This is a genomic window from Myxococcus sp. CA051A (assembly GCF_013336705.1).
GTDB classification, from domain to species: Bacteria; Myxococcota; Myxococcia; order Myxococcales; family Myxococcaceae; genus Myxococcus; species Myxococcus llanfairpwllgwyngyllgogerychwyrndrobwllllantysiliogogogochensis.
Genome location: NZ_JABUMS010000001.1, coordinates 115,343 through 173,013 on the forward strand (window position 1 = coordinate 115,343; position 57,671 = coordinate 173,013).

General features: G+C 68.8%; 41 protein-coding genes and 1 pseudogene (2 of these 42 running past the window's edge). 12 read left to right on the top strand and 30 right to left on the bottom strand.

Annotated elements, in window-relative coordinates; genetic code table 11:
- The 5 genes from HUA74_RS00400 to HUA74_RS00420 form a co-directional block, all read right to left on the bottom strand.
- On the bottom strand, positions 1–2,027 hold the start of the coding sequence (locus HUA74_RS00400; RefSeq protein WP_174452985.1) for a M36 family metallopeptidase. It extends 2,068 nt beyond the left edge of the window; only the first 2,027 of its 4,095 coding nucleotides appear in the window; its start codon is at positions 2,025–2,027; the stop codon falls past the left edge of the window.
- 48 nt (positions 2,028–2,075) lie between these two features.
- Positions 2,076–5,726, bottom strand: a complete 3,651-nt coding sequence (locus HUA74_RS00405) for a choice-of-anchor A family protein (RefSeq protein WP_174452986.1) — start codon at positions 5,724–5,726, stop codon at positions 2,076–2,078.
- A gap of 147 nt (positions 5,727–5,873) precedes the next feature.
- Positions 5,874–7,733 (bottom strand): Hint domain-containing protein, encoded by a 1,860-nt coding sequence (locus HUA74_RS00410; RefSeq protein WP_254624856.1) that lies wholly within the window; start codon positions 7,731–7,733, stop codon positions 5,874–5,876.
- A gap of 60 nt (positions 7,734–7,793) precedes the next feature.
- Complete coding sequence (locus tag HUA74_RS00415) at positions 7,794–9,176, bottom strand: S8 family serine peptidase (protein ID WP_174452988.1); 1,383 nt, start codon at positions 9,174–9,176, stop codon at positions 7,794–7,796.
- A 233-nt stretch (positions 9,177–9,409) separates the two neighbouring features.
- Positions 9,410–10,309, bottom strand: a complete 900-nt coding sequence (locus HUA74_RS00420; RefSeq protein ID WP_174452989.1) for a sigma-70 family RNA polymerase sigma factor — start codon at positions 10,307–10,309, stop codon at positions 9,410–9,412.
- Between the two features lie 214 nt (positions 10,310–10,523).
- Between HUA74_RS00420 and HUA74_RS00425 the strand changes: the two genes are divergently transcribed.
- Positions 10,524–11,582, top strand: coding sequence for a serine/threonine-protein kinase (locus tag HUA74_RS00425; protein WP_254624896.1), 1,059 nt, complete (start codon positions 10,524–10,526; stop codon positions 11,580–11,582).
- Positions 11,583–11,646: 64 nt separating this feature from the next.
- On the opposite strand, the gene HUA74_RS00430 is transcribed toward HUA74_RS00425, so the two are convergent.
- Genes HUA74_RS00430 through HUA74_RS00440 form a run of 3 tightly spaced genes read right to left on the bottom strand, consistent with a single transcriptional unit; the run spans position 11,647 to position 16,380 of the window.
- Positions 11,647–13,140, bottom strand: coding sequence for a SpoVR family protein (locus tag HUA74_RS00430; RefSeq protein WP_141644900.1), 1,494 nt, complete (start codon positions 13,138–13,140; stop codon positions 11,647–11,649).
- Positions 13,141–13,180: 40 nt separating this feature from the next.
- A complete protein-coding gene (locus HUA74_RS00435) occupies positions 13,181–14,290 on the bottom strand; it encodes a DUF444 family protein (RefSeq protein ID WP_141644901.1) in 1,110 nt (369 codons plus the stop codon).
- Between the two features lie 26 nt (positions 14,291–14,316).
- Complete coding sequence (locus HUA74_RS00440) at positions 14,317–16,380, bottom strand: PrkA family serine protein kinase (RefSeq protein ID WP_141644902.1); 2,064 nt, start codon at positions 16,378–16,380, stop codon at positions 14,317–14,319.
- Positions 16,381–16,999: 619 nt separating this feature from the next.
- Here HUA74_RS00440 and HUA74_RS00445 point away from each other — a divergent pair.
- Positions 17,000–18,583: a glycosyltransferase family 39 protein gene (locus HUA74_RS00445; RefSeq protein WP_174452990.1), complete on the top strand. Its 1,584-nt coding sequence runs from the start codon at positions 17,000–17,002 to the stop codon at positions 18,581–18,583.
- Positions 18,584–18,590: 7 nt separating this feature from the next.
- Here HUA74_RS00445 and mltG read toward each other — a convergent pair whose 3' ends face one another.
- The gene (gene mltG, locus HUA74_RS00450) at positions 18,591–19,652 is read right to left on the bottom strand and encodes an endolytic transglycosylase MltG (RefSeq protein WP_174452991.1); all 1,062 of its coding nucleotides are present in this window, start codon (positions 19,650–19,652) and stop codon (positions 18,591–18,593) included.
- Complete coding sequence (gene ruvX / locus HUA74_RS00455) at positions 19,649–20,119, bottom strand: Holliday junction resolvase RuvX (protein ID WP_174452992.1); 471 nt, start codon at positions 20,117–20,119, stop codon at positions 19,649–19,651. Before ruvX ends, mltG begins: the two co-directional genes overlap by 4 nt.
- Before the next feature lie 192 nt (positions 20,120–20,311).
- Between ruvX and HUA74_RS00460 the strand changes: the two genes are divergently transcribed.
- Together HUA74_RS00460 and HUA74_RS00465 are read left to right on the top strand one after the other, a co-directional pair.
- The gene (locus HUA74_RS00460) at positions 20,312–21,796 is read left to right on the top strand and encodes a hypothetical protein (RefSeq protein WP_174452993.1); all 1,485 of its coding nucleotides are present in this window, start codon (positions 20,312–20,314) and stop codon (positions 21,794–21,796) included.
- A 6-nt stretch (positions 21,797–21,802) separates the two neighbouring features.
- On the top strand, positions 21,803–22,327 hold the full coding sequence (locus HUA74_RS00465) for a tetratricopeptide repeat protein (RefSeq protein WP_141644907.1): 525 nt from the start codon (positions 21,803–21,805) through the stop codon (positions 22,325–22,327).
- A 134-nt stretch (positions 22,328–22,461) separates the two neighbouring features.
- Here the strand turns inward: HUA74_RS00465 and HUA74_RS00470 are convergent, their stop codons facing one another.
- From HUA74_RS00470 to HUA74_RS00485, 4 genes are all read right to left on the bottom strand, one after another.
- Positions 22,462–23,655: a M48 family metalloprotease gene (locus HUA74_RS00470; RefSeq protein ID WP_174452994.1), complete on the bottom strand. Its 1,194-nt coding sequence runs from the start codon at positions 23,653–23,655 to the stop codon at positions 22,462–22,464.
- 61 nt (positions 23,656–23,716) lie between these two features.
- The gene (locus HUA74_RS00475) at positions 23,717–24,853 is read right to left on the bottom strand and encodes a tetratricopeptide repeat protein (RefSeq protein WP_141644920.1); all 1,137 of its coding nucleotides are present in this window, start codon (positions 24,851–24,853) and stop codon (positions 23,717–23,719) included.
- 182 nt (positions 24,854–25,035) lie between these two features.
- Positions 25,036–26,148: an ArsA-related P-loop ATPase gene (locus tag HUA74_RS00480; protein WP_174452995.1), complete on the bottom strand. Its 1,113-nt coding sequence runs from the start codon at positions 26,146–26,148 to the stop codon at positions 25,036–25,038.
- Positions 26,145–27,059: an ArsA family ATPase gene (locus HUA74_RS00485; RefSeq protein WP_174452996.1), complete on the bottom strand. Its 915-nt coding sequence runs from the start codon at positions 27,057–27,059 to the stop codon at positions 26,145–26,147. Before HUA74_RS00485 ends, HUA74_RS00480 begins: the two co-directional genes overlap by 4 nt.
- Before the next feature lie 165 nt (positions 27,060–27,224).
- On the opposite strand from HUA74_RS00485, the gene HUA74_RS00490 reads away from it, so the two are divergent.
- Both HUA74_RS00490 and HUA74_RS00495 read left to right on the top strand, forming a co-directional pair.
- On the top strand, positions 27,225–27,536 hold the full coding sequence (locus HUA74_RS00490) for a hypothetical protein (protein WP_141644921.1): 312 nt from the start codon (positions 27,225–27,227) through the stop codon (positions 27,534–27,536).
- Between the two features lie 33 nt (positions 27,537–27,569).
- Entirely contained in the window at positions 27,570–28,373 is an 804-nt protein-coding gene (locus HUA74_RS00495; protein ID WP_141644911.1) for a ParA family protein, read from the top strand.
- Here HUA74_RS00495 and HUA74_RS00500 read toward each other — a convergent pair.
- Positions 28,370–29,035, bottom strand: coding sequence for a polyhydroxyalkanoate synthesis regulator DNA-binding domain-containing protein (locus HUA74_RS00500; protein ID WP_174452997.1), 666 nt, complete (start codon positions 29,033–29,035; stop codon positions 28,370–28,372). The two genes, HUA74_RS00495 and HUA74_RS00500, sit on opposite strands and share 4 nt — an antisense overlap.
- A gap of 162 nt (positions 29,036–29,197) precedes the next feature.
- Here HUA74_RS00500 and HUA74_RS00505 point away from each other — a divergent pair, with 162 nt between their 5' ends.
- Together HUA74_RS00505 and HUA74_RS00510 are read left to right on the top strand one after the other, a co-directional pair.
- Positions 29,198–31,891 (top strand): zinc-ribbon domain-containing protein, encoded by a 2,694-nt coding sequence (locus tag HUA74_RS00505; RefSeq protein ID WP_174452998.1) that lies wholly within the window; start codon positions 29,198–29,200, stop codon positions 31,889–31,891.
- A gap of 5 nt (positions 31,892–31,896) precedes the next feature.
- Complete coding sequence (locus HUA74_RS00510) at positions 31,897–32,706, top strand: hypothetical protein (RefSeq protein ID WP_174452999.1); 810 nt, start codon at positions 31,897–31,899, stop codon at positions 32,704–32,706.
- A gap of 27 nt (positions 32,707–32,733) precedes the next feature.
- On the opposite strand, the gene HUA74_RS00515 is transcribed toward HUA74_RS00510, so the two are convergent.
- Positions 32,734–33,045, bottom strand: coding sequence for a twin-arginine translocase TatA/TatE family subunit (locus tag HUA74_RS00515; protein ID WP_246137380.1), 312 nt, complete (start codon positions 33,043–33,045; stop codon positions 32,734–32,736).
- A gap of 29 nt (positions 33,046–33,074) precedes the next feature.
- Between HUA74_RS00515 and HUA74_RS00520 the strand changes: the two genes are divergently transcribed.
- On the top strand, positions 33,075–33,800 hold the full coding sequence (locus tag HUA74_RS00520; RefSeq protein WP_141644915.1) for a glycerophosphodiester phosphodiesterase family protein: 726 nt from the start codon (positions 33,075–33,077) through the stop codon (positions 33,798–33,800).
- Between the two features lie 9 nt (positions 33,801–33,809).
- On the opposite strand, the gene HUA74_RS00525 is transcribed toward HUA74_RS00520, so the two are convergent.
- The 3 genes from HUA74_RS00525 to HUA74_RS00535 form a co-directional block, all read right to left on the bottom strand.
- Positions 33,810–34,730, bottom strand: a complete 921-nt coding sequence (locus HUA74_RS00525) for a hypothetical protein (protein WP_141644916.1) — start codon at positions 34,728–34,730, stop codon at positions 33,810–33,812.
- 170 nt (positions 34,731–34,900) lie between these two features.
- On the bottom strand, positions 34,901–38,140 hold the full coding sequence (locus HUA74_RS00530) for an MXAN_5808 family serine peptidase (protein WP_174453000.1): 3,240 nt from the start codon (positions 38,138–38,140) through the stop codon (positions 34,901–34,903).
- Positions 38,141–38,358: 218 nt separating this feature from the next.
- Complete coding sequence (locus HUA74_RS00535) at positions 38,359–39,174, bottom strand: EI24 domain-containing protein (protein ID WP_174453001.1); 816 nt, start codon at positions 39,172–39,174, stop codon at positions 38,359–38,361.
- A gap of 61 nt (positions 39,175–39,235) precedes the next feature.
- Here HUA74_RS00535 and HUA74_RS00540 point away from each other — a divergent pair, with 61 nt between their 5' ends.
- Positions 39,236–40,579, top strand: coding sequence for a glutamate--cysteine ligase (locus tag HUA74_RS00540; RefSeq protein WP_174453002.1), 1,344 nt, complete (start codon positions 39,236–39,238; stop codon positions 40,577–40,579).
- Between the two features lie 10 nt (positions 40,580–40,589).
- Here the strand turns inward: HUA74_RS00540 and HUA74_RS00545 are convergent, their stop codons facing one another.
- From HUA74_RS00545 to HUA74_RS00575, 7 genes and pseudogenes are all read right to left on the bottom strand, one after another.
- Positions 40,590–41,174 (bottom strand): outer membrane beta-barrel protein, encoded by a 585-nt coding sequence (locus tag HUA74_RS00545; protein ID WP_246137894.1) that lies wholly within the window; start codon positions 41,172–41,174, stop codon positions 40,590–40,592.
- Between the two features lie 160 nt (positions 41,175–41,334).
- Positions 41,335–42,897 (bottom strand): Hsp70 family protein, encoded by a 1,563-nt coding sequence (locus tag HUA74_RS45300; RefSeq protein ID WP_371817196.1) that lies wholly within the window; start codon positions 42,895–42,897, stop codon positions 41,335–41,337.
- Positions 42,898–45,957: 3,060 nt separating this feature from the next.
- Positions 45,958–46,206, bottom strand: a pseudogene (locus tag HUA74_RS45305) (TIGR02266 family protein); the annotation flags it as partial.
- A complete protein-coding gene (locus HUA74_RS00560; protein ID WP_174453003.1) occupies positions 46,203–46,868 on the bottom strand; it encodes a hypothetical protein in 666 nt (221 codons plus the stop codon). The pseudogene HUA74_RS45305 and the gene HUA74_RS00560, both read right to left, overlap by 4 nt.
- Positions 46,865–49,561 (bottom strand): alanine--tRNA ligase, encoded by a 2,697-nt coding sequence (gene alaS, locus HUA74_RS00565; RefSeq protein WP_174453004.1) that lies wholly within the window; start codon positions 49,559–49,561, stop codon positions 46,865–46,867. The genes HUA74_RS00560 and alaS overlap by 4 nt, the downstream gene beginning before the upstream one ends.
- A 164-nt stretch (positions 49,562–49,725) precedes the next feature.
- Positions 49,726–50,166 carry an acetyltransferase gene (locus HUA74_RS00570; RefSeq protein ID WP_141647926.1) on the bottom strand — a complete coding sequence of 147 codons (441 nt, stop codon included), beginning with the start codon at positions 50,164–50,166 and terminating at the stop codon, positions 49,726–49,728.
- Between the two features lie 292 nt (positions 50,167–50,458).
- Positions 50,459–51,256, bottom strand: coding sequence for a hypothetical protein (locus HUA74_RS00575; protein WP_174453005.1), 798 nt, complete (start codon positions 51,254–51,256; stop codon positions 50,459–50,461).
- 158 nt (positions 51,257–51,414) lie between these two features.
- Here HUA74_RS00575 and HUA74_RS00580 point away from each other — a divergent pair, with 158 nt between their 5' ends.
- Positions 51,415–52,164: a HEAT repeat domain-containing protein gene (locus tag HUA74_RS00580; RefSeq protein ID WP_174453006.1), complete on the top strand. Its 750-nt coding sequence runs from the start codon at positions 51,415–51,417 to the stop codon at positions 52,162–52,164.
- The gene (locus tag HUA74_RS00585) at positions 52,161–52,901 is read left to right on the top strand and encodes a HAMP domain-containing protein (RefSeq protein WP_141647923.1); all 741 of its coding nucleotides are present in this window, start codon (positions 52,161–52,163) and stop codon (positions 52,899–52,901) included. Before HUA74_RS00580 ends, HUA74_RS00585 begins: the two co-directional genes overlap by 4 nt.
- A gap of 21 nt (positions 52,902–52,922) precedes the next feature.
- On the opposite strand, the gene HUA74_RS00590 is transcribed toward HUA74_RS00585, so the two are convergent.
- From HUA74_RS00590 to HUA74_RS45310, 4 genes are all read right to left on the bottom strand, one after another.
- The gene (locus HUA74_RS00590; RefSeq protein WP_254614275.1) at positions 52,923–53,672 is read right to left on the bottom strand and encodes a Uma2 family endonuclease; all 750 of its coding nucleotides are present in this window, start codon (positions 53,670–53,672) and stop codon (positions 52,923–52,925) included.
- 238 nt (positions 53,673–53,910) lie between these two features.
- Positions 53,911–56,856, bottom strand: coding sequence for a helicase C-terminal domain-containing protein (locus HUA74_RS00595; protein WP_141647921.1), 2,946 nt, complete (start codon positions 56,854–56,856; stop codon positions 53,911–53,913).
- A 56-nt stretch (positions 56,857–56,912) separates the two neighbouring features.
- The gene (locus tag HUA74_RS00600; RefSeq protein ID WP_174453008.1) at positions 56,913–57,335 is read right to left on the bottom strand and encodes a cupredoxin domain-containing protein; all 423 of its coding nucleotides are present in this window, start codon (positions 57,333–57,335) and stop codon (positions 56,913–56,915) included.
- Between the two features lie 62 nt (positions 57,336–57,397).
- Positions 57,398–57,671: the end of a hypothetical protein gene (locus HUA74_RS45310; RefSeq protein ID WP_254624857.1), read on the bottom strand. The gene runs 833 nt beyond the window's last position; only the last 274 of its 1,107 coding nucleotides appear in the window; the start codon falls outside the window, past its right edge; the stop codon is at positions 57,398–57,400.

A 57,671-nucleotide genomic window follows, 5' to 3' on the forward strand; every position in this document is an offset into this window, starting at 1 on the left:
TCATTCTCGCGCAGCATCAGGTGGAGGGCCGTGAAGTCACTCCAGCCTTCACTCATGGCGTCGCACTGCGGCGTCGAGCATTCGGCCAGGCGATGGAAGAGCACGTGCCCCCACTCGTGGGCCACGATGGTGTTGTCCAGGGTGCCATCCCTGTCGGCGCTGGCCGCGCGCCTCATGGTCCCCTGCGAGGGGCCCTGCGCGAGCAGCGCCTTGAGCGCCTGTCCATCCTCGTAGGAGAGGGACAGCACCGGAAGTGAGGGATTGGGCGCCGGGTCTCCCTCGAACAGGGTGGGCGCCGGGGCACCGGGGACGTGATTGATGACGATGAGGCCCGCCGCCAGGGCGGCCTCCGCGTGGATGGCCTTGCGCTCGTCCGTGCAGCCACCCCGGTTGACCACGATGATGGCGTCCTCCGCGTTGGCATTCACCAGCGGCTGGCACCCGTCTTCTCCAGGCGCCTGCCCGTCATCCGCGAGGACCAGGGGCTTCTGCAGGTTGAAGTCCCGGGCGCCAAACGCGGCCTTGCCGGTGGTGTATGAGAAACCCGTGCCGGAGAACTCGCGGACCTCCGGTGTCTCCCAGAGGTAGAACTCCAGCCGGGGAGACACCCCGTCCGAGGGGACGAAGGCGAAGGCATTGTTGCGCGCCCGCGCATCCGGCCCCTGGTTCTGGGCCTCGGCCAGCAACCTGTCGTTGGCCTCTCCGCCTCGATTCAGGTTGTCGGTCTGAGCGTTGCCCGCCTGTTCATCGAAGCCAGAGAGGTAGAAATAGTCGTGCAACCAGTTGGTGGTGTAGAACAACTGGACCACCGACGAGGATGTCTGTGTTTGAGAGGCCAGGGGGGCGGCGCTGGTGTCGTATTCATGCGGGAAGTCTCGCGTGCCTGGCGTGACGAACGCTTGCGTGTCCTTCCCGGCGGGACCCTCGGAGAAGCCGTCCGGGCTGTAGTGGTCGGCGTAGGCCCACACGTTATTGCCAGCGGTCCGGGTCGCCCCGGCGGGCAGCCACGGGTCCACCTGGAGCGTGCCGGGGTGGACCAATCCCTCCGCGGACACCTGTATCGGCTGGGTGAATCCCGGCTCCCGTCCGTCGGGTTCGCCTTTCGGGTGAGGGGTGTAGTCGTCCTGGGGGCTGTCCAGCGGGACGCCATTCGCATCCGCCCAGACGCGGTACGTGAACGCGTCCGCCATGACGCGGTCGCGGCGATGGAGCACGCGCCCATCCTCCACGTGGAGCAGGTAGCCATGTCCTCGCGGGTGTTCATCCCCCGCGCGCTCGGCGAGGAGCTCCACCGAGTAGGCTGGGAGCAGCTGACCCCTCACGGGGACGTACACCTGCCTGACCCGGGCCGGAGTCACCAGGGAGACACCGGAGCGCTTGTCCACGCTGTCGGGCACGAAGTCGAAGAAAGAGCCCCCCGCCTGGGCGTGACGCACCTCGTGGACTTCACCCGCCAGGGATTGGCCATACATGTCCCCGAGCGCGCTCAGCACCGCCTCGCCAGGGGACTGGCGGGGACTGGCGGTCGTCAGGGGGGAGCCGGCGAGCTGCTGGGCGCGCTCCACCCCACGACTCAGGTGGCCCGTGAGGCCCACGAGCGCCAGGTCCCGGGTCAGGAGCACCTTCAACTCATTGCGCACCACCTCCAGGCCCGCGACGCGCTGCCTGAAGAAGACGATGATTCCGCCCCGGCCAATGTCATGCACGCGATGGACATACGCCGCGCGCAGGTCGGCCGGGGACAATCCATACAGCGGCGCCTGCTGCTCCAGATAGGCACGCGCGGCCGCCTCGGGGGTGTCATGGCTGGGATTCGGGCGCGACGTGGCGCGCTCGGCCCACACCAGGGTCGGAGTGTTCCGGTCCACGTCGCGAGAGACGACCGCGACGGAGGGGAGCGCCGCGGCGCTCCCGACCTGTCTGCTCGGGTCGGGAGCGCTTCCCGTGGGGAGTTCCACCGCACACCCTGTGCCTATCGCCAGGGCCCACACCACGGTGGGAACACTGCTCACAAGACTCTTGGCCACTTGACCCCCCACGGATTCACTGCCTTCCCTTGACGGGAGCGCCGGCCCTTACTGGCAGATGGTAGTATCCCGCAGCCGGCTGATATGGCCAACAGCATTGCCTATCAGTGAGCGTGCGTAGATTCCTCCCACCCAACTGCCGTTCGCGAAGCTGAAATGGGCATTGGGTGCAAGGACTGTGCCGTAGAAGCCATAGTCAAAGGCGGTGATGGCGGTTGCTTCGGGGAAGTTGAAGAGGACGCCGTGCTCGTCAATGCCACCCGTGAAGACGTGTCCGAAGTTGGCGAAGCGCGCCGTGATTCCGCGGACGTTGATGACAGCCAGGGAGTTGGCGGGGGCTTCGAGGGAGAGCAGCGTGGCGTTGGTGAACACGCTGGCCTCCACGTTGAAGACATTCACCTCGGGGTTGACACCGCGCAGCAGGACGCCCCCCCAGCTCTCGATGATGACGGTGCCCGCGGAAGGCAGGTTGGACAGGCGGGTGGAGAGCGCGCGCAGCGCGGTGAAGCGCGCGGCGAAGTCGATGGGATTGCCTCGCGCCGCGGTGCCGCGGTTCACCACGACCGAGCCCTGGGGAAGGAGCTGTCCGCCATATCTGGCATTGCCCCAGACCGTGCCGTTGTTGAGGATGAGATTGCCACCCGCGACCAGGACGTTGGTGGTCTCCGTCGCGGGGAGCTTCCAGCCGACCTGGAAGTCCTTGAGGGAGATGTTGCCGCCGGCGGCCACCTGTCCTCCGACGTCGATGCCCTCGCGATAGTCCTCCTGGACGAAGAGGTTGTAGTCCCCCAGGTGGACATCGAGACACTGGCGGGTGCTGCCCTCGCTGACCTTCACGGTGATGCTGGTGTGGAGGCCCCCATTCCGGATGACGATGGTGGCGAGCCCCACGCCTTGAGACGTCACGGTTCCACCCAGGGTCACCGTGGCGACGTCCGCGTTGGACGCGGAGTACACCGTGCCCAGCGCGGGCGAGGAGATGTCGCGCTTCACGCCGTCGTCATAGTGGCCCACCACGACCAGGTGCCGTGTCGAGCCCACGCCGCGAAGCGTGGAGTCGCCGTTGATGACGGAGATGGACGTCAGCCTCGCCGTGGTGGTCACGGGAAGCACGAGCGGAGGGGACTCCGCGGAGGTGCCGGTCGCATCGAAGCCATAGGCGGTGAGCGTCACCGTGCCAATGGCATCCCTCGGAATCCGGAGCTGGGTCGTGAAGGGCGCGGTCTTCATGAACGCCCCGTGGCCCACGCCTCCGACGAGCGCGCTCACGGGTAGGAAGCCTCCGGTGCCTTGCAGGCTCACCGTTATCAGGCTCCCCGGCGTCACAGGCGTGCCCGCGGCCGGCGAGACGATTTGCATGGCGCCCGCCAGCAAGGGGAGCGGCTCTGGGGGTGGGGGGCTGTCCTCGAGGGGCGCCAGGGTGGGCGGGCAGCTGTTCTCCCGGGTCAGGAGTCCTGGAGCGGGCATGGACGTGGCGAACAAGGGGCCCTTGACGGGGCTGTTGAGCAGCTCGACGATCCGGTTGTCCTGGGCGTCGTTGCTCATGACCTGGAAGTGTTCGGAGTCGTTGTCGCCGCTGACGACCGGGAAGGTGGTCAATGGGGTGCTGGTGCTGTTGTTGGCGAGCCCTCCCCGCTGGTCTGCCTCGGCGAGGAAGAGGTCGTACGGGTCGTCGCAGAAGATGCGGCTCTTGTTGCCTGTGACGGTGTCCAGTTTGGTCAGGATGAGCCTGTCCTTCACAGAGGACTCGGCGCCCTTGGTGTAGGGGTGTCTGTTCTGCATGTTGATGTACAGCGTCCGGGTGGAGGGAAGCAGCATCTCGAAGGCGGTACCGTGCTCAATGGTGTTTCCTCCGGTGCCGACCAGCACATGCGATGGGACCGGGGTGGTCTGGATGCTGTTGATGGTCGGGCTCTGCGTCACGAGGTCATCAATGGCGCCTCCCTCGGCCCCGTCGATTTTGACGCCGAAGTTGCGCAACATGTTCCTGACGGCGGTCATCTCCGATGCGTTCAAGGACGTTCGCATCCTCACGACCTCGTCCGCGATGCGCGTGCCCAGGTGGGGGGTGTTCACGGTGATGAGCCGGTTGAAGTAGCCTTTTCCGAGGTTCGAGTCGTCGTGGTAGTCGGTCCGGTCGACGAACTTGCGGGCCATCAATCCGCCCATGCCATGGCCGATGACGTCGACCTGGGTGACGGCGACATTGTCATGGCGGTGCTCGGTCAAGGCTTCGTCCACGGCCTTCGAGACGACGTCGACGTTCTGCGGAGACTCGATGCCCGCCGAATTGTAGAGCGCGTAGTCCGCACAGGTGACGTCGAACAGGGGGTTGCCGGAGATGCGGGCGCTGCCCGTCCAGAACAGGCAGCTGGACCAGATGTCGTGAACGACCACCAGGGGGGGGCGGATGATGTTGAGCGGGAGCGTCTCCGTGACAGCGGTCCCTCCCGTCGGGGTGAAGGCCGCGGAGAGTGTCGTGGTCCGCTTGTTGACCCCGGCGGAGGTGCCGTTGTTGAAGTCCTCGGGGCTCGTATACAGCGCCAGCGCGTAGAAGCCCGTGCTGAGCTGCACGGCGGGGACCGACACCGTGTTGCTCACGGTGGAACTCCCAATGGCGCTCAAGACGCCGTTCGGGTTCCCGGTGGCGGCGGGCACGGAGAACACCATGTTTCCAGCGCCGCTGACCTTGGCGCGCACGACGAGCTTGGTTTCGCCATCGGCGACCACCGCGCGAATGGAGGCGCCGTTCTCCTCGTTCGCGAGCGCCTCCAGGTCTTGCGACACCGTGCGCGAGCTCCTGTCGATGAGCTCGGGGTTCGGGTCGACCACCTGGAAGGTCCCGAAGGTGATGTTGTCCAGGACCACCGCCGAGTCCAGGATGCCGTCCCCGAGGTCCTGGATGGAGAACTCGAGGGTGACGGGCCCACCGCCCCTGATGGGAATGTTGATGATTTTGTAGTTGGTGATGCCCATGTCCGGGAACGTGGGGATGGTGGACGGGTAGGTGATGGGGAAGTAGTCGATGCCATCCGGGTCGTCGGCGAGCAGGTCGAACCCGGAGCCTCCGGCGCGCGTGGCGGAGGCATCGAAGAATTCGGCGCTGTTCACCGACGTCTGCTCGATGATGCGCGTGTTCGTGGCATCGGTCACCCGGACCGTGAACACGTCATTGAATTCGCTGCCGACGTAGTCGGGCGACTCGGCGCTCAGGAAGCGATAGTCGAAAGACATGCGGGAAATTCCCGCGCGCACGTTGAAGGTGAGCCGCAGCGTCACCGCGTCCCCCTCGATTCCCGTGGGCGTGAAGTCCGTGCCGGGCTCGGTGGCGCGCGTCGCATGCTGGTTGATGGTGCCGGTGCTCAGGACGGCCAGGGTGTTTCCCATGCGGGGCTTGATGACCCCGAAGGTGGGCAGCACGAGCGCCGAGTCATCCGCGGGCGCCGTGAGCGTGGCGGTGGTCCCCGCGGGAGCGTCCATGGCCGCGGCGAGCGCCGCGGCCGTGGCGTTCAGGGTGCTGGAGGTTGCTGGCGCTGGCGCCATGAACTGGCCCGCGAGGCGCAGACGCTCCGTCCTGGCCTCGGCGCGCAGCCTGGAGGCTCGTGGCTGTTCCGGCTCGGGCGGAGGGAGACTGGCGTCACCACACGCCGCGGCGAGCGCTACGACAAACGGGAGCAGGAGAACGGTGCGCGTCTGCATCAGGTTCACTCCGTGGTGTTGAGCTGGTGTGGCACGTGGGATGCGGGCTTCGGTGGGCGATAACGGGCACGGCCACCCAGCGGTTTCCCACTGGGTGGCCGGGTCTTCCGAGCAGGGGCCTGACTCAGGCCGCGAGCCAGGCGCGCTCTACTTGCGCTTGGCGGACATCACGTAGTCGCGGTGCCACTTCTTGGGCAGGTGGGCGAGCACATTGCCGTCCTTGCTCGTCATCGCGATGGACTCGTACTTCTGCTGAATCTGGCCGTCACCCACCACGAAGCCGTTGGCGTAGACGACGGTCTGGTCCGCGGCGAGCGCCAGCTTCTCCGCATCCGAGCCCACCTTGACGTTGTAGACCTTGCCGGCGTACGGCTCGCGGCTGACGTCGACGAGCTTGCTGGGGCCCGTCTTGGTCATGACCACGTCGCCCTTCTTCAGGGAGCGGGCCTGGACCATGCCGCGCGCCATGACCTGGATGGGGTGCATCTCCGTCATCAGCAGGGAGCGGCCGGACTCGCTGCGGATGCGCACCATGGGCACGGTCTCCACGCCGATGGCCGTGTCCATGACGGTGAGCGCGGGCTGGTGCGGGTTGAGCACCCGGTCACCGGCCTTCACCGACTCGATGGGCGCGACCTTGCCCGCGGCCAGCTCGATTTCAGTCCCCGCCGCCAGGCAGCTGTTGGTGATGGTGAGCTTCTTGAAGGAGTAGCTCGGCCGGTCCACCAGGTCGTCGTTGCTCAGGGTGATGGAGGACTGGTAGGGCGTGGAGACGGTGCCGGAGACGAGCACGAGCGGCAGCGTGATTTGCGCCGTCAGCTTCACCGAGTCCTGCACCTGGCGGCAGCCGTCGTCGAAGAACGCGGCGTTGGCCTCCGTCATGTCCCAGTAGAGCGTCTTCTTGTCCGAGCTCAGCGTCACGCGGTTCCAGAACTGCGCCATCTTGGCCTGCAGGGTGTTGGTGTCCGTGACATCGCAGCCGCCGCCCACGTTGGTGAGGATGAGCTTGATGTGACCGGAGTCGGGACGCGCCACGTTGTTGTTCAGGTCGACGCGGTACTGATTGATGACCGCCTCGTTGAACGTGTGCGCGCTGCGGATGGAGACGTTGCCCTTGAACGGCAGCTTGACGGACTGGGGATTGCCCGTCAGGTCGTAGTCGCAGTCCTGGGTCCAGGTGCGGTTGAGGCACACGGAGATGAGGTTGTCGTTGAACTTGATGTCCAGCGGCGCCTCGATGATCGGCGGGAGGTTCAGCCGCGGCTGCTGGGTGGTGGTGGTCGCGACGTCGGAGCCGACCTCCTTGAAGACGTACGAGTCCGTGAAGCCCTCCACGGTGTCCTCGGCCTTGTAGGACGCAATCCGGTAGCGCGTGAGCCGGGTCAGGGCCAGGTTGCCCTTGGCGTTGACCGTCACGTTCGTTCCGAGGTCGTACTGCTCACCCCAGATGAGCTCGCCCAGCGGGTACCCCGTGGTGTCGGTATAGGTCGTGTCCGTATAGGTGTAGAAGGAGCCGCCCGGGAACGAGGACGTGGACGTGCCCGTGCCATCGTTGAGGACGTCGGTGTCCTCACCCGTGCTCGCGGCGGCGATGACGTGCTGCTCCTGCCGCGCGGCGGAGTTCTCCGCGAGGTCCTTGCTCACGGGCAGCAGGCCCGGCTTGTAGCCCAGGGCCACGTGCTCGCGGTGCCGCGTCTCCATCGCCTCGAACAGGTAGGGAGAGTTCTCCGGCGTCTTGCCGGCGATCTTGAGCCGCGCGAGCGCGAAGCGGTACTGCGCCGGGTCCGCCAGGTTCAGGCGGATGCGGACGTCGGGCTTGGCGATGCCGTGCAGGTAGCTCTGGTCTGCCTGGTACGTGGCCCACTCGGCCTTGGTCAGCCGCGAGGCATCTCCCACTCCTTGCCTGGTGCGGCCGAAGTTCGCCACCTGTTCATCCCGGGGCGCCGACGTGCAGCCCGACAGCAACGCCAGTCCCGTGGTGCAACCCATCACCAGAAAACGACGCATTCCCATCATAGTGCCTCCTCCGCTTCAGACCGCCGTCAAGGACATCCAGACACGTTCAAATTACTCACACACCTGGGCGTAGTCGGGGCAGCAGTCGCCGAACTCCGCGCAGCCCGGGTCGCAGAAGCAGCCGTCCGCGGCCTCGCCGCAGAGCCCCACGCAGCTTCCAGGCGCCGCGCAGACGAAGTTGCCCTGGTTCAAGTCACTGAAGAGCAGCACGTTGGGCGAGTTCTGGGGATGCAGCACGCAGTCAAGGGTCGCCGAGGCCTTGAGGTTGGTGTTGATCTGCGCCGGGGTGGCCGAGCGGTGGGTGCTCAGGTATTGGGCCACGGCCCCCGCGACGTGGGGGCTGGCCATGGAGGTCCCGTCGTCGACGTGGGTGGCCACCGCGTCACCAATGGACGCACCGAGGATGCTCACGCCCGGGGCGAACAGGTCCACGCATTGCCCCCAGTTGGAGAACCCCGCCCGGGTGTCCGCGTCGTCGACGGCCGCGACGGTGATGGCCTTGGGTTCGCTCGAGGGGGAGCGGGTGCAGGCATCCACGTTGTCATTGCCAGCGGCGACCACGACGGTGATGCCCTGATTCACCAGGTTGGCCACCGCGGTGTTGACGGGGACGAACGTTTCCCCGGCCAGGCTCATGTTGACGACGCAGGGCCCATCCTGGAGGGGACAGTGCGTCCCGACGAAGTTCAGGCCGGCGATGATGCCAGCCCAGCTTCCCTTGCCCGTGCAGCGCAACACCCGCACGGGATGGACGGTGGCCTCCTTGGCCATCCCGTAGAGGGTGCCAGCGATGGTGCTGCTCACGTGGGTGCCGTGGCCGTTGCAGTCGTCGGTGCCCAGGCCGTCGACCACGGAGGTGAACCCCTCGCCCACCCGGCCGGAGAACTCCGAGTGCTCCGCGTTGAGGCCCGTGTCCAGGACATACACATGGACCCCGGCGCCCGTGCTGCCATGGTCATTGTAGGTGCCGTCGTGGCCCTGGCGCTGGTCCGCCCGGTCGATGCCATCCGCGGGGCTGGGGACCAGCCCCGTGAGCGAGACCTGCTGGTTCTCGTGGATGGAGGCCACGCCCGGGTTTCGCATCAGCCGGTCGAGCTCCGCCTTGTCCAGCCGCGCGGCGAACCCGGGGATGACCGAGTACGGGTGCATCAGCGAGTTGCCTCCACCCGCGCGGGCGATCTGGTTCGCCGCCGCGTCGATGGCCATCCCGGTGACCCCTTCGGAGAAGACGACGATGTACTCATCGGGGATGCGCAGGTCGTCGGGTGCCTTCGCCAGGCGCACGCGCTCGTGAGAGAGGCTCGTGTCGGCCTGGGGCTCTTGCGTCTGTCGCTCACAGCCGCCGCTCCCCACCAGGGCGAGGGTTGCGAGCGCGGACAGGACCTGGGCTCTGTTTCGAGGGCCGCGGAAGAAGTGAGGCTGTGGGGATCGCATGTCGTCTCCGCGTGGGGCAGGTGGACTGGTGGCGCGATGGCAACGGGGCTCCGCTGCCAGGTGGATGTGCTGGAGTGGGGGAGCGGCGGGGGAGACCGCTCGAGGCCGAGGCCGTGTGGCGCCAGGCACCCACGGGAATCCGCTAGACGGCGACTCCGGGGACGGGGTGCCAACGCAATGTTCGCGAGTTAATGACGCCCGCTGGCTTCAACCTATGCAGAGATTCTCAAATTTCACTTAGAGTGAATACTTTCATTGAGGATGCTGCTGAGGCTGAGATTGATTTGACTCTCCACGGTCCGGAGCACGCTGGTGAACTCCTGGGAGGAGAGGTCCAGGCGTTCCATGAGCAGCCGTCGCGTCTCGTCGTGCACGGCCTGTTGGGCGCTCTGGAGCCACCGGGAGACGGTGGACTGGTTGACGCTGAAGAGGGCGCCAATCTTGGTCGTGGAGAGGTGATCCACGAAGTGCAGGCGGAGCAGGTAGCGATGTTCGCTGGGGAGGGCGGCGAAGGCGTCCTCCAGGGCCCGGCGGAACTCGTCGTGGTAGCGGCGCTGGATGACCTCGAGTTCCGGGTCCGAGTGGGGGGCGGGGAGCAGCTCCAGGAGGGCGTCACTGAGTGGGCCTTCGTCGTGGGTCGTCCGGAGCAGGCTCAAGGCCGTGCGCAGGGAGATGACCCGCACCCAGTTGGCCAGGGTGCCCCGACCGGAGTACTCGGCGATCTTCGGTGCGCCTCGGCCGCGCACCAGCAGCCGCTCCCGGACGCGTTGGCGGACCTCGTCGACCACCGCGGGGGACAGCCGCATGTGCGCGAGCACGGAGGGCAGGCTCGCCATGTGGTGTCGCTCGAAGGCGGCGAGCGCCGAGGGAAGGCCCTCCGCGCACGCACACGCGAGGAAGAGGTCCGCTGGCACGAGCTGGGCGAGCAGGTGCGCCAGCGCGTCGCCTGACGCCCGGTGGGGGACGTGGGTGGCCAGATGACAGACGAAGGCGTCGGCGCCCAGGGGGATGTCTGGCCACTGTTCACTGCCCGCCCTCCAGCAACGCAGCAGTTGCTGCTCGAGGCCGTCAGGGGGCTGGGCCCCTTCGCCGCGAGTGCCGATGCGCGCGAGGAATAACGGTGCGAATGCCAAGCCCCCCCCCTTCTGGGCACCATTATATCCCAGCGTATGACCTTGCTGGCTAGGCAGGGTAATCTGGGTGAAGGTCGTCTTTGGGCATGAAAAGGGCGAGTTTCCAGGTTTTCCGAATGAGGCCCGTTTTGTGCGAGGCTTCACCCGGGGTGCTTCAGGGGGGTGGCAAATCCTTTCATCCAGCTGCCTGTGCGAAGAAGAGGTGGTGGCCCTGATGGAAGGGGGGCTGGAGACAGGGGCGCGTGCCCGGGTCCATCACCATGCCGCGGCGTGCCCGGCTTGCCGCGAGTTGCTGGTGGCCGTCGTGCGCAGCGAGGCGTTTCACCTGGACCCGGCGGAGTCGGTGTTCGCTCCGCATCGGATGCCCCCCCTGGGGGAGACGTGGACGCCGCCGACGGAGCTGGACGAGTTCCGATTGATGCGGCTTCTGGGGCGCGGGGGGATGGGGGCCGTGTATCTGGCGCACGACACGTCCTTGGACCGGCTGGTCGCGCTGAAGCTCAGCGTCGCGCTCCAGCCGGACACGAGCACGCTGGCGAGCTTCGCCATCGAGGCGCGGGCCATCGCGCGCATCAAGCACCCGAATGTCGTCACCGTCTTCCGCGCCGGTCAAATCGAGGGGCGGCCCTATCTGGTGTACGAATACGTCGATGGGAAGAGCCTGGCGGAGCTGCCCTTGCCCTTGCCCTGGCGCTACGTGTTGGACATCGCCCTGGGGTTCTCACGGGGACTGAGGGCCGCGCACCAGCGCGGTGTGCTTCACCGTGACCTCAAGCCGGGCAATGCCATCCTGGACTCAGACGGCACCATCAAGCTGCTCGACTTCGGGCTGGCCGCCTTCGTGGGGACGGACCGCTCGACGCCCTGGGCCGTGCCGGGCGTCGTCGGTACGCCTCGCTACATGGCGCCCGAGGTTCGCCTGGGCGCGGCGGCCACGCCGCAGAGTGACCTCTACGCGCTGGGCCTCCTGCTGTACGAGCTTTGCACGGGCAAGGTTCCCCGCGTGAGGCCGACCGCCACCGCGCCGCTGGCAGGGCCGCGAGCCGGGAGCCTGGTGCCGTTGACGGAGCTGGTGCCGGGAATCGACCGGGACTTCGCGGGGGCCATCGAGCGCTGCCTCGCGGACGACCCCGCCGGGCGCTTCGGCCTCGCGGACGCGTTGTGCCTGGCGCTGGAGCGCCTGATGACACCGCTTGGAGGCGAAGCGGCCTTTTCCCCGGAGAGGGCTTCTCCGGGGGCCGTCCAACCCTGGGAAGGGCTCACCACGCTCTGACGGCTTCACGCCGCCGCCTGGTGAGCCTGCGTCAGCGTCCCGGCGAGGGCCGCGGCGCGGGACGCTACAGCTCGACCTTCTTCTCCGTCTGCGTCGTCCCGTCGAAGCGGAGCATCACGCCCTTGTTGTCATAGCGGGTGATGATGTTGACGGGCCGGCGCCAGAGGGACTGGAGGTTCTTGAGCGTCTCTCGGGCGTAGTCGCCCTTGAGGTCCTGCCCGTCGTGTTTGTGCGCGAGCAGCAGCTCTCCCCGGTTCTCGTGGTTGCCGTCCACGACTTCGATGATGGGCTGGCCAAAGTTGGTGAGCCCCTGGAGCAGCTTGCTCTTCACCTTGCGGAACTCGCGGTCGAGAATCTCCCACGAGTTGCGTTTGTCATTGAAGCCATACACGAAGAGCTTCTGCTCCATCGCGAATTCGGGCGTCAGGAACGTGTCGATGAAGGTGATGTCGTTGTAGTGCTTGCGGACCTCGAAAATCTTCTCGCGGCCAGCGCCCGATTTCTTGTCCCAGGAGCGGCGGGCGCGCAAATCGTCACACTCGTCCCACTCCTTGCCGAAGCGGCCCTTGTTCCACCGCTCCTCGATATCCCGCCACAGCTCGATGCCCAGCTTGTAGGGATTGATGGCGCCGGGGCGGGTGCCCATGGTGCCGGAGTGGTGGTCCGCGTAGTCGATGATTTCGTCATCGCGCAGGGCGCGGCGGGTCATGATGGTGGAGTGCCAGTAGCTGGCCCAGCCCTCGTTCATGATTTTCGTCTGGCCTTGCGGCGCGAAGTAATGCGCCTCCTCGCGCAGAATCGCGAGGATGTCCGACTCCCACGGCTCCAGCGGCGCCTCTTCCAGCAGGAAGAGCAGCACGTCGCGCTGGGGGCGTTCGGGGAACTTCTTGGCGCGCTGCTTCTCGTCCTCCACCTTCTTGCGCTGGGAGTCGAGGAACTCCGACGGGTTGATGTAGCCGCGCATGTACTCGCGGCCGACCTTGAAGCCCTCCACGCGCTCGTTGGCCTTCAGCTCGTCTTCCGCCCGCCGGGGGTCCGGGTTGCGCCGGATGTGGGGCGAGTGCTGGTCGATGAGGTTCTCCAGGCTGAGCGTGCGGTCGATGAAGTCCTCGACCTTCTCCACGCCAATCTTGTCCACCCAGCGGCGCACCCGCGTGGCGTGGTTGGCCATCTCGTCAATCATCCGCCGGTTGGTGTGGCGGAAGGAGAAGTTGTTCTTGAAGAAGTCGCAGTGTCCGTAGACGTGGGCCATGACCAGCTTCTGGTCCACCTCCGGATTGCTCTCCATCAAGTACGCGTAGCAAGGGTCATTGTTGATGACGAGCTCATAGATTTTGCTGAGCCCATACTCGTAGCCCTTCGCGAGCTGCTCGTATTCCATGCCCCAGCGCCAGTGGGGGTAGCGCGTGGGGAAGCCGCCGTAGGCGGCCACCATGTTCATCTCGTCGTAGGACACCATCTCGAAGACGGTGTCGAAGAAGTCGAGGCCGAACTCCTTCGCGTAGCCGTGGATTTCGTCCCTCAGCGCGGCGAGACGGGGTGTGAGGCTCTTGGGCATCGGGAAGTCTCTCCGAGGGGCACGTGGGGGAGGCCAGACGTCAGCGGCCCTTGCCGAGGAAGTCCTTGATGGACGCGTAGATGGCGTCCTTGTCCGCGATTTCGCTGAGCGCGACGTTGGGGGTGTCTCCCACCGCCTCGCGCAAGTCCTTGATGAACTGGCCGCTGCCGTAGGGGGACTCCACCTGTCCGTAGGCGAACTGGTTGACGTTGGGCAGCACGTCGTTGCGCAGCATCTCGATGCACTGGCGCGTGTCGTCCGCGCTCCAGTTGTCACCGTCGCTGAAGTGGAACGGGTAGATGTTCCACGCGCTCTTGGGGTAGTCCGCCAGGATGATGTCCCGGCAGAGCTTGTAGGCGCTGGAAATCATCGTCCCGCCGGACTCGCGGGTGTGGAAGAAGGTGTCGCGGTCCACTTCGCGCGCCACCGCATCGTGGATGATGTAGCGCGCCTCCAGGCCCTTGTATTGATGACGCAGCCACGTATCGAGCCAGAAGCTCTCGATGCGGACGATCTCCTTCTGCTCGTCACCCATGGAGCCGGACACGTCCATCATGTAGATGATGACCGCGTTGGTCTCCGGCAGGTCCTGGAGCTTGTAGCTGCGGTAGCGGCGGTCTTCTCGCGTGGGGATGATGACCGGGCGCGCGGGGTCGTACGTGCCCGCGGCGATCTGCCGCCGCAGGGCCTGCTTGAAGGTGCGCTTGAAGTGCCTGAGCGATTCCGGACCGGTGGTGTTGATGCCGGTGTAGCGAATCTTCTGGGTGACGATCTTCTCGTTGTGGCGCCGCTCGATGTTGGGCAGCGACAGCTCCTCGCCCAGGATTTGCGCCAGCTCCTCGAGCGTGACGTCCACCTCCAGGGCGTGGTCTCCCTCGCCCTGGCCGGCCTGGTGGCCCTCCCCGGGCTCCACCGCCCCGGGGCCGAGCTGCTGACCCACCTCGCCCTCTCCCTGTCCGACGCCGCCCTGTTCCTTGTGGCCGTACTTGAAGCGAGGGATGTCGATGAAGGGAATGGGGATGCTGATGGCATCCTTGCCTTTCTTCCCAATCATCTCGCCCTTCTGCACGTACTTGCGCAGGTTGGCTTTGATCTTCCCGCGGACGATCTGCTTGAAGCGGGAATGGTCCTGGTGGATCTTCAAGGTCACGACGGCTCGCCCTTCTCCTGAGGTGGTTACTCCTTCGCGTCGCCGCGGGCGAAGATGCTCGCCACGAAGTTCAGCACGTCCGTGGAGCAGATCTCGCAGTAGCCGTAGTTCTTCATCATCCGGTCCTTCACCAGGTCGATCTTCTCCTGGGTCTCCTTGTCCACGACGGAGGAGACGAGGTTCTTCAGCTTGATGCTGTCCTTCTGGTCCTCGAACAGCTTCAGCTCCAGCGCCTTGTGCAGCCGCTCGTTCGTCCGGTAGTTGAAGGTCTTCCCCTCCACCGCCAGCGCGCCGATGTAGTTCATGATTTCGCGGCGGAAGTCATCCTTGCGGCTGTCGGGGATGTCTATCTTCTCCTCAATCGCACGCATCAGGCGCTCATCGGGCTCTTCGTAGAGGCCGGTGTACTTGTTCTTGACCTTCTCCTTCTGGGTGTAGGCCTTGATGTTGTCGATGTAGTTGCCGCACAGCTTGCCGATGGCGTCCTCGTCGGCGGAGATGGCGCGCTGGACCTCGTTCTTGACGATGTCCTCGTACTCCTGCTTCACGGACGTGAGCAGCTCCTTCATCCGCTTGCGCGCGTCCTCGTTGCTGATGAGCGAGTGCGTCTTGAGACCCGCCTCCAGCTCGTTGAGGACCATGAAGGGGTTGATGCAGCCCTCGCCCTTGTCGCTCACCAGTGCGTTGGAAATCTTGTCCTGGATGTAGCGCGGAGAGATGCCCTCCAGGCCCTCCCGGTTGCTCTCCTTGCGCAGCTCCTTGATGTTGTCTTCGGTGAAGTTGGGGAGCGTCTTGCCGTTGTAGAGCTTGAGCTTCTGGAGGAGGGAGAGGTTGTGCTTCTTGGGCTCCTCCAGGCGGGTGAGGACGGCCCACATGGCGGCCATCTCCAGCGTGTGCGGGGCAATGTGCTTGCCCTTGATGGCGCGGGAGTTGAAGTCCTTCTCGTAGATCTTCACCTCCTCCGCGAGCTTGGTGATGTACGGCACGTCAATCTTCACCGTGCGGTCACGCAAGGCCTCCATGAACTCGTTGTTCTCGAGCTTCTTGTACTCAGGCTCGTTGGTGTGGCCGAGGATGACCTCGTCGATGTCCGTCTGCGGGAACTTCTTCGGCTTGATTTTGTGCTCCTGCGACGCGCCGAGCAGGTCGTAGAGGAACGCGACGTCCAGCTTGAGCACCTCGACGAACTCGATGATGCCGCGGTTGGCGATGTTGAATTCGCCGTCGAAGTTGAAGGCGCGCGGGTCGGAGTCGGAGCCGTACTCGGCGATCTTCCGGTAGTTGATGTCGCCGGTGAGTTCGGTCGAGTCCTGGTTCTTCTCGTCCTTGGGCTGGAAGGTGCCGATGCCCACGCGGTCCTTCTCGCTGAAGATGAGCCGGTGGACGTGGATGTGGTCCATCACCCGGGCGAAGTCACCGTGGTACTGCGTCATCAGGTCCTTGAAGACGAAGCGGCACGCGGGGCACAGCTCGGAGCCGTCGGGAATCGTGTGGCCGGACTCCGGCGGGGAGATTTCCGCGTAGACCTTGGGGCGCCACTCCCGGGGAACGAGGTTGAGGGGCTCCTCGTTCATGGGGCACTTCATCTTCTCCTTCACGGTGGTGCCATCCGGCAGCTTCTTGTCGGTGGTCCAGGAGAAGGTGTACGCGGCGCCTTCGGGCGTCTTGGAGTAGTCCTCCGTGCCCTTCTTGAGCAGGCGGGCGATGGTGGACTTGGAGGAGCCGACGGGGCCGTGCAGCAGGATGACGCGCTTCTCGGTGCCGTAGCCCTGGGCCGCGGACTTGAAGACGTTCACCAGCTTCATCAGCGGCACGTCCAGGCCGAAGATGGCGTCGCGGCCGCCGAACTTCTCGTCGCTGAAGAAGTGGTAGCGGATGAGCTTCTTCTTGTTGTCGATGTACTCCGTCTTCCCGTGGCTGAGGATCATGTCGTAGATCCTCTGGAAGGCGGTGCGTGTCACCTTGGGGTTCTTGCGGACGATTTCGAGGTAGTCCTCGAATGAGCCCTCCCAGGTGAGCTCCGCGTAGGTCTTCGCGTCCTGGAGCGCGGCGATTCTGGAGACCCACGAACCCTTTTCAGCGTCCCTCATGTCTCTCCCTCGGGGGCCGTCCAGGGGTGCGAAATGTTCACACCCGAGGGGGCCAGAATGGTGAACCTGGAGGGCTGGATTGCCATTCCACAACCATCCCGCCGAGGTCCCAGGCACGACAGCCCTGCAGCCAATTCGGGACCCCGCCGCGGAATGGGACCGCGCGTTACGCTCGTGTCAGGGGCAGGACGCCGACCAGGCGCGCCCCCTCCACGGGGTGAAGAGGCAGAGGTGATTATAGGGCGGCGCTGGCGAGGGGGTAGGTGCCCCCCCCGAACGCGAGGGGTATTGAACGCCTGAAGGGTTTTCGGGCGCCCGCGGAAGGGCCAACTGTCCGCTGGTTGTGGGGCGGCGTCTCCGTTCGCTCCACATGTCGGCGTCAGGGTTTGCGTTCGTGCGAGGAAAGAGCGGCAGCCAGGCGGGCGACCCGGGCCTGGAGGGTGATACCTTCGCCCATTTGCGTACGGTGGGCGGGCTGGAAGAAGACGCACGCGCGGTGAGGCTCCGGGCGTTTCGGGGCGGGCTTCGCTGAGGGTGAAGTCGCTGGGAGGGCGAGGGCGGCGGAAGCGGGGGTCGCCAGCTTGGCTTTGTGCCGTGCCTGCGTATCCTGCCGCGCGTCATGGCGACCGCACCTACTCCTGTCTCCCACCCTTCGTCCCCCGTGCCGAGCCTCGCGGCGGTCCCCACCCCCGCGCACGAGCCGAGCACGCGCTGGCTCGTGGGGATTCTGCTGGTGGTGGCCCTGTTGCCGCGGCTGGTGGTGTTCTTCCTCAACGAGAATCTCTACGGCGACGCGGTGGTGCGCACGGAGCTCGCGGAGCGCTGGCTGCGCGAGCCGCACCTCATCACCGCGTACGGGGATGGCGCGTACCAGTTCGGTCCGCTGCACCTGTACCTGGTGGGCGTGGCCCTGTCGGTGTTCGACAGGGAGGTGGCGGGGCGCGTGGTGAGCCTGCTGTTCGGCGTGCTGTCGGTGGTGCCGCTGTTCGCGCTGACGCGGCGGCTGTTCGGCTGGCGCGAGGGCGTGGTGGCCGGGCTGGCCTTCGCCGCCTGGGGCATGCATCTGCAGTTCTCCACCACGGCGGGCAGCGAGGCGGTGTCGCTGTTCTTCATGCTCGCCGCCTTCGCGCTGTACGCGGAAGCGGTGGACGAGAACCGCTTCGCGCCGCTGTTCCAGGCCGCGCTGATGCTCAACCTCGCGTGCGCGCTGCGCTACGACGCGTGGATGTACATCCCGCTGCTCTGCGTGGCGTTGGTCTTCAGCAGCCAGGACAAGGTGGCGGCGTTGACGCGCGCGGTGGGCTTCGGGCTGGCGTGCCTGCCGTTCCCCCTGCTGTGGATGCAGGGCAACGAGCTGATGCACGGCGACCCGTTCTTCCCCGTGAAGGCGGTGGAGGACTTCCATCGCAACTGGGTGCTGTCCTCGGCGGGTTCGGGGGCCGCCATCGGGTGGCGGGTGCAACAGCTGTTCTTCTGGCCCGGGGTGGCGCTGCTCACCCTGTCGCCGGGCGTGGCGTTGCTGGGCATGGTGGGCATGGTGAAGGCGTGGAAGGCGCGGCCGGACACGCGCTGGCTGGTGGCGGCGGCGGTGGTGCCCACCGCGTACTTCACGTTCCGCGCGGTGGTGCTGTTGAACTTCGTGCCGCTGGGGCGCTTCACGGTGACGCAGTTGGTGGTGCTGCCGGTGTTCGTGGCCTTCGGCTTCGCGGCGCTGGTGGGCAGCAAGGGCGAGGGGCTGCGCAAGGCGGTGGTGGGCGTGACGGCGGTGCTCGCGGTGGCGCTGCCGGTGGCCATGGGCCTGTTCACCTTCCACGCGGAGGGACGGCTGCAGGACTCCTTGCGGCCGGTGAGTCCCACGTCGACCAACCCGGTGCCGGTGATGCGGGTGGCGGACTTCGTGAAGGAGCAGGTGGCGGCGAAGGGGGGCGCGGTGGCCCTCGACGACGACCCCAGCTACATGGACCTGCAGGTGGCCTTCTTCTCGGGGCTGCCCGAGGAGCGCATCGCCCGCGTGCGCTGGGACACCTTCCGCAAGCGGCTGGCGGAGGCTCGGCCGGAGGTGTTGGTGCGCTTCGACCAGGGCTCGCTGGTGAAGGACCCCGGCGTGAAGCTGGAGGGCCGCACGCTGACGCTGGATGGCGTCGGCTACGAGGAGGTCGAGGGGTTCATCGCGCCGCTGCACGTGTACCGGCGCCGCGAGTAGGGGGGCCTCAGGGCTTGCGGGGCGCTGCTTGCTGCTTGCGGAAGAACTCCACCTGCCACTGCTTCACGAGCGCCTGGTGGCAGGCGTAGGTGGGGCAGAAGAGGTGCGTGCCGTCGTTGCGTGACACGAAGAAGAGGTCCTCGCAGGCCATGGGCGCGAGCGCGGCCTGGAGCGCCGCGGCGCCCGGGCTGGCGATGGGGCCCGGAGGCAGGCCCGACACCCTGTACGTGTTGTACGGGTGCGGCGTCTGGAGGTCCGCGCGGGTGAGGTTCTTCGTGAAGACGCCGCGCAAGAGGCGCATGGCGTAGAGCACCGTGGGGTCCGTCTCCAGGCGCATGCCCTTGCGGAGTCGGTTGTGGAAGACGCAGGCGATGCGCGGACGCTCCTCGGGCGCTCCCGTCTCCTTCTCCACGATGGAAGCGAGCGTGAAGGTCTGCAGCAGGCTCAGCTTCACGCCCGGCTGCCTCGCCGCGTCCGCCTTCCCGTATTCCTCCAGCGCTCGCGCCACCATCTTCCCGAGCACGGCCTCTTCGCCTACGCCCTTGGAAAAGGTGTACGTGTCCGGGAAGAGGAAGCCCTCGATGGACTTCGCCGGCACGCCTGCTTCTCTCAGGAAGGCCGCATCGGTGGTGAGCGCTTCGAGCTTCTGGAGGTTGAGGCCGATTCCGGATGCCGCGAGCAGGGGGAGGATTTCCTCCGCGCGCAGTCCCTCCGGCACGGTGAAGCGGTGCAACTTCACCTGACCGGTGACGATTCTCTCCAGGACCTGGGCCGGAGTGATGGAGCCCTGGAATTCGTACTCACCGGCCTTCAGTCGGGGCCCGAATCCCTCCTGGCGCAGGTAGCGATAGGTCCGCTCCTCGTCCGGCACCACGCCTCGGGCCGCCAGGAGCCGGGCGAGCGCGCGAGGCCCCGTGCCAGGAGCAACGTCCACCGTCACGGGCGCGGGCAGCGCGGAGGGCGTGTCGGCGAAGTCGTCGAGGTGGCGCGCTTGCTGGAAGTACCAGCCTCCCACGCCCGCCGCCGCGAGGACGGCGAGCGCGAGCACGGCGACCAGGGCCTTCTTCACTCCGAGGGTTCCGAGTCGTAGTCGTCGTAGTCATCCGCGTGCAGTGCCGTCTCCGGGGGGCGGCGGGCGTCCAGCCAGCCCTGGAGGATGAACTGCGCGGCCACCTGGTCGATGACCTCCTTGCGGCGGGCTCGGCTGACGTCGGCTTCCAGGAGCGTGCGGGTGGCGGCCACGGTGGACAGGCGCTCGTCACACAGCTCCACCTGGACACCGAGGGACCGGGCCACGGCGTCCCCGAACTTGCGCGAGGCCTCCGCGCGCGGGCCCTCGGAGCCGTCCATGTTGAGGGGCAGTCCGATGACCATGCGGTCCACCTCGTGCTCGCGCGCCAGGGCGCCGAGGGCGGCGAGGTCCGCCTTGAGCGAGGTTCGTCGGATGGTGGTGACGCCCTGGGCGGTGAGACCCAGGCCATCCGAGACGGCCACGCCGATGGTCTTGGTTCCGAAGTCCAAACCGAAGGTGCGCATGTGCCGGGGACCATAACCGCAATCCTCCGTCGCGGACCGCTCCGTCCGACGTCGGGGACGCGCCTTGCCTGTCAGTCAGGCTAACCGACGGAATTCGCTGCGACGACGTGCGAGCCGTCAGGCGGCATCCTCTCTGCAAACCCGACGGCCCATCGCACGGCACGGCTTCCAACACGCCGCGCGGGAGGGCTCATGGTGGACTTTCTGAAGGGCGCGACGAACCTGCTGGCCAGCCCGGAGGGCACGGCGATGAATGGGGCGGGTGACGCGGGGGGATTGCCGCCCCTGGTTTCCAACTCCATCAAGACGGCGGCGGGCGTCGCGACGGGCAACGTGTTGTTGGCGGCGAGCGGCGTGGTGGGGGTGGCGGAGGACTTGAAGAAGAACCCGCCCGCGAAGACGGAGTACGCGTCGGCTTCGGGGGGAGCGGCGGCGAAGACGGAGGGCTATGCGGCAATCCTTCCCACGGGCACCAGCGCGCTGGACCCGAAGATGCTGGATTACGAGGACGCGCTGAAGGTGCTCGAGGCGAACTTCGACCAGCTGGACCTCGCGGATGGAAAGAAGTCCGGCTCGCTGTCGAAGGACGAACTGCGGCGCGCGGCCAACGACGCGAGCCTGTCCCCGCAGTTGCGAAGCGCGGCCCGCTTCCTGACGGAGAACGCGGCGTTGTTCGAGCGGGTGGATTCGAGCGGGCTGCTCGCGCGGTTCATGCCGGTGGTGGGGCGGCTGTACAACGACGACCGCATCAAGCTGTCGGGAGTGCGCTCGGAGCTGAAGCGCGTGGGCGAGGAGTTCGCTCGCTACGGACGACCGGAGCGCCCTCGGACGCCGAAGCCCGAGCCGGAGACGTGTCCGCCCTCGACGGGGACGCCAGGCACGCGCCCTCCCACCACGGGAGGCCCATCGCCGGGCACTCCTTCACCGGGCACGCGTCCTCCGTCCACGGGAGGCCCATCGCCGGGCACTTCGTCACCGGGCACGGGTGGAGGAACGGGCCCGGTGGGTGGCGGTGGCAAGCCGCCCACGTCGAAGGACCCGGATTTTCGCGAGTACCTCGAGGCGGTGGCGGTGCTGCGCGACAACTGGGGCACGTTCGACACGGCGGCGGGGACGAAGGATGACCGCGTCACGCGCGAGGACATGGCGGCGCTGCTCTTGAGCCCCGCGGCGTCCTCGACGCTGAAGAAGGCCGCGCAGTTCTTCAAGGACAACCCGCTGTACTTCGACCGGCTGGAGATGGCGGCGGGCATCGACGGCCGCGACGGCATCATCGGATTGCTGGATGTGAAGGCGGAGCTGGAGCTGTCGGGAGGCGCGAAGCCGGGCACATCGCCGACGAAGGTGTCGAGCGCGCGCTCCATCGTCGACAACCCGAACATGAGCATCGAGGACAAGGTGCAGGCCATCCTCGGCTCCATCTCCACGGAGACGGACGCGGAGATTCTCCAGGTCATGGAAAGCATGGCGAGCGCGGGGGAGGACCGCGCGTCGCTGGGCACGTCGGACGCGGACAAGAAGAAGGCGGCGACGCTCGACGGGAACATGCGCGAACTGGAGCTGCGGCTTCAGCGACTGCTGGAGAAGCGCAAGTCCATGTTCGACCTGATGAGCAACATGTCCGCGAAGTTCAACGAGATGGCGAAGACGGCCATCTCCAACCTGCGCGGGGCCTGAGGAGCCATGGGACGCGTCATCAAACACGAAGGGGCTGAGGCGATGCGGATGGAGAGCGGCGCGGTGCAGCGGATGAAGTCCTTCGCGCGGGGCGAGGCGACGTGGGCGGAGGTGGAGGGGATGACCTTCGAGGAGGCGAAGGCGATTGCGCAGGTGGGGTGTGACCTGGCCGCGGCGGGGCGACTGGAGGAGGCGCGCATCCTCTTCGAGGGCCTGGTGGCGGGGAACCCGAGGGACGCGGGGGCTCGCGCGGCGCTGGGCACCGTGTACCAGAAGCTCGGGAGGCTGGAGGAAGCCATCGCGGAGTACAGCGCGGCGCTGGCGAGGGATGCCGCGCATCCGGTGGCGCTGGCGAATCGGGGGGAGTTGTACCTGCGCAAGGGGGAGCGGCAGGGGTTCACGGACCTCTCCAACGCCGTGGAGGTGGATCCGCACGGTGAGACGGCGGCGGGCCGCCGGGCGAGGGCGCTGGTGAAGGCCATCACCCTGGTGGCGGTGGAGAAGCTGAAGCAGGACGCCCAGCAGCCGTAGCTGGGCGCGGGGGTGGGTGTGGTGCCGCCGGCGCTCGGGGGAGTGGCCCGGCGGCGGCTGTCGGCGGGTGGGCTCGGGTGGAGAGGGAACGGGAAATGGGGGAGCCCACCTGCCGGCCGCTTTTTCGTGTCGCGTCAGGGTTGAGGCAGGTCGGCGAGCCGCTCGCCAATGGGGGGATGGCTCTGTCCCTTGAGGACGACCCAGCGGGGGGGCGCGGGGTCCATCTTGTTCACGCGGGCGGCCTTCACCAGCATGCGGCGGAACGCGTCGACATCGTGGGTGAGGCGCAGCGCGTAGCGGTCCGCCTCGCGCTCCCGCTCGCGAGAGAAGGCCCCGGCGATGGGGCCGCCGACGAGGAGGACGCCGGACAGGAGCAGGGAGAGCAGGGGGAGGGTGCGGATGTCCGCGAAGCGCATGGTGCCGAACCAGCCCCGCGTGGAGGCGGCGCGCAGGAGTCGGTCGATGGCGAAGAGGAGCGCCACCAGGGCCAGCGAGGAGGCGATGCGGCCGGGCCACTTCGGCTCATGCACATGGCCCGCCTCGTGGGCCACGGCGGCGAGCACCTCGTCCTCGGTGAGCTCCTGCAGGATGATGTCGTTGAGGACGATGGTGCGCGTGGGGCCCTGGCCCGCGAAGTACGCCTGGAGCCGTCGCGAGGCGATGGAGGTCTTCTCCACCAGCACGTCGGAGAAGGCGATGTCCGCCTGGGTCATCAGCTCCGTCATCCGCGTGCGCAAGGGGCCCGCGGGAAGGGGGTGCTGGTCGAAGTAGAGGCGCCCCCGGTACGGGTCCAGCGCGGAGGAGACGAGCAGGAGCAGGGCGACGGGCACGCCCAGAATCCACCACCAGTGGCGCGTGCGACGGGCCAGGCCGTACAGGCCGATGACGAGCGCCGCGATGGCGAGCGCCCCCAGCAGGTGGCCCTTGAGCATGTCCCGGGCGAAGGCGGCCGGGGTGTAGTTGGACATGCCGTGCTGGTGCTCCAGCGAGTACGCGAACCAGATGTCCACCGGCGCGTAGACGAGCTTCACGAACAGGTCCGTCATCAAGGCGAAGAGGACGGCCGCGCCCCAGCCCGACTCACCCCACAGCCGGTCCATGGCGCGAAAGAAGGCGCGGCTGACGGGGGCGGTGCGCAAGAAGCCGAGCCTGCGCTCCATGCCGGCCGCGGCCGCCGTGGCCATGCGGAAGAAGGGGCGGACGAGCACGCCCAGGAGCAGCGCCAGCAGGGCCAGCCGCGCGAAGGGGTCCACCGCGGCCCGGACGTAGTAGGGCAGGTGGTAGGCGTGAATCTCCGCCAGTTGCTCGGGCGTGAAGAGGGGCTCCATGCGAAGTCCCCAGGCTACGCCGCGCGGCCCCTGGCTGCCCAGTCAGGGGTGGTCCACCGGTCTACGTATGGGGCTCCAGCTCGGAGGCGGGTGGGGCGGGGACAGGCTCCCCTTCCGCGTCCGCCAGGAGCAGGGCCTTCACCTTGGCGAGGCTCTCCCTCGTGCGGTCCACGAAGGCGCTCTGCGAGCCGATGCGTTCGGCCGTCTCCAGGGTGCGCTCGTAGATGTTGATGGACTTGGTGAGCAGCACGCGAATCTTCTTCCGCAGCTCCTGCCGGTAGACGACGGACTCCTCGGCGTTGAGCTCCGAGGGCGCCGGTGAGCTCACCATCTGCGCGTAGAGGTCCTCGTACAGCGCGCCAATCTGCGAGCCCGCGGCGGTGGCCCAGTAGCCGTTGCCCACGCGGATGGAGCGCAGGTAGTGCCCTTGCGCGGACAGGAGGAGTTCCGCCTTGTAGTTGAGGTCCTCGGCGAGCTTGTCGGCGCCCTTGGCCGGGTCCAGCTTCACGTTCTCGTAGTGCAGCCGGTACAGCTCCCCCATGAAGAAGTGCGCCTGCGCGGGGAAGTAGTCGTCCACCTCGTCCTTGTCGGCCAAGGCCTCGTAGGACGAGATGGCCTTGCGCAGCGTGGCCTCCGCGGCGTCGGTGCGGCCCGCCTCCAGCTCGCAGACGCCCTGCTGCACCCGTGCCTCGATTCGGCGGTTGGCCGGGAGGTCCTCGCGCGCGGCGATGGTGGTCAACACCGCGATGGCCTCGTCGTAGCGCTCCAGGTGGTACTGCGTCTCCGCCACGCGGAAGGACGCGTCCAGTGCGTCACCCTGGCCTTTGGCCGGGTCCGCCAGCTCGGAGAAGCGGTGCCACGCCTCCTCCCACTCCTTGAGGCGCTGGTGGGCGAGGCCCGCGTTGTAGAGAGACGAGCGACGGTGCTGGCTGTTGGGGTGGAAGTCCGCCAACCGGCCGAAGTAGCGCGCCGCCTGCTTGAAGTCGTTGGCCGCGAAGGCCGACGTCCCCCCGGCGAAGAGCTCCTCGTCGTTGAGCTTGTCCAGCTCCAGGTCCGCCGTCACCGTCACCGCGTCGAACTGGAGCTCCTGCTTCGGGCCTGACTCGGAGGCCTCCGGACGCGCGGCGCTGCCCGTCGTCCGACATCCGGTGACGCCCAGCCCCAGGGCCACTACCCACCACCAACGGCTGACCGACATGTACGTCCGCTCGCTTCCCGTCACGGAATGCGCCTCCTGGCCTTGCCGCCTCAGGACAACGCACCGTCCCTCGGAGTTCCCACCGCTCAGGTGGGCGCGCCCAGTTTAATGCGTCCCCCTGTTTCGTGCCGCCCCGGCTGGCCGCCTCCCGGGCGGGCCTGGCCGGGTGCTCGGTCCAGACCTCAGAAGGTGTCGTCGCCGAGCAGGAAGCGGCCCGTCTGCCACAGGCTGGTGATGTCGTGTACGTCCAGTCCGAAGCGAGGCACCTGAATCAGGGGGATGCCCGGGCAGGCGGCCTGGAGCTGGGCGATGCCGCGTCCATCCTGCTCGGCCAGGACCTGGAGCTCGCGCAGCGTCTCCTCCACCTTGGCGCGTCGGGTGGGCGTCAGCGTGGCGGCGTCCGCCCACATGGCCTCGGTGGGCAGCGGGTGGACGCGATTCACCACCAGCGCCACCACCTCCATGCGGTGCTGCTTCAACAGGGTGTTGAAGTGGATGGCCTCATCCATGCGCTCCGGATGCGGGCTCGTCACCAGCACGAAGCCCGTGGTGGCGTCCTCTAGAAGGGCTCGCACGCCGCGCGCGCGCTCGCGGAAGCCCTCGTTCATGCCGGACAGCGACAGCATGAAGCTGGACAGCTCCTGGAGCATCTCCGTGCCGGTGAACTTGGACAGCGCGCGCAGCACGTAGCCGCTGCGGTTGAACAGCGACAGGCCGAACTTGCCTGCCTTCAGCGCGGGGGCCAGCAGCCACTTCGCCGCCTCGTTGTCCAGGAAGTCGAGGACGCGGTTGGGCGCGTCGAGGAAGTCCAGGGCGTGGGCCGTGGGCGGTGTGTCGAGCACGACGAGCTCGTACTCGCCCTTGCGGCGCAGCTCCCACACCTTCTCCATGGCGATGTATTCCTGGCTGCCCGCCAGGGCCGTGGAGAGCGACTGGTAGAAGCGGTTGGCGAGGATGCGCTCGCGCTGGTCGGGAGGCGCGACGCGGGTGATGAGGTCATCCCACGTCTGCTTCATGTCCAGCATCATCGCGTGGAGGGACGCGCGGGCCGTCACGCCCAGCGGCTCCAGCGCGGAGGACGGCACCTGCGTCTCCGCGTTGCCCAGGGCGGACAGGCCCAGCGAGTTGGCCAGGCGCTTCGCCGGGTCGATGGTGCACACCAGGCTGCCGCGGCCGTCCACCGCCGCGCGCAGGGCCAGGGTGGCCGCGACTGTCGTCTTGCCGACACCGCCGGAGCCGACGCAGATGAGGACGCGCTTCTTGGAGAGCGCGGGACCGAGGGCCGTCGTGCTCACTTCTCCCCCATCACCAGTGCTTCGAGGTGGCCCATGACCTGTTCAATCGCATCCCGACCGAAGGTGGGGAGGTACAGCCGGGGGACGGTGAACACCGGCGCGTGAAGGTTGCGCTCCAGTTTGGTGCCCGCGAGCACCGTCAGCGACGCGCGGTCATGGTTCGCTTGCGCCACCCGGTGCAGCTCGGGGTGGCCCACCAGCGCTTCCAGGTCCGCCTCCGTGAAGCGCTCCGGGATGGACTGGTTGAGCACCGCCGCGTGCGTGCGGATGTGCACCTTGTCCTTGAGCGCCGCGTGCAGCTCCAGCGCCTCGTTCACCGGCATCTCCTCCGGGAGCGCCACCAGCACCGCCGCCGTCACCGACGGGTCCACCAGCAGGTCTCGCATCTTCTGCGCCTCGCGGGACATGGGCCCCTGGGGCACCGTCTGCACGAGCACGTGCGGCACGCTGAGGAAGGAGATGGCGTGACCGGTGGCCGGCGCGTCCAGGACGATGGTGTCGAAGCGCGGCCTGCCGTCGGGGAGCTTCTCCTGCAGGTGGTACATGATCTTCCCCAGCAGGACGAGCTCCTGCAGGGACGGGATGAAGCGCAGGAAGTAGCGCACCAGCCGGTTCTCGAAGACCGTTTTGTAGAGGGCCTCGAAGCGCAGCACCATGAGGCCGTACTCGCGCATGGCCTCCTGCGGACGCACGTCCACCGCCCAGAGGTTCTCTTCCAACAAGGTGACTTCGGGGCCGGCGGCGGGGTGCTCCAGGAAGCGACTGATGCGCTCCTGGGTGTTCACCTCGCACACCAACGTCCTTCGCCCCGCGCGCGCCGAGCGAAGGGCGAGCGCCGCGGCAACCGTGCTCTTGCCCACGCCGCCCTTGCCGGAGACGACCCACAACCGCTTGTCCAGGAGCCCTGCCATAAGAGAGCGGCGAACCGTAGGAATCGTGTCTCCAGGAGTCAACGCGTTTGGCCAAGGGGTGTTGCCCTGCTTGACACGTCGCGTTGCCCCCTCGCAGAGTGCGGCGTCTTTTTCCCGACGTCCTGTTGGCGGGTGTCTCCCGCGCGGGTGAAGCTCCTGATTCCCATGCTCAAGAACAACCCGATGATGAAGAAGCTCGTCGAGACGGGCGAGGAGCGCGTCGGCAAGCTGGCGCAGCAGCTCCTGTCGAACGAGAAGTTCGTGGCGACGGTGCAGACGCTGGTGTCGCGCTCGCTGGCGGCGAAGGGCACGTTGGACAGCGCCCTGCGCTCGGCCCTGTCGGCGATGAACCTGCCGTCCACCGCGGACCTGGAGCAGCTGCGCGCGAAGGTGGATGACCTGGAGCGGCTGCTCGCGTCGGTGGAGAGCAAGGTGGACACCCTGGTGGCGCAGAAGGCGCCGTCGTCGAAGAAGTAAGCACCCGGACCCGTACCGGGGAGTCCAAGGCCCATGCGGCGCATCGCCTTCATCAACGAGAAGGGCGGCACCTGCAAGACGACGCTGGCGGTGAACACCGCCGCGTGGCTCGCGAAGGAGCGGGACTTGCGGGTGCTGCTGGTGGACCTGGATACCCAGGGGCACGCCGGCAAGGCGCTCGGCCTGGACGTGCGCACGCTTTCTCGCAACGTCTTCCACCTGTTGACCGACGACACGGTCCGCCTCGAGGACGTGGTGCGCCCCTCGGCTGTGCCCGGGCTGGATGTGCTGCCCGCGTACAAGGAGATGGCGGACTTCCCCGTGGTGGTGGCGGCGGACGCTCGCCGGGCCCACCGGCTGGCGGACCGGCTGGAGGCGGCTCGGGAGGCGGGCTACGACGCCGTCGTCTTCGACTCGCCGCCGTCCATGGGGCTCACGACGCGCAACATCCTCGTCGCCGCCACGGAGGTGGTGGTGCCCGTGGCGCTGACGTACCTGGCGCTGGACGGCTGCGCGGAGGTGGCGGACACGGTGCGGCAGGTGGGCGAAGCCGAGGGACGTCCGGAGCTGAGCGTCACCAAGGTGGTGCCCACGCTGTACCGGAAGACGGCCCTGGCCACGGCGATTCTGGAGCGGCTCCGGGCGTACTTCCCGGACTCACTGGCCACCACGCCCCTGGGCTACGACGTCAAGGTGGACGAGGCGCAGAGCCACGGGAAGACCATCTTCGAGTACGCGCCCCGGAGCCGAGGGGCGCGGATGCTGTCGGCCATCGCCGCGGAAATCCACGGTGGGCCCGCTCCCCGGAAACGGAAGCGGGCGGCGCGAGCCGACTAGGGTTCCTGCTTCTTCTGCTGCTCGAACTGCTCGAGCTTCTTCTCCAGCTCCTCCAGACGCTGGGTGAGCGACTGCATGTCGCGGCCCAGGGCGGGGAGGTTGCCGGTCAGGTTCTCGACGACGTGCTTGACGCGCTCGTCGATCTTCCGCTGCCAGTCCTCGAAGGCGCGCTGGCTGGCCTTGAGCAGGTCGGCGGGGGACAGGCCACCGGCGGCAGCCGAGTCAGCGGCCTGCAGGGGCTCCTCGGTGGCGGCGGCGGCCTCGGGGATGCCCGCCTTGGCGGCTTCCTCGCGACGCAGGAGCTTGTCGAGACGGGATTCCGCTTCCTCTCGGATGGAGGCGACGCGGGGAGTGACCTCCTTCTGGATGAAACCAGAGATGGACTCGCCAGGGTGACGGATGATTTCCCGGAGCACCGACAGCGGCATCTGGTTCTTCTTCTTCTCCTCCTCGAAGATGATCTGCGCGAGGGTGACCGAGGTCAGGTCTTCTTTCGTGCGGTTATCGACAATCCGCACCTCGGTGCCCTCCTTGATCATCGCGGCGATCTCATCCAGCGTCACGTACCTGCTCTCCACGGTGTCGTAGAGTTTTCGGTTCGTGTACCGCTTGATGATCTTCGGCTCCTTGCTCGGAGCGCCTGCTTGCTCGGCCTCGCTCATCGGTCTCTCCGCCCCTTTTGGGCTCGACTCAAAGCCAGCTTCCATGTCTGAGTCTCGCAGGGGCGAACCTCGTACCAGAGGGGTTGGAGGCGAGCAAGCAGCGAGAACCCGACTCGCCGTACTCGCCCGGTGGCCCTATACTCGTCCCCGCCCCAGGCCTGAATGATCGTCAAGTGCGCGCGGTGCCAGACGCGGTTCAAGATCCCCGACGAGAAGGTGACCGATAAGGGGGTCAAGGTCCGCTGCACCAAATGTCAGAACACGTTCCGCGTCACCCGCGAACCTGGCGGGGAGGATGCCGGTGCGTCCTCGCCTCCCTCCTCGGCCGGGCAGGCCGACCCCTTCGCCGAGTTCGGTGTCGCTCCCGACCCCAAGGGCGTGGAAGTCACGCGCCCCGGCTTCTTCGCCCAGGGCGTCGCGGCCACGCGCGCTCTGTCGGGCTCGCCGTCCTCGTCCGAGAACCCCTCCTGGAACAGCATGGACGGGGAACTCGATACGGAGGACGGAGTCTTCCGCGAGCCCACGCGCATCGGTCCGATGCCGCGGCCTCCGCTCCAGGCTTCGGGCGCGCCGGGTGTCGCCGCGGCGCGCAACGGGGGCGCCGTGCCCCTGCCCGCACCGCCCGAAGCCATTCGTCCACCTGTCGACACTTCGACGGGGCTGTACGGCGGCGCGGTGCCCCCTCCTGTCGAGGATGGCGCGCCGATGCCGGCTGGCGCCGTGCCCTTGCCGGGCTTTGCCCCCAGTTCCCTGCGGGCCGGGCCGGGAGTTGCCTCCCCTCGGAGCGCGCCACCGGGTGGGATGGCGGCTCGCGCCATGCCGCCGCCCCCTCCGCCCGCCGCATTGCGCCAGGGTGGGGGAGCCGTTCCCCCGCCGCCGCCCGGCTCGGGGGCTCTCGCGGGCAGTGCTTCGCCCCCGGCGCCCGACGCGGACGACCCATTCGCTGACTTCCTCTCCGCCCCGATGCCTGGGGGCGCGGATCCATTCGACGCGCTGCCCGCGCCCGTGACGGGGCCCAGCATCGCCGACCGACGCCCGTCGGCTCCCGGCTCGCGAGCGGCTCCTCCCGCGCCGCCCGCCGTGGAGGACGACCCGTTCGCGTCCATCGACATCGACGACTCGACGATGGTGGGCAGTCCGCCCGCCCAGGCCGCGCCCGTCGCGTCCGCTCCTCCCAGCGTGGAGGACGACCCGTTCGCGTCCATCGACATCGACGACTCGACGATGGCGGGACAGCCGTCGTTCTCGCCGGTGGCACCTGCTTCACGCGGGGCGCCGCCGAGTGCCCCGGCCGCGCGCGGTGGCGCGGGGGCTCCGTCGGGAGCACGTGCGCCCTCGGCGGGTGGCTCCGCGCCACATGCTGCTCCGGCGGGAGCTGCTGTCGCGGCGCCACGTGCGGCCTCGGTGGGAGCACCTGTCGCGGCGCCACGCTCGGCACCGGCGGGAGCACCTGTTGCCGGGTCCGCACCACCTGCCGCCCCGACGGGAGCATCTGTTGGCGCGTCCGCGCCGCGTGCGGTCTCGGCGGGAGCTCCCCTCACCGCGCCTCCAGCGCGCGCTGCCCAGCCGGGAGCCTCCTTCACCGGGCCCGACGACGCGACGCAGGCGGGACGGCCTCCGCATCAGGGGGCTGCTCCGTCGGCCCGTGCGGCGCTGTTCTCCGGGCCTGAAGACGCGACGGTGCCCGGCCGTCCTCCGCTCCAGTCGGCTCCGGGGGGCGCGGACCCGTTTGGTGCGCTCGACCTGGGCGACGCGACGATGCCCGGCCGCCCTCCGCTCCAGTCGGCTCCGGGGGGCGCGGACCCGTTTGGTGCGCTCGACCTGGGCGACGCGACGATGCCCGGCCGTCCTCCGCACCCGGCCGCCGGGGCGGGCTTCGAGTCACCCTCGGCGCCGCCCGCGGGTGCCCAGGACCTGTTCGACCTCTCCTCGGACGGCGACTTCGGTGAGCACGCGGGCCTGCAGCCCTCCGACACCGGGCGCGCCGCGCTGTTCGGCACTTCGTCCCAGGGCGCGCTCGGGCTCGATGACTCCCAGGCGCACTCGACGGGTTCGCTCCTTGACGACGTTCCTCCCCCGGAAGAGGGCCTGGACTTCGGAGGAGTCACGCTCGGCCGCATTGGCGGGGCGGGAGTGGGGCAGCGCGAGGTGCTCGAACTGGACCCGCAGATGTCCGCCGCGCCCGTGGTCTCCGTGGCCAAGCCCACGGCCCGGCCGGAAGACGTCGGCATTCCCCAGGCCCGGCCGCCGAGTCGCGCGCGCAAGGTGACGGCGCTGCTCGTCAACCTCATGGTGGCCGCGGCGCTCGTGGTGGGACTGGGCGCGGTGGGCAGCGTCTATCTGAGCGAAGGTCGACTGGACCTGTCGGTGCTGTCGCCCGAGAACCTGCGCGCCCTCGTCGTCCCCGCCCCCAAGCCGCTGGTGGCGCTCGACGTCTCCAACGGCCTGTTCGAGACGCAGGCGGGGCGCCCGCTCTTCTTCATCCGGGGTGACGCGGAGAACCGGACCGCGTCGGCGACCCACATCCGCGTGCGAGGCGCCCTCTTCGATGGCGACCAGCGCGTGCGCTCCGTCGAGGGGCTCGCGGGGCTGGTGGCGACTCCCGAGGAACTCCACGCCGTGGGCAACGCGGAGGCGGCTCAATCGCTGCGCAAGCGCCTGGACGCGGGCGCCGTGTCCGTGGCGCCTGGGGCCCGCGTGCCCTTCCTCCTCGTGTTCCACGAGTATCCGGCGGCCCTCGGGAGCTTCCGGCTCGAAGTCACCGTGGAGGCCGTCCCGCCACCCGCCGAGGCCGCTCCCGCACCGACGGAGGCCGCGCCGCCTCAGGCACCCGCCCAGGCCGCGCCCACGGAGTAAGCGCCATGCCCTCAGTGGACGACGCACGCAACGTCGCCAGGTTCCTCCACGCGCTGGGTGGCGGGGCCGAAGTGCGCCGCAAGGCCGCCGCGAGGGAGTTGTCGCGCGGTGACCCGTTCGACGCGAATGAGCTGGTGGGTCACCTCATCTCCCTCTCGCGTCACGGCTGGGAGCCCGCCACCTGCGTGCTGTCCGACTTCCTGGCCGCGCTGGAGCAGGAGGCGGAACACATTCCCCACGTCACCGAGCTGCGCAGGCTCGCCCACGTGCAGGCGCTCGACTCGGTGGCGGACCTGTTCGCCCAGGGCCCGGCGAAGCGCGAGATGAACCCGGATGCCGCCGCGCGGGCGGACGCCAACGCCTTCTCCCAGTCGCTGGGTCACCTCAAGCAGCAGGCCCGGCTCACCAGGGACCCGGACACGCTGTCGCGCCTGGCCACCGTCAGCAACCCGTCCGTGCTGCGCAACGTCCTCATCAATCCGCGACTCACCGAGGACCTGGTGGTGCGCATCGCCGCCCGCCGTCCGGCCCGTCCCGAGCCCTTGCTGGAAATCTGGAGGTCCGCCCGCTGGTCCGTGCGCCATGCGGTGCGCCGCGCGCTCGTCTTCAACCCGTACCTGCCCCCTGAAATCGGCGCGAAAATCGTCCCCCTGCTCAACACCAGTGACTTGCGCGAGATCACGTCGAGCACCGCGCTGCACCTGTCCCTGAGGGAGCAGGCCGCGCGACTGCTGACGGAAGGGCCCGCGGCGCAGCGACCCACGAGCGAGGAGTCGCCCGAGCCCCCACGCGGAGCCCGTCACTCCCACGACTGAACGGGAGTGGAAGAGGGGACGAGCGGACTAGCGGCGGCGCGGTGAGTCGTGCTCGCTGTACTCGGCGTCGGTGGAGCCCCGGCGCGAGGACGGCAGCGACTTCGCGTCGACCAGGTCCTCGCCCTTGGACGCCTTGCGGAACGAGTAGACGAACTTGCCCACCGCGTTGCCAAGCTGACCCATCCGGGCGGCCGAGAAGACCACCAGCAGGATGAAGCCGAGGACGATGATTTCTCCGAGGCCGAGGCCCAACATGATGAGGGCACAGTGCAGCAAAGGAGCAGGGGAGGCAAGCCGCGCGTCCACCCGTGGACGCCCGTCCGCTCTTCTGCTGCGCACGGACCGGCTTCCATCGCACACTGCGGCCCATGCTCCTGCTTGCCCACCGAGGCGCCTCGGCTGACGCCCCCGAGAACACCCTGGAAGCCTTCGCCGAGGCCGCCCGGCAGGGTGCCGACGGCGTGGAGCTGGACGCCATGGTGTGCGGCTCGGGCGAGGTGGTGGTCTGCCACGATGAGCGGCTGGAGCGGCTGGCGCGGCTTCCCTGGGAGGTGCGCCACACGCCCTGGTGGAAGCTGCAACGCGCCGACGTGGGGACGTCACTGGGCTTCGCTCCGGCGCGCATCCCCCTGCTGGAGGATGTGCTGGACGCGCTACCGCCGCAGCTCATCGTCAACATCGAGCTGAAGTGCGACCGGTTCGACGACGACGGGCTCTCCCAGAAGGTGGCGGACCTGGTGCGCCGCCGGGGACTGGCTGAGCGCGTGGTCGTCTCCAGCTTCAACCCGCTGTGCCTCTTCCGCCTCCTCGCCGTCGCGCCCGAGCTGCGGCGGGGCTACCTCATCGACCCGGACCGGCGCTGGGGCGTGCACGCGTACGCGGTGAGCCCGCTCGTCTCGTCCCACTCGGTGCACCCCTACTACGAGGACTGCACTCCGGAGCGGGTCGCCACCTGGCGCGCCGCGGGGCTGCGGGTGGCCACCTGGACGGTGGACGACGCCGCGAGGGCCCGCGCGCTGGAGCAGATGGGGGTCAGCTACCTCATCACCAACCGGCCCGGCGCGCTGCGGGAGGCCCTGCGCGCCGCGGCCTGACCGCCGTGCCTAGAAGTCCAGGCCGAGCGTGGTGCTGAAGGCGAACACCGCCGGGAGACCCCGGTCCTCCAGCGCGTTCGGATTGTCCGCGCGAGGCGTCTCGACGCTGCCCGTGCGCGTGAGCGACAGCTCCGCGCCCAGCTGCAGCACGCCGCCGATGAAGCGCACGCCGCCGTAGATGCGCTGGTTCACGTTGTCGCCGAAGGACACCTTGGCGTAGTTGTCCGTGCCCGTCAGCGCACCGCGCGAGTCGCCCACGGTGGAGTCCTCGTAGCTGCGCGAGGGGTCGAAGTCGAGGCGGCTCGTGGTGGCCCCGACGAAGCCCAGGTCCAGGCCTCCGTAGGGCGTCAGCGTCACCATGCCGCCCAGGGGGAACTGCTTGCCGACGCCGATGTCCAGGCCCATCACCGTCAGGCTCAAGTCCCGGGCGCCGAACAGCTTCGTCACGTGCCCGCGCAGGCCCACGTCCGGCAGCCACGTGAAGCCCTCGTTGACAGCCCACTTCACCTCGCCGGTGGCCACCACCTGGCTGCTCTTCTCCACCCAGCCCACGCGCCCTCCCAGCTCCAGCGAGAAGGGCAGGCCCTTGCGCACGTGGAAGGAGGGGATGAGCACCGTGGAGGGCTGCTCCGGGTTCTCCGTGGGGATGCGCACGCTGTCCGGCAGCGACACCACGGACAGCTCCGCGTTGACGGCCCAGGCCGAGTGCCCCGTCGTCTCCGGCGGCATCAGGTTCGCCGAGGTGATTGCGGCGCCCATGACGCGGGCGAAGGCGCGGAAGTTCGCGTTCGCGGCGGCGTTGGTGAGCGCTCCGCCCTGCATCGCCTTCGGATCTCCGAAGTCGGCGATGCGCAAATCGTTGTCGTCCGCGTATGCGGTCGCTCCCGAGACACACGCCGCCAGGGCGAGCCACCGACTGAACGTCCGCATTCGAGTCACCGCCTCCCGGGAACCCGCCGGCCGGGGGCGCCCCACAGCGGCGGACGCTAACGCCAGCCCGCGAGGAGCGTCAACAAAACGGGCGGCCCTTCCGACGAGTCTCGTGAGGAGAACCCACCGGAAGGGCCGCCCGGAAGGCGGCGCCGAGTGTCGTCAGACGCCTACTGCGGCTGCGGCTTCACCCCGCCAGGGCTCTGGCCCGTGACTTTCTGGGCGACTTCGGCCGGACGGCGGCGGATGACCAGGGTGCGGCGGCTGGCGAAGTCGGTGCTCTCCCGCGCCACCACCAGCACATTGTTGTTGCCTTCCTTCAGGGTGAACTCGGTGGAGAACTTCAGGGTGTTCGGCTCGCCACCCTTCGGGTCCACGCCCTTGAAGTAGACCTTCTGGTCGTTGACCAGCACGTAGACGTCCAACAGGCCGTTGGGGTCCGTCACCACGCCGGACAGGGTGAACTTCTCCCCGTTGGCGACCAGGCCGCCCGCGGACGGGTCCGCGTCCAGCTTGATGTCCGGCGGGCGCCGCGTCGTCGTCCACGCCAGCTTCGGCTGCACGGGCTTGCCCGTCTTCACCTCGCGGGCATCCTGGGCGCGCACGAAGGCGAAGCGGTTCTTTTCCAGCTCCACGCGGAAGAAGCCCTTGTTCGCGGCCTCCACGGGCAGCACCGCGGCCGCGTTCAGCTTCGCCACCGTGCGGCCCCCTTCCACGGGCGAGCCGAGGAACTCCGTCTTCTCCGCCACGCGCACCGAGCCCTTCTTCGCCTCGAGCGTCGCCACCGGAGCGTCCTTCACGGGCAGCTCCATCTTCTCCATGACGAACTCCTCCAGCGGCTCGTCGATGATGGCCAGCTTCAGCGGGAAGGTGTCGCCCTTGTAGCCCTTCTTCACCTCCACCTGGAACCGCGCCGTCTTCGTCTCGCCGGCCTTCAGCTCGCCCAGCTTGAAGCGGCCCTTCTCGATGAAGATGTTCGCGTCCCCGCCATTCTTGATCTGCGTGAAGGAATCCATCGCGACGCCGGGGCCGACGTTCGTCACGTCCAGCAGCACCGCCACCGACTCGCCCCGCTGCACCGTGCCGTCGCCGTTGCAGCTGGCGCAGTCATCGACGACCTGCCAGTTGAAGGCGAAGGACGGCCGCGGCAGCTCCGCGAAGTTCAGCTCCGACACGCGCGTCTCCGGCAGCGCGCCCTGGTCGTCGAAGAAGCGCACCGTCACGTCGTCGCGGCGGCTGGTCAGGTCCTTGGGCAGCCGGACCTTCACCTTCCAGGACTTCTTCTCGCCCGGGTTGAGCGCGCCGAAGAGGAACTCGCGGCGGTCCAGGAAGGCGTTGTCGCTCTCCGTCCAGGCGCGCACGCGCTTGAGCGGCTCGGTGCCCTTGTTCTCCGCCGTCACCACCATCTCCAAGAGCTCGCCCGCGTGAATCTTGGTGTCCGGCGTCGGCGTCAGCGTGCCCGTCAGCTGCACGTTCTTCGGCGTGGGACCCGCGCTCCAGTCCACACCCAGCGCGGCGATGGCGGCGTTGATGCGGGTCTCCTCTTCACGGCGCTTCTGCTCGATGAAGGCCTTGCCCTGCTGCAGCTGCTGCTGACGGGTGGCCGCCGGGGCCTTCAGCACGTAGTCCCGCGCGAACTGCACCTCGAAGTCCTCCTTGATCTCCTCCTGCGACTCCGCGTCCAGCTGGTCGTCCAGGTCCTCGCCCTGGCCCGCGACGTCGAGCAGCGGGTCGTTCTCCCCATGCGGCTTCTTGTCCCCGTCCTTGCTCGCGGCGACGGCCTTGGGGTTCTTGGGCTCCTCCTTCGCGGCGACCGCCAGCTTCTCCTGCTGCTTGGGGTCCACCTTCAGGTACTTGAGGCTCTCGCGCGGCTTCTCGCGGTCCAACACGTCCTCGCGCTTCTTGGCGACGGTGGCCGAGTCCGGGTTGCCGAAGTGCTGATCCAGGTCCGCCTCACCCATGGAGCGGCGCGACGCGAACACGTCCACGCGCTCGTCGGTGACGCGAGTGGGCACCAACTGGATGTCCGGGACGATGCCCACTTCCTGGATGGAGACGTCGCCGGGCGTCAGGTACTTGGCGATGGTCAGCTTCAGCGCGCTGTCGTCCGGGAAGTCGTACAGCACCTGGACGCTGCCCTTGCCGAACGTCTGCCGGCCGATGATGACCGCGCGGTTGAGGTTCTTCAGCGCGCCCGCCACGATTTCCGACGCGGAGGCACTGCCCGCGTTGACGAGCACCGCGATGGGATAGGTGTCCTCACCCTCGGTGGGCCGCGCGCGCTTCTCCTCGCGCAGCTTGTCCGACAGGCCCACCGTCGCGACGATGGTGCCGTTGGACAGGAATGTGTCGGACACCTGGATGGCCTGCTCCAGAAGGCCGCCCGGGTTGCCACGCATGTCCAGCACCAGGCCCTTGAAGCCGCCCTTGGCGTCCGCCTGCTTGCGCAGCTCACCCAGTGCCGACTCCAAATCCCGCGTGGTGTTGCCCTGGAAGTTCTTCAGGCGGATGTAGCCCACGTTGCCGGAGAGCATCTTGTGTTGGACGCTCTCGATGGAAATCATCGCGCGGGCCAGCGTCATCACGCGGGGCTTGTCCCAGCCGTCGCGCTCCACGGTGATGATGATGCGGCTGTCCACCGGGCCGCGCAGCTTGGACACGGCCTCGTTGAGGTCCATGTTGACGGTGGACTCCTCGCCAATCTTCTTGATGCGGTCGTCCTTCTGGATGCCGGCGCGGTGCGCGGGCGTCTTGGGCAGCACCTTGACGACGGTGAGGTTGCCCTCGCGCATCTGGATGACGAAGCCCAGGCCGCCGAACTCACCCTTGGTGGACAGCTTCATCTCCCGGTACAGCTCCGGGCGCAGCAGCACCGAGTGCGGGTCCAACGTGGACAGCATGCCGTTGACGGCCGCGTACTCGATGTCGCGCGTGTCCTCGATGGGACGCATGTTCTTCGACAGGAAGTCGAACACGTCCTTGAGGGCGAAGGACATCTTCCACAGCGAGTCGACATGCCCGATGTCGAACTCACGCGTCTTGCCGTTGACGTTGACGGCCAGCTTGCCCGTCTCCGGATTGCCGTCCACCAGCACGTCCGGAACGCTCTTCTCCACGTATTCGAGCGAGGAGATCATCATCTCCTTCGGCTTGATGCGCTTGGGGTCGACGTAGTTTTCCTTCACGTAGAGGATGACCTTGGTCAGCACGCGAAGGCTGTTGAGGTCGTGGGGAGCCTTCTCGCCCTTGGCGGAGGGCAGGCTGCCATCCCAGGTGCCTTGTCCCTGCCCGGCCTCGGCCGCTCCCATCATCAGCGGAATCGGCGCCCGGTGACTGCCCACGAGGGCCCAGGCGCCGAGGAGCACGGCAACAGCGGCGATGCGGCGGAGAAAACGCGGCATGTGATTCATCCAAGCTGGAGCGCTTGTGGGCGCCCCGGGGTGTGGCGTGAAATGCCTAGAAAATCCGAACGTTTGAAACGGTAGCTGGGCATTGAAGCGGCCGGGCAAGCCTAATCACGGCTTTCTGGTGCTTCAAGGCATCGACTCTCCGCTGAAGAGGCAGAACGTCCCTGGCGGGCACTGCGTTCCCGCCTTGGAGGGACCGACAGTCGGTGGAGGCGTTTATTTCAGGGCAGCGCCCCCTGGCTGCTCGTGGGCGGAGGCGGCAGAAGGTTCGCTTCGCGCAGCCCTCGGTACATGAGCGTCCCGGCGACGATGGCCACGGGCAGGAAGAAGGTATTCAGGATGGGAACCCAGAGGAGCAGGTAGACGCCCGCTCCCAGGCCCAGGGTAAGGGCCCGGCGCTGGCGGAGCATGCGCCTCACCTCGGCGAAAGGGTAGAGGTGACGCGTCATGGGGGCCGCCAGGAACTCGCCCGCCATCCAGGTCATGGTCCACAGGGCACCGAGCACCGTCCACAAGAGGCTGCCCACCCCGGGCAAGAGGTGGAGCGGCAAGAGGAGCGTCAGCCCGGCGAGCAGGAAGAACAGCCGCGCCAGGGTGTGTGCAAGCCCCGTGACGATGCCCCGCACGAAGCTGGACAGGGTGAAGGGCGGGCCGTCGCCTCCCCCACAGAGGGCCTCGGTGGCCTCGGAGAGGGGGTCCTGGAGGGGGGCCAGCAGGAGCGGGGGGACGATGTTGGCGCCCACCACCCACAGCACGAGGCAGGACAGGACGAGCACCGTGTACCAGGCCCCCCGGCCATACCAGGACTCGGGCTGGGTCCAGAGGGAGCCCAGGGCCCCCGGGGCGTAGTGCCACAGGAGCCAGGCCAGCCCCACCAGGGCGACGGCGGTGACGGCGGCGCACAGGGCGGACAGGACGAAGAGGCGCCGGGAGCGGAAGATGAGGCCGAAGGCCCGGCCGAGCAGGCCCAGCCCCTGGAAGAAGTCGGCCAGGCGGGGCTGCGGGGAGATGGAAGGGATGGGGGATGGGGGGGGCATGGCGGGGCCGGTGTGCAAATCGAAAGCGGCTCTGGAGTTACACGTTATATAGGGCGCGCTCATGTCCCTCGACCTCAAGCGCGCCAACTCCGAGCCGATCACCTCCGTCGACCTGCTGGTGTCGGGTTTTCGGTCCGCCGAGAAGCCCCAGGGCCACCTTCGTCTGGGCCTGGAACACGAGAAGCTGCTGTTCCCCGTGGGTTCAGACGCTCCTGTCCCTTACGAGGGTCCGTCCGGAGTGGGGGCCCTGCTGAACCGGCTGGCCCCCGAGGGCTATGTCCCCTTCCGGGAGACGCCCGAGTCCCCGGTCATCGCCCTCCAGCGGGAGCGCGGCGAGGCGACCATCTCCCTGGAGCCGGGTGGACAGTTCGAGCTGTCCGGCAGCCCCTTCCACACGGCGCGCGAGGCGCACGCGGAGAACCTGGCCCACCTGAAGCAGGTGAAGGCGGCGGCGGGGGAGCTGGGGCTGCGGCTGGTGACGATGGGGTACCGCCCCACGGGCACGACGGCGACGATGCCGTGGATGCCCAAGTCGCGCTACCTGGTGATGCGGCGCACCCTGCCGGAGCGGGGCCAGCTGGCGCTGAACATGATGTTGATGACGGCCACCGGACAGGTGTCGCTCGACTGGAAGGACGAGGCGGACTGTGTCCGGAAGACGGTGGTGGTGGCGCGGCTCTCCCCGGTGATGAACGCGCTGTACGCCAACAGCCCGCTGGTGGACGGCAAGCCCTCTGGCTACCTGTCCTACCGCAACCGCGTCTGGGACGAGGTGGACCCGACGCGCTGTGGCTACCTGCCCGCGTTCTTCGACGGCTCCTTCTCGTACCGGGCCTATGTCGAATGGGCGATGGACGCGCCGCTGCTCTTCCTGCGCCGCGAGGGCCAGTACCTGCACCCGAAGCTCACCTTCCGACAGTTGCTGGAGCAGGGCTTCGAGGGACAGCCCCCGGACCTGGCGGACTGGACCGACCATCTCTCCACGCTCTTCCCCGAGGTGCGCCTGAAGAAGGTCGTCGAGGTACGCGGCGCGGACTGTGGAAACGCGGCGATGACAGGCGCGCTGGGCGCGTTGTGGCGCGGAATCCTCTACGACGCCACGGCGCTGGACGAGGCGGAGCGGCTGTTGCCGAAGCTCACGTACACCGAGCACCTGGCCTTCCACGACACCGCGCGCCGCGAGGGGCTGGCCGGGAAGCTGGGCACGCACGAGTTGTACCGGCTCGCGGAGGAGATGGTGGGCATTGCCCGGCGGGGCCTGCTGCGCCTGGACGCGGCGGACGCGCCCCTCCTGGACCCGCTGGCGGAAGTGGCCGCGTCGAAGCGCTCCCCCGCGGCGGTGCTGCTCGAGGCGTGGGCGAAGGACCCACGCCCCGAGACAGTGCTCTCGCTGGCGAGCGTGTGAAGCGAGGCCGCTAGAAGCGGCCGCCCAGCGTGAGGTTCGCGTTGAAGAGGCTGCCCTTCGCCGCGCTGTTGGTGCCTGGGCGGTCGACGACGTCCTCGCCGCCCAGCAGGCGATAGGTGGCCCGGGCCCCCGCGAACAGGACGCTGCCGAAGCGATAGTCCACGCCGGCGGCGAGCGGAATCTCGGTCATCCAGTCGTTCTGGTAGACGTCGTCCGCGCCGTCGGAGGGGTCCAGGTAGCTCAGGCCGAAGCCCGCGCCGACGAAGGGCCGCCACTTCTGGTCGATGAGCGGCCCGGCCTTGGCCAGCACGCCGAAGTTGTTGCGCCACAGGCCCGCATCCTCGTCGTCGATTCGACGCGAATCGATGGGCAGGCGTTGCAGCTCATAGCCCACCTCGATTCCCACGTACTTCCACGCCTGGGCGTCGGCGTTGATGCCGAACGTGGCGCCCACGCCGACGTCCTCGCCCAGGTCTCCCGTGAAGCTGCCGAGACCCAGTCGCACGTCCATGCCGACCTCCGGCTCCTTCTTCATGTCCAAGGCCCCGGCCACTCGCTGGGCCTCGATCGCGAAAGCCGGGCTCGCCAGAGCCATGGCAGCCACGGCGACTCCTCCCACCATCGAACGTCGCATCGCATACCTCCCCGAAGTTTCGGTCAGCGACAAGGTGGGCATCCGTTGAGTCGGCTACAGAGAGGGCCCGCTGGGTTGGCGGTGGACCGCAGGGCCCTCGAGGAGCCGGACGGGAAGGCGCTCAGCGGCGGCCGAACAGCTTCTTCAACCCGGACAGCAGGCCGCCCGGACGCGCCTCGGGTTCGCCAATCAGCGGCGAGCGGGCAACGAGCGCCTCGCGCCCCGCGTCGTCCAGGTCCTCCAGGGAGAGGGAGACGGGCTGGCGGCGGACTCCGGGCAGCGTGGCTTCCAGCGAGAGGGCTCCGTCGGCGGAGAGCGAGAAGTGCAGCTCCACCTCGCCCGCGCGCTCCACGTTGAGGGAGAGCCGACCCAGGTATTCGTTCTCCGCCGCGAGCGGCGAGGGGCCCTGGAAGAGGGCGAGCTCCAGGGGGCCTGGAGCGATGGGGATGACGAGCGTCTTGCCGGCGGGCAGTCGCGTCGTGCGCTCGAGCACTCGGCGCAGGGTGCCTCCTCGCTCGGCGACGCCAATGGGCGCGGAGAGCACCTCGGAGACGGAAGCGGCGGGCTTGCCGCCTTCAGCAAGCACGATTCCGCGGCCGAGCAGCGCGGCGCCCAGGGCCACGCCGCCTCGGGCGTCGACGTCGTCGCGCACGGGGACGCCCAGGCTTTCCTCCAGCCGGCGGCGGACCAGGGGCGTGCGTCCCTGTCCGCCCACGAGCAGCACGGCGTCGAGGCCCTGGGGCGAGAGGGCGTTCGAGTCGAGCACTTCGCGCACGACGGACGTCACACGCTGGGCGAGGTCCGCGGTGAGGGCCTCCATGCGCTCGCGGGTCAGCGGGGGCACGGTGCCCGAGGGCAGGGTGACGTCCACCTGTTCGCGCTCGGAGAGGGCCACCTTGGCGGCCTCGGCGGCGGTGCGCAGGGGGCCCCAATCGAGCGCGTGTTCAGGGCGGGGAATGCCCTGGTCCGCGAGGTCGCTGGCGAGGGCTTCCGCGATGCGGGCGTCGAAGTCCAGGCCACCCACCGTGGGGTCGCCGCCGGTGGTGATGACCTCCAGGTCGTCGCCGGTGACTTGCACCACGGCGACGCCGAGTCCTCCGCCGCCCAGGTCGATGACGAGCACGCGCTTGCGAGCCAGGCCGCGTCCGTGTCCGTGGGCCAGGGCGGCCGCGGCGGGGGCGGTGAGGATGCGCTGTGCGTCGAGCCCCGCGAGGGTGGCCGCGTCACGCAGGGCCGCGCGCTGGCGGTCCGTGAAGTGGGTGGGGGCGCAGATGACGGCGCGGGTGGCCTTGCGTCCGACGAAGGTCGTGGCGGCGTGCTTGAGTTCGCGCAGGAGCAGGGCCGTGAAGAGGGTGGGGGCGACGAGCCGGCCACCGAGCTCCACGCAGGCATCTCCGCTCGGGTCGGCCGCGACGGGGAAGGGGAGTTGTGGGGCCAGGGCGCGGAGTCGAGGGGAGCGCGCGCGCAGACCGAGCAGACGCATGAGGCCGGGCGCGGCACGGCGGGGAGCGCGCATGGCTTCGACTTGAGCCGCCGGGCCGACGAGCAGCTCGTCATTGCCGTCCACCGCGACGAGCGCGGGAAGTTCGTGGCCGTCCGTGCCCGGGAGGGGAACGAGTCGAGCGACGCCTTCGTGGAAGACCGCGACTCGGGCGTGTGAGGTGCCCAGGTCGATGCCGAGCACCACCTCTGGAACGGAGGAGGAGGTGGAAGGCGCGGAGACAGGGACCTCCAGGAGCGCACGGCGGCGATTGCGCGCGGTATCGGCGTCCTGGGGGGCGGGTGGCTCGGTGGGTTCGGTGCGTGCCTCGGTGACGGGGCGCGGCGAGGTGGCGGGGGCTGGCTCCGCGCGAGCAGGGGCGGGGGTGGTGGCCCCTGGGGACTGGTCGGTGGGACCCGTGTTACTGGCTTGAAAGGCCAGTGTCGTGGGGGCCTGCTCGGCCGTGGTGGCTGGCTGAGTGGCGGAGGCCGTTGCTTCCGTCGAGGAGGCGGAGTTGCTGGTGCTGGTTCGAGTCTCGGTCGAACTGAGCGCAGCGGGCTCCTTGAGGCCATCTGCGGCGTGCTCGGAGCGTGGCGTCGGCGATGTCGCGGAGGTGGAGTCGCTGGAGGTGGCGCGCGCCTCGATTGTGCCGGGTGCGGTGGGCTCGGTAGCGACTTGGGCTGCGTGCTCAGGGCGCGCAGTTGGCGATGGTGTTGAGGTGGAGTCGCTGGAGGTGGCGCGTGCCTCGATTGTGCCGGGTGCGGTGGGCTCGGTAGCGACTCGGGCTGCGTGCTCAGGGCGCGCAGTTGGCGATGGTGTTGAGGTGGAGTCGCTGGAGGTGGCGTGTGCCTCGGGCGCTCCGAGTACGGTGTGCCCCGTAGCGACTCGTGCTGCGTGCTCATCGCGCGCAGTTGGCGATGCCTCGGAGGTGGCGCCGCTGGCGTCTCGCTCCTCGGGCGCTTCGAGTGTGGTGGGCTCCGTAGCGACTCGTGCTGCGTACTCAGCGCTCGCGGTCGGTGATGCCTCGGAGGTGGCGCCGCTGGCGTCTCGCTCCTCGGGCGCTTCGAGTGCGGTGGGCTCCGTAGCGACTCGTGCTGCGTACTCAGCGCTCGCGGTCGGTGATGCTTCGGAGGTGGAGGCGTTGGCGCGTGCCTCGGTCGCTCCGAGTACGGTGGCCTCCGTAGTGACTTGTGCCGCATGCTCGGAGTGCGCTGTCGGAGCGCCTGTCTTCGCTGCGGCGGCGGACGCGCTTCCGTCGGTGCGCGCCTCGGTCAATCCGTGTGCAACTGGCACGGTGGAGGACTGTTCGGCTGTGGGCGCCGTAGCTGTTGCTGGGGTACCCGTGTCGGCGGGAGCCTCGTCCGGCCGCAGTGCGGCTGGCTCCATGGAGTCCACTGAGGTTGCGGGCGCCGGACCTGCCGTAGTTGCCGCTGTGGTCTTCGTGACGGCGAGCGCCTCAGACGCCGCCTGCACGGCAGGCCCCGTGGATGCCCGTTCGGTCGGGGCGACTGCTGGGTTCGTGCGAGCCGTAAGCTCCCTGGAGGCGCGAGCGTCCTGGGTCGCGGGCAGCTCGGTCCTTGCCGCGGACGGCGTGACTGCTGGTTCAGTGCGACCTGGGAAATTCGTGGAGGACCGGGCCGCTGAAGTGGCGAACGACTCAGCACGTGCCGAGGTGTCTTGCGCTGCCTCCGACGCCGCGTTCTCGATGCGCGACAGTGCCGCTGCCGTGGACTCAATGTCGGTGCCGACGTTGGTCTGGGTGTGAGCAGTGAAGATAGGGACGGTCGTGTTGTTCGGCGACTCGGTACGTGCCCGCAGGTCCATGGACACGGCTGCCTCGGTGGCAACCATGGCCTCCTCATGCGAAGCGAGCGACTGAGTCGAGGGCTCTTCCGTGATGGCTGATTCAGTGCCGCTGGAGCTGGCCGTGATGCCCCACGGGTCTATGTCGCTCGTGGGCTCGATGGGCGACGTGGGGGTCGACTCGGCGCGAGAAGACGCAGCAACTGCGTGAGACGGTGCCCCGGAGGTGTTCGTCGGCTCGAAGCGTTTGTCGTCGGCGCCCTGACGGCTGGAGGGCGAAGCCTGCTCCTCGGTGCCCCGAGACATCCCGGTGGCTGCGTCGAGAGGGGGAGGGGCAGTCACCTCGGAGGGACTGGCCTCCCAGGCTGGGACCTCCGGCGTTCCGAACCAGGGCACCTCGGACGACGTGTCCTCGGTGGTACCCGAAGTTCCCGCGCCGGAGCGATTCAAGGAGACTTCGGGTGCGACGCTCGCGGAGGTCCCCGATTCGAAGCTCGAGCCCGCTTCCATCGCGTCAATCGACGAGGACGCGAAGTTCGAGGGCTGTTCCTCGGCGCCGGCTCCGGAGGCCGCGTTCCTCGCGCCTGGGTCGTGCTCCTGGTCGAAAGCATCGGACGCATGGGCCGCACCGAGCTTGGGTGCGCTCACCGCGCTCGTTGCTGCTTCCGAGGAAGAGAAGAGGTCGCGGGGTGCCTGGGCTGTTCCTGCGTCCAGGATGCGCTCGTCCGTTGCTGGCGCCTGTGAGGGCTGCTCCGTCGACCCGTGCCCCGTGCCCTGCTCACTCCCTGTCGAGGGCTCGTCCTCATCGGGATCAAACAAGCTCGCGGTGATGTCGAAGTCGAGTGCGCGATCTTCGTCAGCGGCGAGAGAGGTGGCTTCGGAGGATGCGGACGCCGTGGCCGCGGCACTCTCCGTCCACGAGGACGATGCCTGCTCGGTCGTGTTCTCGAGTCCTGGAGACGTGTCGGCGGCGCTCGCGTTGAACGAAGCCGCATCCGACGGCTCACCCTGGCCATGGTGCTGCACTGGCGGTTCCGCTTCGGGTGACAGGCGAGGAGCGGTGTCCTCGACGTGCCGTGCGGTATCTCCGGTGTGTGGGCTCAGTGCCTCGCTGGGCGTCCCGGCTTCATCGGTCGCTGGAGCGAAGTGGCCGCCTTGCGGAGTCTCCGGGGTGTGGTCGCTCTCGGTGGCGAAGGAGCTGCCTTGAGCAGCCTCGGTGGCGAAGAGACCGCGCGGTCCGGTCTCCGGAGCAGCAGGAGGACTCTCCGCCTCGCCGCGCTCATCCTGGGAGGTCGCTACCTGCGCCGGCGGCTCGGGTGGGCGGACTGGAACCGGCTTGGGTGCCTGCGTCTTGCGAACCAGCCCAGGGACGGTCTGCTGCGGCTCGGGGGCGGCCCGACGCGCGACCACACGGTCGACGAGCGCCTTGCTCGCGGCGTCCAGTTTCACGAAGCGCACCGTCATCCCAGCGCGCCCGCCGCCTGCGTCCACCTGCGACTTCACCACCACGCCTTCGCCGCGCAGCAGTCGGGTGCCATCCGCGAGGACGAACTCGAACGCCAGTCCGGTGCCCTCGGGCTTCAGGGCACGCGTGGCGACGAACACGCCTCCGCGCGCCACGTTCGAGCCGTACTTGTCGACGAACTCCTCCTCCGTGCTGTACGGGAGGCGGATGCGCAGCGGAAGCAGCTTGGACACAAGCCCGCTCATCGCAGGGGGATCCGCACCTCTCCCCCCGTCCCTTGCATGATCAGGTGCAGGGCACCTTCCCGCAGGGCCGGCGGGGGGAGCTCGAACAGGAGGATGATGTCGGCGCGCTCTTCAGGGGCCCAGGTGCGGCGCAGCGGCCGCGTTCCCGCGAGCACCTGCGCGTCCCGGGCCAGCACATACGACGCGCCTTGCGCGTCCACGACCGTGACTGACTCCAGGTCCAGCGTCACGGGCTTCGGGCCCACGTTCTGGGTGACGAACTGCACGCGGAGGAACAGCTCCTCCGTCGTCACGCTCATCTTCCCCGAGCCCTTCGCCGAGTGAGAGGACTCCAGCCCGGTGAGCTTCACCGCCACCGAGTCCACATGCACCGTGGCGTTGCCCTCGGGCACGCCCAACTGTCGGGGCGCGGCCTCTTCCAGTCCCGCGGCGAGTCCCGCGAGCTGGGCGTTCGGCGCGCCCCGGGTGGCCTCGGGTCCATGGGCCTGGCGCCCCCCCTGGTTCACCCGGTCCACTTCCTGCCGCAGCTTCTGGAGCGTGCGCTCATCCGCCGTGCCCAGGGCCTCGGACGAGGGCTCCTCCTTCGTGCAGCCCCCGATGAGGAGGGCCGCAGCCAGGAGGCGCGCCACCGGCGCCAGCACGAGAGAGGCGCGAGCGCTCACGCGTTGCCCGCTCCCTTCACCAGCTCGTACAGCTTCTCCAGCGCGGCGGGCAGCTTCGACGCGTCGGGGCCGCCAGCCTGCGCCATGTCGGCCTTGCCGCCGCCCTTGCCGCCGACCTCCTTGGCCATCTCTCGTACGAGGTCTCCCGCGCTGATGCCCTTGGCCACCACGTCCTTCGTCAGCGCGACGAGGATGATGGCGCGGCCGTCCTTTTCGCCGCCAATGGCGATGACGCCGGATCGCATGCGGTCGCGAAGCTGGTCCGCCATGCCGCGGAACACCTTGTCGTCCGCCGGGTCCACTCGCGTGGCGAGCACCTTCATGCCGTTGACGTCGCGCGCCTGCTCCAGCAGGTCCTTGCTGCCGGCAGTGTTCGCCTTCACGGCCACTTCCTCGACCTTGCGCTCGAGCTCCTTCACGCGCTTCTGCGCCGCTTCCACGCGCTTGACCACGTCCTTGGGGGACGTCTTCAAGAGCTCGGCCGCCTTGCGCAGTTCGTGCTCCTGCTCGCGCACGTGCTGGAGCGCGCCCACGCCCGTGAGCGCGATGATGCGGCGCACGCCGGACGCCACGCCGCTCTCGCTGGAGAGCTTGAACAGGCCGATGTCGCCGCTGCGCCGCACATGCGTGCCGCCGCACAGCTCGGTGGACTCCGGATGCACGGTGACGACGCGCACCGTCTCGCCGTACTTCTCGCCGAACATGGCCACCGCGCCGGACTTCTTCGCGTCCTCGAGCGCCATGACGCGCGTCTCGGCCGCGGCGTTGTCGCGAATCCAGCCGTTGACCAGGTCCTCGACTTTCTCCGCCTGCTCCGCCGTGACGGGCCCGAAGTGCGAGAAGTCGAAGCGCAGGAAGTCCGGTGCCACGACGGAGCCCGCCTGCTTCACGTGCTCGCCCAGCACCAGCTTGAGCGCCTTGTGCAGCAGGTGCGTCGCGGAGTGGTTCGAGCGGATGGCCTTGCGGCGCTCCACGTCCACCGCGGTCTGCACCATGTCGCCGACCTTGAAGGTGCCCTCGGTGACTTCCACGGAGTGGACGATGAGGCCCGGCACCGGACGCTGCGCGTCCTTCACCTGCGCCACCGCCTTGCCGCCGTGGCCCACGATGTTGCCGCTGTCGCCGAGCTGACCGCCGGACTCGCCGTAGAAGGGCGTCCGGTCCAGCACCAGCTCCACCTTGTCGCCCTGAGACGCCTGGACCACTTCCACGCCGTCGCGAATCATCGCGCGGATGCTGCCCTCGCCCTCGTGGCCCTCGCCCTCGTAGCCGAGGAACTCGGTGGTCCCGAGCTTCTCCACGAGCTTGAGGTAGACGTCGCCGACGGCCTTGTCCTTGTTGAGCTCGCCGCCCTTGCCGCGCTCGGCCTCCTTCACCAACTCCGCGTCGAAGCCGGGAATGTCCGCGTCGAGCCCGTGCTCACGGAGGATGATCTGCGTCAGGTCCCACGGGAAGCCGTAGGTGCCGTGGAGCAGGAAGACGTCCGCGCCGGACATCAGTGTCTCGCCCGCCTTCTTCATCCGGGTGACGTTCTCCTCAATCATCTTCATGCCGCGGCTGAGCGTTCGCCGGAAGCTCTCCTCCTCGTGCTCGGAGACCTTGAGCAGGAAGGGACGGCTCTCGCGCAGCTCGGGGTACGCGTCACCCATCACCTCGATGACGCGGTCGACGACCTTGAAGAAGAAGAGCTGGTCCAGCCCCAGCAGCGTGCCGTGGCGGATCGCGCGGCGCATGATGCGGCGCAGGACGTAGCCCCGGCCCTCGTTGGAGGGCTGCACGCCGTCCGCGATGAGGAACGCCGCCGCGCGGCCGTGGTCCGCGATGACGCGGTGGGAGGCGCCCGTCTCCTGCGAATACGGCTTGCCGGAGACCTCGACGACCTTCGCGATGATGTTCTGGAACAGGTCCGTGTCGTAGTTGGAGCGCTTGCCCTGCGCAACGGAGGCGATGCGCTCCAGGCCCGCGCCCGTGTCGATGGACGGCTTGGGCAGCGGAATCAGCGGCGCGTCCTTCTCCTTGCGCTCGAACTGCATGAACACGAGGTTCCAGATTTCGAGCCACCGGTCGCAGTCGCACGCGACGCCCTGACACTTGCGGCCCGCGGCTTCCTCGACACAGGGGATGTCGTCACCCTGGTGATAGTGGATTTCGGAGCAGGGACCGCACGGGCCCGTCTCGCCCATGGACCAGAAGTTGTCCTTCTTGCCGAGCTTGTAGATGCGGTCGCGAGACACGCCCTGCTGCGCCCATAGCTCGAACGCCTCTTCGTCCCAGGGGATGCCATCCTCGCCGTTGAACACGGTGATGGACAGCCGCGCCTTGTCGAGCCCGAGCGTCTTCGTCACGAACTCCCAGCCGTACGCAATCGCGTCCGCCTTGAAGTAGTCGCCGAAGGAGAAGTTGCCGAGCATCTCGAAGAACGTGTGGTGCCGGGCCGTGTAGCCCACGTTGTCGAGGTCGTTGTGCTTGCCACCGGCGCGCACGCACTTCTGCGACGTGGTGGCGCGGCTGTAGTCGCGCCGCTCGCGGCCGGTGAAGACATCCTTGAACTGGACCATGCCCGCGTTGGTGAACAGCAGGGTCGGGTCGTTCGCCGGCACCAGTGAGGAGGAGGGGACGCGGCGGTGTCCACGCTCCTCGAAGAACTTGAGGAACGCCTCGCGAATCTCGGAGGCGGTCAGGGCGGAAGGCATGGTGCGGGTATATGCCACAAGAGGAGGCCGCGCAGGAGTTCTTGGAGGTTGCATGAGGGGGAGGACGGCCCGGGAGGGGGGACTCCGACAGCCCTGGCACGCCTGGACGGCAGGTGGGGTGGGGGGCGGGAAACACCGCGCCACGCCCGCGTGGGGTCCGCCCCTCAGTGTCCGTTCGCGGCCTTCTGCTTCACCACCCGGGCGGGGGCTCCCGCCACCACGGCCATGGGGGGCACATCCGAGATGACCAGGGCTCCAGCGCCAATCACCGCGCCGTCTCCCACCGTCACCGGGCCGATGATCTGCGCGCCCACGCCCACATAGACGTTGCGGCCGATGCGGGGGACTCCCGCCTCGCCGCGCCTCGGCTCCACGCTGACGTTCTGGGAGAGGAAGCTGCCTTCGCCCACTTCCACCCCCGGCGCCACCACCACGCCCACGCCGCCGTAACCCAGCCCCACGGAGGCGTGCAGGCGCGCGTCGATGTCCACGTGGCAGTGCAACAGCCGGTCACCCACGGCGGCCACCATGCTCGGAAGCACGGGCACACCCAGGCTCTTCAGCCGCCTCGCGGCCCGGTAGAAGGTCAGCGCGTCCGGGCCCATGCCCCACCGCGCGCCACCCCCCAGCGACCGGACGGCGTCTCAGCCTGGAGGCGGTCCTCGCCCACGCTCGCCATCCCGAGGAGGGAGGTGGGGGGAGACAGGGAAGCCGTCCAGGGTGAAGGGCGCGTCGTGGCCATCGCTCCGCGCCAATCTAGGGGACCTCCTGGCCCGGGCCAGCCGCTCGTTCGAGAGGCCCTGGGGAGCGTCCGCCAGCGAACCTCCGACGGTCCGCGCTGGCCCTGGAGTGCCACCGGGCGGACACTCGGCTCGGTGGCTCACGGGGGCGCGTGCTTCAGGAGGCCGCGCTCTCGCGCAGCCGCTTCAGGGCCTCCTCGACGTACTGGACGCCCTTGGGAGTGATGGCCTTCCCCTTCTTGGTGTCCTGCGCGTAGCCGGCGTGCAGACGCAGGGCCTTCGCGGCGTTGGGGGCGGCGTAGGTGACGCCCAGCTCGCCCCAGAAGCGGGACGTCGTCCCCGACGTCACTTCCAGGTCCAGCTCCACCGCCCGGGCCAGGTACAGCGGAATCAGCGAGCGCACGAGCTGATCCTTCAGCTTGCCCGCGGAGCGCAGCTCCTCGTGACGAGGGTGCGCGCGGAGCGCTTCCATCAGCTGGCCCACGGCCTGACCCGTGTCCGCCGAGGATGCCGCTGGGGACGCGGGAGCTGCCTCGCGCTTCTTCGCGCGGGCCTTGCTCCGGGCCGGGCTCTTGCCCGACTTCGTGACGGAGGCCTTGGCGGTGGCGGGCTTCGCGGACTTCACGGCCCGGGTCTTCTTCGCCACCTTCGAGGCACGAGGCGCCGGTGGCTCGGCGGCGACGGCTTCGGCGGGAGGGCCGTCCGCCTCGGAGATGGGGCGCGGGCGCGGTGTGCGCTCGACGCGAGTGGACTCTGGCGCGCTGGGAGGCGCGACGGCCACGGGGGCAGGGGACGGCGAGTCCCGCCGATCCACGTGACGGGGTGCGGAATGGTCGGCACCGTTGCGGGAAGGGGCCTGCGGGCGCGCATAGCCCAGGCGCGAACGCACCTCTTCCACCACGCCGCTCAACCCCACTTGCTGCAGCAGACCTTCCAACCGGGAAGCGAATGACACCGGGCATGCCCTCCTGGACGTGCGCACGTTACCCCAGGATGGCCCCAGGTCGGATCCACCCTGCCTACGCAAGCAGGGAAGGTGGGTGTGCGTGGACCGGGCATCCTGCAACTGTTCGTCAGCGGGCAGACGGCGCTACACTCTCCGTCGTCCCCGCCATGCGGCTGCCTGCCCTCCCCCTCCTCGTGTTGCTCGTCGTGCCCGGTGTGACCCTCGCCCAGGGGGACACCCGCCTTGCGTTCCTCGGGCGCCAACTCACGCAGGGCAAGGACCCCCGTTCGCGCTCCCAGGCGGCCCTGGTGCTGGGGGCCACCGAGGATCCGGAGGCCGTGACGCCCCTGTGTGGCGGCCTGAAGGACCCGAGCGAGCTGGTGCGCGCGGCCGTCGCCAAGTCCCTGGCGAAGCTGCAGGAGTCCTCCGCGCTGCCCTGTCTGGAGGCCCACAAGACGGAGGCGGACGCGACGGTGCAGGCTGCCGTGCGCGAGGCGGTGAGCGCGCTGAAGGAGTACCAGGCACGACCTCCGCGCTTCTACGTTTCGCTGGAGGGGATGAAGGACCTCACGCGCTCGTTGCCGGCCGAGCTGGTGAAGGCCACCGAGGCGCGGTTGCGCTCGCGGCTGATTCGCCGGGGCGCGCTGCTGGCGCCGGCCAAGGAGTCCAAGGCGGCGGCGAAGGGGGCGCTGAAGAAGCTGGGCCTGCATGGCTATCGCATCACCCCGGAGGTCCATGCGATGGAGGGAGGCGGGTTGCGGGTGGCCATCGTCTGCCTGAGCTACCCGGACCTGTCCCTGCTGGGGCAGGTGGATGTGAAGGCCGCGGGCGCGCAGCCGGCGGACCTCCTCAAGGCGCTGGTGCCGCGCGCGGTGGAGGAAGCAGCGGAAACCTTCGAGTGGAGCAACGAGACATGACGACAAGCACGACGGCGCACGCGGCGGCCCCGAAGCGGCGCTGGCGTAACTTCCTCCTGGATACGAGCTTCCAGCTCAAGCTGACCGCGTACATGGTTGGAGTGACGGTGGTGCTGTCGGCCCTGCTGGGCGTGTTCCTGGTGCGCTCCGCCTGGGCGCTGATGCGGGAGACGGCGACAGCGGTGGAGGCCCGCTCCCGGGCCGCCGAGGTCAGCCGGGAGTTGTCCGGCGCCACGCTGTCCAACGAGCTGCTCGCGCGGATGGACGACCCGACGTTCGAGGCCACCTTCCGGGAGAAGGCGCAAGGCATCGACGCGGCCTACGAGGCGGAGCGGGCCGCCATCGTCGAGCAACGCGCGGAGCTGGAGTGGCGTCAGCGCGCGACGTGGTGGGTGCTGGGGGCCTTCCTGGTGGGCTTCATCGCCGTGGTGGCGATGGGCACCATCGTCGTGACGCACCGGGTGGCCGGGCCGCTGTTGCGCATCCGGCGCATGGTGGGCGACGTGTACGAGGGCAAGCTGCGCCCGCCGCAGTACGGCCTGCGCGACGGCGACGAACTGCGGGAATTGTTCGACGCGACGCGGAGCATGATGCAGAAGCTGCGAGACCAGAGCGAAGAGGATGCTCGGGTGCTGGCGAAGGCGCTGGAGACGGCGGAGCGCTCCGGTGTGCCGGGAGAGTCGCTCGATGAGCTGCGCGCGCTGGAGTCCCGCTTCCGCGCGCGCCTGGAGGCCTGAGCCCCGCGCAGCCGTCCCCGGTCAGTGCTTCCGGGGACGCAGCTTGCGGAGCTCGGCTTGCATCTTCGCCATTTGTTGTTCGGCGTCCTTGAGAGCCAATTCCAGCTTACGTCGCTGCCGGGTCTCCGCCTGCCGACGTCGACGGGCCTCCGCTTGTCGGCGCAGCCGGGCCTTCTCCATCCGGGCCTTGAGCTGGTCAATCATCTCGGTGGACTCGAGCAACAGCGTCTCACCGGCCCAGACGAGCATCTTGTCGCCACGGACCTCGAACTCGAGCCCCAGCACCTTCGAGGTGAACCGTCCCTGCTTCGGCCGAAGGGGGACATAGGTCCTGTCCTTGGCGGACTTCAGCCGGAACCCCTCCAGTCGCTCCCGACCCGCGTCGTAGATGAAGTATTCGCGGACGCCGAGCCGCGCGTTCCGCTCCACGTTGACCACGGCGTCCTTCTTCCGGTTGCCGCCCGAGTGAACCTCCATCACCCAGTCCAGGCCCTTGCCCTCATGGCTCACCAGCCACTTCTCACGAGGGTGTGGCTCGACGTCGAACACCACCAGCAGGTCCGGCGCGAAGCGGCGCTCCCCGGGGTAATACACGGGCAGCTCCGAGCCGACGTAGGCCTTGCGCCGCCGATGACGGAAGTGATGCCTGAGCACATCGAGCACCCGGTGCTTCGCGTCTTGATGCAAGTCCCCCTCGGGCGGCGACATCTCCCGGTACGTCACCTCCGCCGGCAGTGACTCCACCACCTGCGCCCTCTCCTCGGGCCCCATCGCGTCCCACGCCTCCTGGGTGGGCGCCCGAGGGAAGGCGTCACCACGAACTCTGTCCGCGTGCCGTCCCATGCTTCAAAGCGTGGAGTTGGCAGCCTCGCGCGTCAATGCCCGAGGCGGATGAGCAATGCGTGGGCCATGCACAATCGCGCGCGCTCTGAAGCAGAAATCAAGCAATGCGCGTGAATCGCGTTCCAGGACTCCGTGAAGGAGTCCACGGGAGCGGACTTGTGAAGCTTCACGGTGGCGAGGCCACGTCCACGGTGAGCCCTGTCTGCTTGAGCACGGCGTGGATGCGCAGGCGTGCCTGGGCCCACGGAAGCGCCTCCACGCGATAGCCCTCGAGCGCTTCCATGAGGTGCGCGCGGTAGCTCGGGTGGCCCGGGTCCGCGACGATGACGACGCCTCGGTCCGTGGTGGAGCGAATGAGTCGACCCACGCCCTGGCGCAGGAGCAGCAACGCGCGCGGAAGTCGGTACTGGAGGAAGCCCTGGTACTCGCCACCGGAGCGGGCCAGCGGCTCCTCACGCGCGGCCACCAACGGACGCAGCGCGGGCTCCAGCGGGAGCTTGTCGATGAAGACGCAGCCCACGCCCCGGCCTGGGATATCCACGCCCTGCCAGAAGCTCTTCGTGCCCAGCAGCACCGTGCCCGTGTCGCGCTCCTGCCGAGCCGCCAGCGAGCGACTGTGTCCGCGCGACTGCCGCAGCACTTCGATGCCCAGCGGCTCCAGTCGGCTCCGCGCTTCCGCGCCCACGCGCTCCATGCGCCGCGTGGAGGCGAACAGGCCCAGCAGCCGTCCACCCATCGTCTGCGCGAGGCCCGAAATCCGCGTCGCGGCCCACTCGACAAACGGGTCCTCGTGCGCGCGCGGCGCATCGGTGACGAGCACCACCAGCGCCTGCTCGTGGAGCTGAAAGGGAGACGGTGCGCGCAACAGCCGAGGGGCAGGGCGGTCTCCGCGTCCATCCAGCCCCAGCCGCTTCAACACGAAGGGCGTTCCCGAGCCGTGGCTCGTGGGACCCAACGTGGCCGAGGTCAACACCAGCGCGCGCTTGTTCGCCGCGAAGTCACGCGACACATGGAACGACACGTCCACTGGCTGCGCGCCCACGTTCCATCGCTGTCGCCGAGGCTCGGCTGTCGCGGAGTAGCACCGTCCCGCCGCCGCTTCGCCCGAGAGCTCCTGCGCCAGCGTCGCCAGTTCGCCCAGCTCCGTGGTGGCACCGGACAGTTCGCGCTCCAGCGCGGGCATCCGCGCGGCGAGCTCCGGCAGGGCCTCCAGCACCCGCACCGCGAGCAGCGTGTGCAGCGCCTGCAGCGCGCCGCGCACCAGCTCCAGGCCGTCACGCACCGGCTCCCACGTGGGCAACGCGCGCACCGCCTCCGTCACGCGCAGCTCCGGCGCATATGCGCCCTCGTCGGGGTCCTCTCCCGCAGTGGTCGCCGAGGGCTCGCACAGCTCTGTCACCCGCGAGCCCAGGTCCCGCGCCTCGTCCATCAGCCGGCGCAGCGCGTCCTCCACCTGGCCCATCAGCGCGCGCGACTCCTCGCGACGCGACGCGGAGAGGGCGCGCCGCAGCTCCGCGAAGAGGCCGTGGCGTCCATCGCGTCCGTGCAGTCGCTCGGTGAGCCGCTGGAAGGCCAGGTCCGACAGCTCCACGGTGAGGGCCGTGGTGGCCACGTCCTCCACCTCGTGGGCCTCGTCGAGGACCAGATGCTCCAGCTTCGGGTAGCGCGCCGGCCACGCGAAGGCGAGGGACTGGTTGATGACCAGCACATCCGCCTCGCGCGCCTGGGCCACGGCCGAGTGGTAGAAACACCGGTGGTAGTGCGGGCACTTCTCGCCGAGCGTCGTCGCGGCCTCGGAGCGCACCGCGGGCGTCAGGCCCATCAGGACGGGGAAGCGCTCGCGGAACCAGTGGCTCAGCCGGTCCATGTCGCCATCCACACTGCGGCGCAGGTACGCGCGCAGGTAGGCGCGAGGCGCGCGAGCCGAGTGCCCCATGCCCGGCTCCACGCGCGTGGCCTCCAGCGCGCGGCGTCGGCACAGGTAGTTCGACTGTCCCTTGAGCAGCGCGTAGCCGAAGGTGCCGCCCATCGCCTTGTGCAGTCGAGGCAGGTCCTTCTCCAGCAACTGGTCCTGGAGCGTCTTCGTGTGCGGGGCCACGCCCACCTTGCGCCCGTTGCGCGCGGCGAAGAGGGCCGCGGGCGCCAGGTACGCGAGCGACTTGCCCGTGCCCGTGCCCGCCTCCACCGCCACCTGCTCACCGTCCGACAGCGCGCGCGCCACCGCATGCGCCATCTCGAGCTGCGCGGGCCGACTCCGGAAGCCCTCCTCCATCCGCTCCAGCGCGCCTCCAGCGCCCAGCACCGCCGTCACCTCGTCGGCCCGCACAGGCAGCACCGGCGCGTCGGTCTCGGGCTCGGGCAGCGAGGGGACACCGGCCGCTCGTCGTCGCTCGGGCTTCCCGCGAAGGAAGCCTTGCGTCTCCAGCGCCAGCGACGCGGGCGCGGCGCGACAGGCGTCGCTCAGTCGCGACAGCAGCTCCAGCAGCGGCCACTCCTCGTAGTCGAACGCGCCGCCGTCCGTCTCTGGAGGCCCCAGCCGCCGCGCGGCCCGAGGGTCCAGCGTGGCCAGCAGGTCGGAGACGTCCTCGCCCCGGCCCTCGCGCACGAAGCGGTCCATCGTCTGCACGAGCACGGCGTGCACTGCTTCGCAGTCGGACAGCGCGCGGTGCGGCTGGCGGATGCCCAGCCCGGCCCAGCGCAGCAGCGACTCCAGCGAGTGGCTGGTCAGCTCCGGGTGCAGGTAGTGCATCAACTCGCACGAGTCGAGCACCGGCGCGCGGATGGGACCCAGCAAGTCCGGCAGGAAGCCCTTCTCGAACGGCGCGTTGTGCGCCACCACCGTCCAGCCCGTGAGCCGACTTCGCAGCTCCTCGATGTCAGTCCCGAAGCGAGGCCGACCCGCCAGGTCCGCGTCCGTCAGGCCCGTCAGCCGTCGGATGGTGAGAGGCAGGGGTCGCGACGCCGAGTACAACCGCGCGAAGCGGTCCACCTCGCGTCCGTTCTCGAAGAAGAGACACCCCAGCTCGATGATTTCGTCGGCACGTGGATCCAACCCCGTGGTTTCGAGGTCGAGGAAGACATGCCGCGTGAAAAGCTCCGCCGCGCCGCCCATGCAGGGCCGGGAGACTAACGCTTCCCGGCGCGGTGCCCAGATTTCAGCCTACGTCTTCAGTCCACCAGGAAAACGCCGGAAATCATCTTCCCCATGGCACACCCGTAGACGAGTTTTCCGGACTCCTTGGGTGTGAAGGAGATGTCCACCGGCTGGTTGAGCGGCAGCGGCGTGTTGATGTCGTAGCCGTCCATCACCACTTCGGTGGCGCACGTCTGGTCCGTCTTGCGCGTCACCACCAGCTTCACCGGCTCGCCCTTCTTGAGCGTCACGGGGCTGGGCTCGTAGCCCTTCTCCGTCACCGTCAGCTCCACCACGCGCACGCCGTTCTCCCGCTTCTCGGGGACGGTGGGCGCCGAGGGGGCCGCTTCGGCGGCGGGCGTGTCCTTGGTGCATCCCTGCTGCGTGGCGCCCACCATGGCGGCCGTCGCGGCGAGCGCGAGCCAGGGCTTGATGATGCGGGAGAAGAAGGGGCGCATGGGGTGCCTCGAACGAAGAACTTGCGAAGGTGAAAGGGGCGGCGCCCCCGACGTCAGGGCCCTCAGGCCTCGTCGACGGGAGCGCTCGCGGGACCCGGCTCGAACCGGAGCAGGGCGTGGAGCGGGACGAAGACCTCGTGGCCCGGCTCACCCAGGAGCAGGTCGAACCGGCCCACGTGCATCAGCGGGAGCTGGAGGGTGATGCCGTTGCGCAGCACCAGCTTCACCGTCTCGCCCAGGTGGTCCAGGAACGCGCGCGGGTCCGAGTACGGACGCTTGTCCGGCTGACGCGCCACCGTGGAAGGCTTCTGCGTCAGCTTGGCGTCGCGCTCCAGG

Coding starts and splice junctions, on each gene's coding strand:
- HUA74_RS00405 (WP_174452986.1), bottom strand. CDS start 5,726: ATGCAGACGCGCACCGTTCTCCTGCTCCCGTTTGTCGTAGCGCTCGCC.
- HUA74_RS00410 (WP_254624856.1), bottom strand. CDS start 7,733: ATGCGTCGTTTTCTGGTGATGGGTTGCACCACGGGACTGGCGTTGCTG.
- HUA74_RS00415 (WP_174452988.1), bottom strand. CDS start 9,176: ATGCGATCCCCACAGCCTCACTTCTTCCGCGGCCCTCGAAACAGAGCC.
- HUA74_RS00425 (WP_254624896.1), top strand. CDS start 10,524: ATGGAAGGGGGGCTGGAGACAGGGGCGCGTGCCCGGGTCCATCACCAT.
- HUA74_RS00430 (WP_141644900.1), bottom strand. CDS start 13,140: ATGCCCAAGAGCCTCACACCCCGTCTCGCCGCGCTGAGGGACGAAATC.
- HUA74_RS00440 (WP_141644902.1), bottom strand. CDS start 16,380: ATGAGGGACGCTGAAAAGGGTTCGTGGGTCTCCAGAATCGCCGCGCTC.
- HUA74_RS00445 (WP_174452990.1), top strand. CDS start 17,000: ATGGCGACCGCACCTACTCCTGTCTCCCACCCTTCGTCCCCCGTGCCG.
- ruvX (WP_174452992.1), bottom strand. CDS start 20,119: ATGCGCACCTTCGGTTTGGACTTCGGAACCAAGACCATCGGCGTGGCC.
- HUA74_RS00460 (WP_174452993.1), top strand. CDS start 20,312: ATGGTGGACTTTCTGAAGGGCGCGACGAACCTGCTGGCCAGCCCGGAG.
- HUA74_RS00465 (WP_141644907.1), top strand. CDS start 21,803: ATGGGACGCGTCATCAAACACGAAGGGGCTGAGGCGATGCGGATGGAG.
- HUA74_RS00470 (WP_174452994.1), bottom strand. CDS start 23,655: ATGGAGCCCCTCTTCACGCCCGAGCAACTGGCGGAGATTCACGCCTAC.
- HUA74_RS00475 (WP_141644920.1), bottom strand. CDS start 24,853: ATGTCGGTCAGCCGTTGGTGGTGGGTAGTGGCCCTGGGGCTGGGCGTC.
- HUA74_RS00485 (WP_174452996.1), bottom strand. CDS start 27,059: ATGGCAGGGCTCCTGGACAAGCGGTTGTGGGTCGTCTCCGGCAAGGGC.
- HUA74_RS00490 (WP_141644921.1), top strand. CDS start 27,225: ATGCTCAAGAACAACCCGATGATGAAGAAGCTCGTCGAGACGGGCGAG.
- HUA74_RS00495 (WP_141644911.1), top strand. CDS start 27,570: ATGCGGCGCATCGCCTTCATCAACGAGAAGGGCGGCACCTGCAAGACG.
- HUA74_RS00500 (WP_174452997.1), bottom strand. CDS start 29,035: ATGAGCGAGGCCGAGCAAGCAGGCGCTCCGAGCAAGGAGCCGAAGATC.
- HUA74_RS00505 (WP_174452998.1), top strand. CDS start 29,198: ATGATCGTCAAGTGCGCGCGGTGCCAGACGCGGTTCAAGATCCCCGAC.
- HUA74_RS00510 (WP_174452999.1), top strand. CDS start 31,897: ATGCCCTCAGTGGACGACGCACGCAACGTCGCCAGGTTCCTCCACGCG.
- HUA74_RS00520 (WP_141644915.1), top strand. CDS start 33,075: ATGCTCCTGCTTGCCCACCGAGGCGCCTCGGCTGACGCCCCCGAGAAC.
- HUA74_RS00525 (WP_141644916.1), bottom strand. CDS start 34,730: ATGCGGACGTTCAGTCGGTGGCTCGCCCTGGCGGCGTGTGTCTCGGGA.
- HUA74_RS00530 (WP_174453000.1), bottom strand. CDS start 38,140: ATGAATCACATGCCGCGTTTTCTCCGCCGCATCGCCGCTGTTGCCGTG.
- HUA74_RS00535 (WP_174453001.1), bottom strand. CDS start 39,174: ATGCCCCCCCCATCCCCCATCCCTTCCATCTCCCCGCAGCCCCGCCTG.
- HUA74_RS00540 (WP_174453002.1), top strand. CDS start 39,236: ATGTCCCTCGACCTCAAGCGCGCCAACTCCGAGCCGATCACCTCCGTC.
- HUA74_RS00545 (WP_246137894.1), bottom strand. CDS start 41,174: ATGGCTCTGGCGAGCCCGGCTTTCGCGATCGAGGCCCAGCGAGTGGCC.
- alaS (WP_174453004.1), bottom strand. CDS start 49,561: ATGCCTTCCGCCCTGACCGCCTCCGAGATTCGCGAGGCGTTCCTCAAG.
- HUA74_RS00570 (WP_141647926.1), bottom strand. CDS start 50,166: ATGGGCCCGGACGCGCTGACCTTCTACCGGGCCGCGAGGCGGCTGAAG.
- HUA74_RS00580 (WP_174453006.1), top strand. CDS start 51,415: ATGCGGCTGCCTGCCCTCCCCCTCCTCGTGTTGCTCGTCGTGCCCGGT.
- HUA74_RS00585 (WP_141647923.1), top strand. CDS start 52,161: ATGACGACAAGCACGACGGCGCACGCGGCGGCCCCGAAGCGGCGCTGG.
- HUA74_RS00590 (WP_254614275.1), bottom strand. CDS start 53,672: ATGGGGCCCGAGGAGAGGGCGCAGGTGGTGGAGTCACTGCCGGCGGAG.
- HUA74_RS00595 (WP_141647921.1), bottom strand. CDS start 56,856: ATGGGCGGCGCGGCGGAGCTTTTCACGCGGCATGTCTTCCTCGACCTC.
- HUA74_RS00600 (WP_174453008.1), bottom strand. CDS start 57,335: ATGCGCCCCTTCTTCTCCCGCATCATCAAGCCCTGGCTCGCGCTCGCC.